The organism is Pseudoduganella aquatica (assembly GCF_009857595.1).
Lineage (GTDB): Bacteria > Pseudomonadota > Gammaproteobacteria > Burkholderiales > Burkholderiaceae_D > Rugamonas > Rugamonas aquatica_A.
The window spans coordinates 1-54971 of the sequence record NZ_WWCU01000023.1 but is presented as its reverse complement, the minus strand read 5'-3'; the positions used below and the strand labels follow the sequence as shown (position 1 = coordinate 54971).

At 64.4% G+C, this 54971-nt stretch carries 57 protein-coding genes and 1 tRNA gene (1 of these 58 running past the window's edge); 26 read left to right on the top strand and 32 right to left on the bottom strand.

Features of this window, described 5'->3' with window-relative positions; genetic code table 11:
• The 4 genes from GTP77_RS19145 to GTP77_RS19130 form a co-directional block, all read left to right on the top strand.
• On the top strand, positions 1-686 hold the 3' portion of the coding sequence (locus tag GTP77_RS19145) for an arginyltransferase (protein WP_161073745.1). The gene continues 43 nt to the left of window position 1, outside the view; only the last 686 of its 729 coding nucleotides appear in the window; the start codon falls outside the window, past its left edge; it ends in the stop codon at positions 684-686.
• A 31-nt stretch (positions 687-717) separates the two neighbouring features.
• Positions 718-1758 (top strand): quinone-dependent dihydroorotate dehydrogenase, encoded by a 1041-nt coding sequence (locus tag GTP77_RS19140; protein ID WP_161073744.1) that lies wholly within the window; start codon positions 718-720, stop codon positions 1756-1758.
• A gap of 13 nt (positions 1759-1771) precedes the next feature.
• A complete protein-coding gene (locus tag GTP77_RS19135; RefSeq protein WP_161073743.1) occupies positions 1772-2818 on the top strand; it encodes an aldo/keto reductase in 1047 nt (348 codons plus the stop codon).
• Between the two features lie 108 nt (positions 2819-2926).
• Positions 2927-5305 (top strand): TonB-dependent receptor plug domain-containing protein, encoded by a 2379-nt coding sequence (locus tag GTP77_RS19130; protein WP_161073742.1) that lies wholly within the window; start codon positions 2927-2929, stop codon positions 5303-5305.
• Between the two features lie 106 nt (positions 5306-5411).
• On the opposite strand, the gene GTP77_RS19125 is transcribed toward GTP77_RS19130, so the two are convergent.
• From GTP77_RS19125 to GTP77_RS19085, 9 genes are all read right to left on the bottom strand, one after another.
• Positions 5412-7055: a methyl-accepting chemotaxis protein gene (locus GTP77_RS19125; RefSeq protein WP_161073741.1), complete on the bottom strand. Its 1644-nt coding sequence runs from the start codon at positions 7053-7055 to the stop codon at positions 5412-5414.
• 140 nt (positions 7056-7195) lie between these two features.
• The gene (locus GTP77_RS19120) at positions 7196-8128 is read right to left on the bottom strand and encodes a CysB family HTH-type transcriptional regulator (RefSeq protein WP_161073740.1); all 933 of its coding nucleotides are present in this window, start codon (positions 8126-8128) and stop codon (positions 7196-7198) included.
• A complete protein-coding gene (locus GTP77_RS19115) occupies positions 8125-9198 on the bottom strand; it encodes a sulfate/molybdate ABC transporter ATP-binding protein (protein ID WP_161073739.1) in 1074 nt (357 codons plus the stop codon). Before GTP77_RS19115 ends, GTP77_RS19120 begins: the two co-directional genes overlap by 4 nt.
• 3 nt (positions 9199-9201) lie before the next feature.
• On the bottom strand, positions 9202-10089 hold the full coding sequence (gene cysW, locus GTP77_RS19110) for a sulfate ABC transporter permease subunit CysW (protein ID WP_161073738.1): 888 nt from the start codon (positions 10087-10089) through the stop codon (positions 9202-9204).
• Positions 10089-10895, bottom strand: a complete 807-nt coding sequence (gene cysT / locus GTP77_RS19105) for a sulfate ABC transporter permease subunit CysT (protein WP_161073786.1) — start codon at positions 10893-10895, stop codon at positions 10089-10091. The genes cysW and cysT overlap by 1 nt, the downstream gene beginning before the upstream one ends.
• A gap of 187 nt (positions 10896-11082) precedes the next feature.
• Positions 11083-11856, bottom strand: coding sequence for a sulfite exporter TauE/SafE family protein (locus GTP77_RS19100; protein ID WP_161073737.1), 774 nt, complete (start codon positions 11854-11856; stop codon positions 11083-11085).
• 134 nt (positions 11857-11990) lie between these two features.
• On the bottom strand, positions 11991-12629 hold the full coding sequence (locus tag GTP77_RS19095; RefSeq protein WP_161073736.1) for a peroxiredoxin: 639 nt from the start codon (positions 12627-12629) through the stop codon (positions 11991-11993).
• A 94-nt stretch (positions 12630-12723) separates the two neighbouring features.
• A complete protein-coding gene (locus GTP77_RS19090) occupies positions 12724-13728 on the bottom strand; it encodes a sulfate ABC transporter substrate-binding protein (RefSeq protein WP_161073735.1) in 1005 nt (334 codons plus the stop codon).
• 107 nt (positions 13729-13835) lie between these two features.
• The gene (locus GTP77_RS19085) at positions 13836-14222 is read right to left on the bottom strand and encodes a diacylglycerol kinase (protein WP_161073734.1); all 387 of its coding nucleotides are present in this window, start codon (positions 14220-14222) and stop codon (positions 13836-13838) included.
• A gap of 129 nt (positions 14223-14351) precedes the next feature.
• On the opposite strand from GTP77_RS19085, the gene GTP77_RS19080 reads away from it, so the two are divergent.
• Entirely contained in the window at positions 14352-15131 is a 780-nt protein-coding gene (locus GTP77_RS19080; RefSeq protein WP_161073733.1) for an IclR family transcriptional regulator, read from the top strand.
• Here GTP77_RS19080 and GTP77_RS19075 read toward each other — a convergent pair.
• The 3 genes from GTP77_RS19075 to GTP77_RS19065 form a co-directional block, all read right to left on the bottom strand.
• Positions 15113-16258 (bottom strand): serine hydrolase, encoded by a 1146-nt coding sequence (locus tag GTP77_RS19075; RefSeq protein ID WP_161073732.1) that lies wholly within the window; start codon positions 16256-16258, stop codon positions 15113-15115. The two genes, GTP77_RS19080 and GTP77_RS19075, sit on opposite strands and share 19 nt — an antisense overlap.
• A gap of 105 nt (positions 16259-16363) precedes the next feature.
• The gene (locus GTP77_RS19070; RefSeq protein WP_161073785.1) at positions 16364-17059 is read right to left on the bottom strand and encodes a nitroreductase; all 696 of its coding nucleotides are present in this window, start codon (positions 17057-17059) and stop codon (positions 16364-16366) included.
• Positions 17060-17076: 17 nt separating this feature from the next.
• Entirely contained in the window at positions 17077-17946 is an 870-nt protein-coding gene (locus GTP77_RS19065; protein ID WP_161073731.1) for a DMT family transporter, read from the bottom strand.
• Between the two features lie 357 nt (positions 17947-18303).
• On the opposite strand from GTP77_RS19065, the gene GTP77_RS19060 reads away from it, so the two are divergent.
• Positions 18304-18867, top strand: coding sequence for a phasin family protein (locus GTP77_RS19060; protein WP_161073730.1), 564 nt, complete (start codon positions 18304-18306; stop codon positions 18865-18867).
• 152 nt (positions 18868-19019) lie between these two features.
• Here the strand turns inward: GTP77_RS19060 and GTP77_RS19055 are convergent, their stop codons facing one another.
• From GTP77_RS19055 to GTP77_RS19020, 8 genes are all read right to left on the bottom strand, one after another.
• Positions 19020-19790, bottom strand: coding sequence for an alpha/beta fold hydrolase (locus GTP77_RS19055; RefSeq protein ID WP_161073729.1), 771 nt, complete (start codon positions 19788-19790; stop codon positions 19020-19022).
• On the bottom strand, positions 19787-20824 hold the full coding sequence (locus GTP77_RS19050; RefSeq protein ID WP_161073728.1) for a M14 family zinc carboxypeptidase: 1038 nt from the start codon (positions 20822-20824) through the stop codon (positions 19787-19789). The genes GTP77_RS19055 and GTP77_RS19050 overlap by 4 nt, the downstream gene beginning before the upstream one ends.
• Positions 20825-20933: 109 nt before the next feature.
• On the bottom strand, positions 20934-21656 hold the full coding sequence (locus GTP77_RS19045) for an ABC transporter ATP-binding protein (RefSeq protein WP_161073727.1): 723 nt from the start codon (positions 21654-21656) through the stop codon (positions 20934-20936).
• Positions 21656-22426: an ABC transporter ATP-binding protein gene (locus GTP77_RS19040; RefSeq protein WP_161073726.1), complete on the bottom strand. Its 771-nt coding sequence runs from the start codon at positions 22424-22426 to the stop codon at positions 21656-21658. The genes GTP77_RS19045 and GTP77_RS19040 overlap by 1 nt, the downstream gene beginning before the upstream one ends.
• Before the next feature lie 9 nt (positions 22427-22435).
• Positions 22436-23653 carry an ABC transporter permease subunit gene (locus GTP77_RS19035; protein WP_161073725.1) on the bottom strand — a complete coding sequence of 406 codons (1218 nt, stop codon included), beginning with the start codon at positions 23651-23653 and terminating at the stop codon, positions 22436-22438.
• A 12-nt stretch (positions 23654-23665) separates the two neighbouring features.
• Positions 23666-24595, bottom strand: a complete 930-nt coding sequence (locus GTP77_RS19030; protein ID WP_161073724.1) for a branched-chain amino acid ABC transporter permease — start codon at positions 24593-24595, stop codon at positions 23666-23668.
• 165 nt (positions 24596-24760) lie between these two features.
• Complete coding sequence (gene ispH / locus GTP77_RS19025) at positions 24761-25714, bottom strand: 4-hydroxy-3-methylbut-2-enyl diphosphate reductase (RefSeq protein ID WP_161073723.1); 954 nt, start codon at positions 25712-25714, stop codon at positions 24761-24763.
• Positions 25715-25727: 13 nt separating this feature from the next.
• The gene (locus tag GTP77_RS19020) at positions 25728-26183 is read right to left on the bottom strand and encodes an FKBP-type peptidyl-prolyl cis-trans isomerase (protein ID WP_161073722.1); all 456 of its coding nucleotides are present in this window, start codon (positions 26181-26183) and stop codon (positions 25728-25730) included.
• Positions 26184-26322: 139 nt separating this feature from the next.
• Here GTP77_RS19020 and GTP77_RS19015 point away from each other — a divergent pair, with 139 nt between their 5' ends.
• From GTP77_RS19015 to rpmG, 5 genes are all read left to right on the top strand, one after another.
• Positions 26323-27327, top strand: coding sequence for a hypothetical protein (locus GTP77_RS19015; RefSeq protein WP_161073721.1), 1005 nt, complete (start codon positions 26323-26325; stop codon positions 27325-27327).
• A 13-nt stretch (positions 27328-27340) separates the two neighbouring features.
• Positions 27341-27682: a DMT family transporter gene (locus GTP77_RS19010; RefSeq protein WP_161073720.1), complete on the top strand. Its 342-nt coding sequence runs from the start codon at positions 27341-27343 to the stop codon at positions 27680-27682.
• 123 nt (positions 27683-27805) lie between these two features.
• Positions 27806-28480: a RadC family protein gene (gene radC / locus GTP77_RS19005; protein ID WP_161073719.1), complete on the top strand. Its 675-nt coding sequence runs from the start codon at positions 27806-27808 to the stop codon at positions 28478-28480.
• A 182-nt stretch (positions 28481-28662) separates the two neighbouring features.
• Complete coding sequence (rpmB, locus tag GTP77_RS19000) at positions 28663-28899, top strand: 50S ribosomal protein L28 (protein ID WP_008451488.1); 237 nt, start codon at positions 28663-28665, stop codon at positions 28897-28899.
• A gap of 15 nt (positions 28900-28914) precedes the next feature.
• Entirely contained in the window at positions 28915-29082 is a 168-nt protein-coding gene (rpmG, locus tag GTP77_RS18995; protein WP_056393804.1) for a 50S ribosomal protein L33, read from the top strand.
• A gap of 47 nt (positions 29083-29129) precedes the next feature.
• Here rpmG and GTP77_RS18990 read toward each other — a convergent pair whose 3' ends face one another.
• From GTP77_RS18990 to GTP77_RS18965, 6 genes are all read right to left on the bottom strand, one after another.
• Complete coding sequence (locus tag GTP77_RS18990; RefSeq protein WP_223149370.1) at positions 29130-29918, bottom strand: prohibitin family protein; 789 nt, start codon at positions 29916-29918, stop codon at positions 29130-29132.
• A gap of 318 nt (positions 29919-30236) precedes the next feature.
• Positions 30237-31439, bottom strand: a complete 1203-nt coding sequence (locus GTP77_RS18985) for a DesA family fatty acid desaturase (RefSeq protein ID WP_161073717.1) — start codon at positions 31437-31439, stop codon at positions 30237-30239.
• Between the two features lie 125 nt (positions 31440-31564).
• Positions 31565-32887 carry a mechanosensitive ion channel family protein gene (locus GTP77_RS18980; protein WP_161073716.1) on the bottom strand — a complete coding sequence of 441 codons (1323 nt, stop codon included), beginning with the start codon at positions 32885-32887 and terminating at the stop codon, positions 31565-31567.
• A 55-nt stretch (positions 32888-32942) separates the two neighbouring features.
• The gene (locus GTP77_RS18975; RefSeq protein ID WP_161073715.1) at positions 32943-34262 is read right to left on the bottom strand and encodes an RsmB/NOP family class I SAM-dependent RNA methyltransferase; all 1320 of its coding nucleotides are present in this window, start codon (positions 34260-34262) and stop codon (positions 32943-32945) included.
• Between the two features lie 16 nt (positions 34263-34278).
• Positions 34279-34890: a phosphoribosylglycinamide formyltransferase gene (gene purN, locus GTP77_RS18970; protein ID WP_161073714.1), complete on the bottom strand. Its 612-nt coding sequence runs from the start codon at positions 34888-34890 to the stop codon at positions 34279-34281.
• Between the two features lie 58 nt (positions 34891-34948).
• Positions 34949-35347: a barstar family protein gene (locus GTP77_RS18965; protein ID WP_057157449.1), complete on the bottom strand. Its 399-nt coding sequence runs from the start codon at positions 35345-35347 to the stop codon at positions 34949-34951.
• Positions 35348-35705: 358 nt separating this feature from the next.
• Between GTP77_RS18965 and GTP77_RS18960 the strand changes: the two genes are divergently transcribed.
• The 10 genes from GTP77_RS18960 (at position 35706) to GTP77_RS18915 (ending at position 43431) form a co-directional block, all read left to right on the top strand.
• Positions 35706-36215, top strand: coding sequence for a glycine zipper 2TM domain-containing protein (locus GTP77_RS18960; protein ID WP_161073713.1), 510 nt, complete (start codon positions 35706-35708; stop codon positions 36213-36215).
• A gap of 108 nt (positions 36216-36323) precedes the next feature.
• Positions 36324-37139, top strand: coding sequence for a spermine/spermidine synthase domain-containing protein (locus GTP77_RS18955; RefSeq protein WP_161073712.1), 816 nt, complete (start codon positions 36324-36326; stop codon positions 37137-37139).
• A gap of 18 nt (positions 37140-37157) precedes the next feature.
• Positions 37158-38924, top strand: a complete 1767-nt coding sequence (gene tfpB / locus GTP77_RS18950; protein WP_161073711.1) for a type IV pilus assembly ATPase TfpB — start codon at positions 37158-37160, stop codon at positions 38922-38924.
• An 84-nt stretch (positions 38925-39008) separates the two neighbouring features.
• A tRNA-Lys gene (locus GTP77_RS18945) sits at positions 39009-39084 on the top strand.
• 101 nt (positions 39085-39185) lie between these two features.
• The gene (gene relB / locus GTP77_RS18940) at positions 39186-39389 is read left to right on the top strand and encodes a type II toxin-antitoxin system RelB family antitoxin (protein ID WP_161073710.1); all 204 of its coding nucleotides are present in this window, start codon (positions 39186-39188) and stop codon (positions 39387-39389) included.
• The gene (locus GTP77_RS18935) at positions 39346-39639 is read left to right on the top strand and encodes a type II toxin-antitoxin system RelE/ParE family toxin (protein WP_308807756.1); all 294 of its coding nucleotides are present in this window, start codon (positions 39346-39348) and stop codon (positions 39637-39639) included. The genes relB and GTP77_RS18935 overlap by 44 nt, the downstream gene beginning before the upstream one ends.
• A 130-nt stretch (positions 39640-39769) precedes the next feature.
• Positions 39770-40354, top strand: a complete 585-nt coding sequence (locus GTP77_RS18930) for a LysE family translocator (RefSeq protein ID WP_161073708.1) — start codon at positions 39770-39772, stop codon at positions 40352-40354.
• Between the two features lie 9 nt (positions 40355-40363).
• Positions 40364-41830, top strand: a complete 1467-nt coding sequence (locus tag GTP77_RS18925; RefSeq protein WP_161073707.1) for an aminotransferase-like domain-containing protein — start codon at positions 40364-40366, stop codon at positions 41828-41830.
• 108 nt (positions 41831-41938) lie between these two features.
• Positions 41939-42697, top strand: a complete 759-nt coding sequence (locus tag GTP77_RS18920) for a helix-turn-helix domain-containing protein (protein WP_161073706.1) — start codon at positions 41939-41941, stop codon at positions 42695-42697.
• A 38-nt stretch (positions 42698-42735) separates the two neighbouring features.
• Positions 42736-43431, top strand: coding sequence for a hypothetical protein (locus tag GTP77_RS18915; RefSeq protein ID WP_187358771.1), 696 nt, complete (start codon positions 42736-42738; stop codon positions 43429-43431).
• A 37-nt stretch (positions 43432-43468) separates the two neighbouring features.
• Here the strand turns inward: GTP77_RS18915 and GTP77_RS18910 are convergent, their stop codons facing one another.
• Both GTP77_RS18910 and GTP77_RS18905 read right to left on the bottom strand, forming a co-directional pair.
• Positions 43469-43777, bottom strand: coding sequence for a DUF1272 domain-containing protein (locus GTP77_RS18910; RefSeq protein WP_161073704.1), 309 nt, complete (start codon positions 43775-43777; stop codon positions 43469-43471).
• A gap of 64 nt (positions 43778-43841) precedes the next feature.
• Positions 43842-44657, bottom strand: coding sequence for a LamG-like jellyroll fold domain-containing protein (locus tag GTP77_RS18905; RefSeq protein ID WP_161073784.1), 816 nt, complete (start codon positions 44655-44657; stop codon positions 43842-43844).
• Positions 44658-44867: 210 nt separating this feature from the next.
• Here GTP77_RS18905 and GTP77_RS30895 point away from each other — a divergent pair, with 210 nt between their 5' ends.
• Genes GTP77_RS30895 through GTP77_RS18895 form a run of 3 tightly spaced genes read left to right on the top strand, consistent with a single transcriptional unit; the run spans position 44868 to position 49354 of the window.
• Positions 44868-45002 carry a hypothetical protein gene (locus GTP77_RS30895; protein WP_260048860.1) on the top strand — a complete coding sequence of 45 codons (135 nt, stop codon included), beginning with the start codon at positions 44868-44870 and terminating at the stop codon, positions 45000-45002.
• Positions 45002-46078 carry a rod shape-determining protein RodA gene (gene rodA, locus GTP77_RS18900; protein WP_161073703.1) on the top strand — a complete coding sequence of 359 codons (1077 nt, stop codon included), beginning with the start codon at positions 45002-45004 and terminating at the stop codon, positions 46076-46078. Before GTP77_RS30895 ends, rodA begins: the two co-directional genes overlap by 1 nt.
• Before the next feature lie 3 nt (positions 46079-46081).
• Positions 46082-49354 (top strand): two-component regulator propeller domain-containing protein, encoded by a 3273-nt coding sequence (locus tag GTP77_RS18895; RefSeq protein WP_161073702.1) that lies wholly within the window; start codon positions 46082-46084, stop codon positions 49352-49354.
• 23 nt (positions 49355-49377) lie between these two features.
• Here the strand turns inward: GTP77_RS18895 and GTP77_RS30680 are convergent, their stop codons facing one another.
• From GTP77_RS30680 to GTP77_RS18880, 4 genes are all read right to left on the bottom strand, one after another.
• Positions 49378-49749, bottom strand: a complete 372-nt coding sequence (locus GTP77_RS30680) for a polysaccharide deacetylase family protein (RefSeq protein WP_229202260.1) — start codon at positions 49747-49749, stop codon at positions 49378-49380.
• A complete protein-coding gene (locus tag GTP77_RS30675; protein WP_371869373.1) occupies positions 49713-50048 on the bottom strand; it encodes a polysaccharide deacetylase family protein in 336 nt (111 codons plus the stop codon). The genes GTP77_RS30680 and GTP77_RS30675 overlap by 37 nt, the downstream gene beginning before the upstream one ends.
• Positions 50049-50160: 112 nt before the next feature.
• The gene (locus GTP77_RS18885) at positions 50161-50448 is read right to left on the bottom strand and encodes a HigA family addiction module antitoxin (protein WP_223149369.1); all 288 of its coding nucleotides are present in this window, start codon (positions 50446-50448) and stop codon (positions 50161-50163) included.
• Positions 50449-50455: 7 nt separating this feature from the next.
• On the bottom strand, positions 50456-50734 hold the full coding sequence (locus tag GTP77_RS18880; RefSeq protein WP_161073782.1) for a type II toxin-antitoxin system RelE/ParE family toxin: 279 nt from the start codon (positions 50732-50734) through the stop codon (positions 50456-50458).
• Between the two features lie 166 nt (positions 50735-50900).
• Here GTP77_RS18880 and GTP77_RS18875 point away from each other — a divergent pair, with 166 nt between their 5' ends.
• Both GTP77_RS18875 and GTP77_RS18870 read left to right on the top strand, forming a co-directional pair.
• Positions 50901-52556, top strand: a complete 1656-nt coding sequence (locus tag GTP77_RS18875; protein WP_161073701.1) for a GMC family oxidoreductase — start codon at positions 50901-50903, stop codon at positions 52554-52556.
• A 58-nt stretch (positions 52557-52614) separates the two neighbouring features.
• On the top strand, positions 52615-54747 hold the full coding sequence (locus GTP77_RS18870; protein WP_161073700.1) for a S9 family peptidase: 2133 nt from the start codon (positions 52615-52617) through the stop codon (positions 54745-54747).
• Positions 54748-54971 lie beyond the last annotated feature (224 nt).

Sequence of the window (54971 nt, the reverse complement as noted above, 5' to 3'; positions counted from 1 at the left end):
ACACGACAGCGCCCTATCCTTGCAGCTACCTGGACGAGCGCCAGGCGCGCTCGCAAGTGGCCACCCCTTCGCACCTGATCAACGCCGACGTGTATTCCGAGCTGGTGCGCAACGGCTTCCGCCGTAGCGGCATCTTCACCTACCGCCCGTATTGCGACGGCTGCCAGGCCTGCGTGCCGGTGCGGGTGGCGGCGGCCGGCTTCCGCCCCACGCGCGGCCAGCGCCGCGCCTGGACCCGGCACGGCAACCTGACCGCGGGCGTGGCCACGCTGTCCTTCTCGGACGAGCACTACGACCTCTACCTGCGCTACCAGAGCACGCGCCACGCCGGCGGCGGCATGGACCAGGACAGCCGCGACCAGTACGCGCAGTTCCTGCTGCAGAGCCGCGTCAACACCCGCCTGGTGGAGTTCCGCGAACCGGACGGCACGCTGCGCATGGTCAGCATCATCGACGTGCTGTCGGACGGCCTGTCCTCGGTCTACACCTTCTTCGACCCCGAAGTGGAAGGCGCCTCCTACGGCACCTACAACATTGTCTGGCAGATCACCCAGGCGCAGGAGCTGGGCCTGCCCTACGTCTACCTCGGCTACTGGATCGCGGACAGTCCGAAGATGTCCTACAAGATCAATTTCCAGCCGCTGGAAGCGCGCATCAAGGGCCAATGGAGCGTCATGGCGCGGTAGAATACGGGCTACTTTTTAGCCAGCCCCCGCCATGTCCGACAAATTCCTGTACTCCCTCGCCCGCCCCATGCTGTTCTCCATGGACGCGGAAGCCGCCCACCACTTCACGCTGCCCGCGCTCAAGAAAGCCTCCAAACTGGGCCTGACCCGCGCCTTCGCGCGCGCGCCCAAGCCGGACCCGCGCACCGTGATGGGCATCCTGTTCAAGAATCCCGTCGGCCTGGCGGCAGGCCTGGACAAGGACGGCGCCTACATCGACGCGCTGGCCGACCTGGGCTTCGGCTCCATCGAAGTGGGCACCGTCACGCCGCGCGCGCAGCCGGGCAATCCCAAGCCGCGCATGTTCCGCCTGCCGGCCGCGCACGGCATCATCAACCGCATGGGCTTCAACAACGGCGGCGTGGACGCCTTCGTGGCCAATGTGCAGTCCTCGCGCTTCTACCAGAACAAGGAAGGCGTGCTGGGCCTGAACATCGGCAAGAACGCCGACACGCCGATCGAGCGCGCCGCCGACGACTACCTGCACTGCCTGCAGAAGGTCTACCCTTACGCCAGCTATGTCACGGTGAACATCTCCTCGCCCAACACCAAGAACCTGCGCCAGCTGCAAGGCGGCTCCGAGCTGGACGGCCTGCTGGCCCAGCTCAAGGACGCGCAGCAGCGCCTGGCCGACCAGCACAAGCGCTACGTGCCGCTGGCCCTGAAGATCGCGCCGGACATGGACGGCGACCAGGTGAAGAACATCGCGGACGCCCTGCTGCGCCACAAGATCGACGGTGTGATCGCCACCAACACCACGCTGAGCCGCACCGCCGTGGAAGGCATGCAGCACGGCGCCGAAGCGGGCGGCCTGTCCGGCGCGCCGGTGTTCGAACTGTCCAACCAGGTGATCCGCCTGCTCAAGGCCGAACTGGGCGACGCCCTGCCCATCATCGGCGTGGGCGGCATCATGCGCGGCGCGGACGCCAAGGTGAAAATGGACGCCGGCGCGCAGCTGGTCCAGCTGTACAGCGGCTTGATCTACGCCGGTCCCGCGCTGATACGCGACTGCGCCGACGCGGTCCGCCGTTAATCAAGGAGACACCATGGAATACACCACCCTCGGCGCCAGCGGCCTGAAAGTCAGCAAGATCTGCCTGGGCAGCATGACCTTCGGCGAGCAGAACACCGAAGCGGACGCGCACAGCCAGCTCGATTACGCACTGGAACGCGGCATCAACTTCATCGACACCGCCGAAATGTACCCGGTCATGCCGCGCGCCGAAACGCAAGGCTCCACCGAGCGCTACATCGGCTCCTGGCTGAAGAAAAGCGGCAAGCGCGCGGACGTGGTACTGGCCACCAAGGTGGCCGGCCCGAACCCGAATATGCACTGGGTGCGCAAGGGCCAAAACAACCTGGACGCCGCCAATATCCGCTCCGCAGTGGACACCAGCCTGCAGCGCCTGCAAACGGACTATATCGATTTATACCAATTGCACTGGCCGAGCCGCAACGTGCCCATCTTCGGCGCCTCCGTGTTCGATCCGTCCAAGGAGCGCGAGTGCGTGGCGATCGAGGACACGCTGGCCGTGCTGGGCCAGCTGCAGCGGGAAGGCAAGATCCGCCACATCGGCGTGTCCAACGAATCGTGCTGGGGCGTGAATGAATTCATCAAGCAGGCCGAGATGAAAGGCCTGCCGCGCATCGCCACCATCCAGAACCTGTACAACCTCACCGCGCGCCACTACGAAACCAGCCTGCTGAACGAGACCTGCTACCGCGAGCAAGTCAGCCTGCTGGCCTACAGCCCGCTGGCGTTCGGCCAGCTCACGGCCAAGTACCTGGACAACCCGAAAGCGCACGGCCGCCTGACCATCTTCCCGGCCAGCTGGAGCCCGCGCTACCTGCGTCCATCCGTGCTGTCGGCGGTGGCGCAGTACGCGGCCCTGGCGCGCGCCAACGGCATGACGCCGGCGCAGATGGCGCTGGCCTGGTGCTACACGCGCTGGTTCGTCGCCTCCACCATCATCGGCGCCACCACGCTGGCGCAGCTGAAGGAAGATATCGACGCGCTGGGCACCGTGCTGTCCCCGGAACTGGTGGCCCGGATCGACGCCATCCACGCCAGCCTGCCCGACCCCGGCCAGTAACTCAAGGCTGCATATATCGAGGGGACATAAGCTTAGCAATAAGCATTCGTTCCCTCTTTGACAACGCATCGGTAAGCTCCCGGCTTTACACAAGCAAGAGAGTCAGCCATGAGTTTCCGCCATACCCAAGCACATCCCGGCCGCGCACTGCTGGCCTTCAGCCTGGTCGCCTCGCTCGGCCTGCCTGCCGCAGCCCAGGAGCTGCCGTCCGGCGACGTGCAGACCGTGCTCGTCACCGGCACCTACGCCAAGAACCGCCGCACCAGCGACTCCGAATCCCCGGTCGACATCATCGGCGCGCGCGAGCTGCAGGCCTCCGGTTCCAGCGAGCTGGCCACGGTGCTGGGCCGCGTGCTGCCCTCGGTGAACTTCCCGCGCCCCTCCGGCGCCGACGCCAGCGACGCCGTGCGCCCCGCGCAGCTGCGCGGCCTGTCGCCGGACCAGGTGCTGGTGCTGGTGAACGGCAAGCGCCGCCATGCCTCCGCCGTGGTGAACGTGAACGGCACGCTGGGACGCGGCTCCGCGCCGGTGGACCTGAACGCCATTCCCATCGCCGCCATCGACCACATTGAAGTGCTGCGCGACGGCGCGGCCGCCCAGTACGGCTCGGACGCCATCGCCGGCGTGATCAACATCATCCTGAAAAAAGGCGCCAAGGGCGGCGAAGCGGAAATCGGCTACGGCCAGTACAAGGAAGGCGACGGCGAGAGCGTCACGCTGCGCGCCACCGGCGGCTTCGACCTGGGCAACGGCGGCTGGCTGCGCCTGGCGGCGGAAGCGGCCGACCGCAACCCCACCAACCGCGCCGGCCCCGACCTGCGCAATCCGGCCGAGCCGCGTTACGGCAAAGTCAACCAGCGCTTCGGCGACCCGGACACCAAGCCGCGCAACCTGTTCTTCAACAGCCAGCTGCGCGTGAACGACGACATCGACTTCTACGCCTTCGGCAATTTCGGCCAGCGCAAGACCGAGGCCGCCGCCACCTGGCGCACCGCGCTGAACGGCACCGCCCAGCGCACGCCGCTGTTCCCGGAAGGCTTCCTGCCGCTGCAGGACAGCACCTCCATCGACGAATCGCTGACCGCCGGCCTGCGCGGCGCAGCCGGCGCCTGGCGCTGGGACGTCAGCCTGGACTACGGCAGCAACCGCTTCGACCTGAACATCCACAACACCGTCAACCAGGACCTGAAGGAAAAGAGCCCGACCAGCTTCCACCTCGGCAAGCTGACCAACACCCAGTCCGTGTTCAACTTCGACCTGGCGCGCGAGTTCGCCGTGCCCGGCCTGAGCGGACCGCTGACGGCCGCCGCCGGCGTGGAAGCGCGCCGCGAAAGCTATGAAATCGAAGCGGGCGACGCAGCCTCCTACAGCGGCAGCGGCTCGCAGGGCTTCAGCGGCTTCCGTCCCGTCAACGCGGGCAAGAACAGCCGCAACAACAAGTCCATCTACCTGAACCTGGAAGCGCCGTTCACCAGGCAGTTCTCCGGCGCGCTGGCGGCCCGCCACGAAAACTACAGCGACTTCGGCACCACCACCTCGGCCAAGGCTTCGGCGCGCTACGCCTTCAGCGACGCGTTCTCGCTGCGCGGCACCGCCTCCAGCGGCTTCCGCGCGCCGTCGCTGGCCCAGCAGTTCTACACCATCACCACCACCAACTTCTCCATCATCAACGGCGTCAACACGCCGATCGAGACCGGCACCTTCGCCGTCAACAGCACCGCCGCGCTGGCGCTGGGCGCGCAGCCGCTGAAACCGGAGAAGGCCAAGAACTTGAGCCTGGGCCTGCAGCTTCAGCCCTTCCGCAACTTCAGCACCACGGTGGACGCCTACCGCATCGACATCGACGACCGCATCCTGTTCTCGGCCAACCTGATCCTGCCGGACGCGCTGAAAGCCACGCTGGCCGCGCAAGGCGCGCTGGTGGGCGCGGCGCGCTACTTCACCAACGCGGTCGACACGCGCACCAAGGGCGTCGACCTGGTGAGCACCTACCGTGTGGACCTGGCCAACAAGGACAGGCTGGACTTCACGCTGGCCTACAACCACAACAAGAACGAGATCGTGCGCATCGCCGACAACCCGGCCGTGCTGACCGCGAACAAGCTGCTGCTGATCGACCGCCAGACGGTGAACCGCGCCACGGTGGGTTCGCCCAAGGACAAGTTCAGCCTGGCGGCCGACTACACGGCGGGCATCTGGACGGCGCGCGGCCTGGTCACGCGCTACGGCAGCTTTACCGTGCCGCAGAACGTGGCGGCGCAGGACCAGGTGTACAGCCCGCAGTGGGTGCTGGACGTGTCCGGCAGTGTGAAGCTGGGCAAGAACTGGAAGCTGAGCGCGGGCGTGGATAACCTGACCGACAAGTATCCGGACCAGGTGACGTCGTTGAACAATCTTAATAACAACGGCATCAACCCGTATAGCGGCTTTGCGCCGAATGGGTTCAACGGGCGCTACTACTACGCCAAGGCTGGCTATAGCTGGTAAGCAGGGATGGCGGGTTACGGCGCGCTGCGCCTAACCCGCCCTACGATGAACTGTGAGCGACCGTAGGGCGGGTTAGATGCGCAGCATCGTAACCCGCCACAGCGCGCTAAGACTCAACCCAAACGCCCTCCCTGGCGGCACGCTGCGCCGGCCCCGGCAACGCGCGCCGTGCCGGTTGCGCCTGGTACTGCTGCTCCGCCAGCCGGAACACGCTCACCGCTTCCGCCAGCAGCTCGGCCTGGTCGCGCATCGACTGCGCGGCGGCGGCCGCTTCTTCCACCAATGCCGCATTCTGCTGCGTCACATCGTCTATCGACACAATGGCCTGGTTCACCTGCGCGATGCCGGAACTCTGCTCCTGGCTGGCCGCGCTGATCTCGGTCATGATGTCGGCCACCTGCCGCACCGCCTTGACGATGCCTTCCATCGTCGCGCCAGCTTCGTCCACCAGGCGCGCGCCGGTGTCCACGGTTTCCACCGACTGGCCTATCAGCGCCTTGATCTCCTTCGCCGCCGCCGCCGAACGCTGAGCCAGGTTGCGCACCTCGCTCGCCACCACGGCAAAGCCCCTGCCCTGCTCGCCCGCGCGCGCCGCTTCCACCGCCGCGTTCAGGGCCAGGATATTGGTCTGGAAAGCGATGCCGTCAATCACGCCGATAATGTCCACGATCTTGTTCGAGCTTTCCTTGATGGCGCCCATGGTGCTCACCACCTCGCCCACCACTTTGCCGCCCTTGGTGGCGAACTCGGAGGCCGACACCACCAGCGACGTGGCCTGCCGCGCGTTCTCCGCATTCTGCGTGACGGTCGAGGTCAGCTCCTCCATCGAGGAAGCGGTTTCCTCCAGGCTGGAAGCCTGCTGCTCGGTGCGCGAGGACAAGTCCAGGTTGCCGCTGGCGATCTCGCTGGAGGCGGTGGAAATGGTGTCCGATCCGGACCGCACCCTGCCCACGGTGCGCGCCAGGCTCTCGTTCATATTCTTCAGCGCGCGCAGCAGCTGGCCGGTTTCGTCGGCGCTGTCGCATTCTATATGCTGGGTCAGGTCGCCGCCGGCCACCGCCTCGGCCACGCCCACGGCACGGTTCAGCGGACTGGTGATGCTGCGCGTAATCCAGTACACCACCACGGCCGCCAGCACGGATGCGATCACCGTCAGCGCTATCATCATGGTGCGCGCGCCCAGATAGGCCGCGTGCGCGTCCGTGGCGGCTTTGTTGACGGCTTCGGTTTGATATTTGACCAGGTCGGTCAGGGAGTTGAGATAAGCGGTCTGCTCCTTGCGCACCGTGGTCAGCAGGTAGACCACGTTCTCGTCGCGCTTGCCCACGTCGGCGGACTTGGCCACGAAGGCGCCCTGCACCACCTCGTAGCGCTGGCGCGCCTCCATCACGGCCTTGAGCTTGGCCTTGCTTTCCGCGTCCTCGTCGTCGGAAATCAGCGTGGTGAGCTTGTCCAGGCGGGCGGCGATTTCCACCTTCCTGTCGTCCACGCGCTTGAGTTCCTTACGCACGGTTTCCGGGTCGGTGGACAGCATGGCGTTGCGCATGGCGCGCGCGATGTCGTTGACGCCACCCACCGCCTCGTAGGCCTCGATCACCTTGGGCACCTTGTCGGCCGCCAGGTCGTCGGTACCGCTGTTGAGCTTGCCGAGATTGCCGATGCCGACCACCGACATGCCCACCATGAAGACCAGCGACAATCCCAGCCCGCCGGCGAGGCGCGTCCCTATTTTCCAGTTACCGATGCCCATATGACGCTCCCTGAACTTTAAAACAATGTTTCAAAAATGGGGTGCTGTGCGGCTTAGAACTGAAATCAGTATATGGCTTTATGACAATGGCTGGCAGGAAAATAAATAGTCTGTTTTCCCACCGCAACACCCCATGCGCTTTACGCGGCCTCAGGCCCGGCAAGGGCTACTTCGATATCGCTGCGGCGCAGCTCGGGCGCGAACTGCAGGATGAATTCCTGCGCATAGGTGCGCAGGTAGGCGCCGCGCCGCACCGCCAGGCGCGTGGTGTTGGCCGCGAACAGGTGCGACGCTTCCACCGCGCGCAGGCCCTTGTCGCGCCCGTGGTCGAAGGCCATCGAAGCCACGATGCCCACGCCCAAGCCCAGCGACACATACTGCTTGATGACGTCCGAATCCATGGCCGTCAGCACGATGTCCGGACGCACGCCGGCGCGCGCGAAGGCGTCGTCCAGGTGGCCGCGGCCGGTAAAGCCCACGTCGTAGGTAATCAGCGGGAACTCGGCCAGGTCCTCCAGGCGGATATTGGTGCGCGCCAGCAGCGGATGGCCGTCCGGCACCACGATCAAGTGGCTCCAGCGGTAGCAAGGGAAGGACACCAGGTCCGGGAACTGGCTCAGGCCTTCGGTGGCGATGCCGACGTCCGCCTTGCCCGACAACACCCATTCCGCGATATGCTCGGGCGAGCTTTGCTGCAGGGCGATGCGCACCTCGGGGAAGGCGGCGCGGAAGCTCTGCACCACTTTCGGCAGCGCGTAGCGCGCCTGCGTGTGGGTGGCGGCGATGGTCAAGGTGCCGCTGTTCTGGCCGGTGTATTCCTGGCTGGCCTGCTGCAGATTCTCGGCCTCCACCAGCAGGCGGTCGATAATCTTCAGGATGCCCTTGCCGGGGTCGGTCAAACCGGTCAGGCGCTTGCCGTTGCGCTCGAAGATGACCACGCCCAGCTCGTCTTCCAGCTCGCGGATCTGGCGGCTCACGCCAGGCTGCGACGTGAACAGCGCATTGGCCACTTCGGTCAGGTTGAAGTTGCGGCGGGCCGCTTCGCGTATGGAACGCAGTTGCTGGAAATTCATATCGCGCTTCCTTCATCAACAAACACATGCAGGCGTTTCGGACGCACCACCAGGGTCTCGCCTTCCTTCAGGCCCAGATGGCTGTAGCGCTCGTTCGGTATCACCGCTTCGATGATCTCGGCGTTGTCGGCGCGCTCCAGGTCCAGCTGGGCCAGCGGGCCGATGGCGTGCGCGCGGCGCAGCTTGACCACGATGCCCTCGGCGCCCTGCGTGTAGCGGTCCACGTCCAGGTCGTGCGGACGCACATAGGCGATGCCCTTGCTGTCCTGCGTCTCGCCGTGCGAGGCCAGGTCCAGCGCCACGCCGCCGGTGGTGATCACGCCTTCATGCACGCGGCCGTGGAACATGTTCACATTGCCCAGGAAGCCGTACACGAAGGGCGACGCGGGATGGTTGTACACCTGGTCCGGCGCGCCTATCTGTTCGACATTGCCCTTGTTCATCAGCACCACCTGGTCTGCCACTTCCAGCGCTTCCTCCTGGTCGTGCGTGACGAAGATGCTGGTCACATGCAGCTCGTCGTGCAGGCGGCGCAGCCAGCGGCGCAGCTCCTTGCGCACCTTGGCGTCCAGCGCGCCGAACGGTTCGTCCAGCAGCAGCACGCGCGGCTCCACCGCCAGCGCACGCGCCAGGGCGATGCGCTGGCGCTGTCCGCCGGACAGCTGCGGCGGATAGCGGTCGGCCAGCCAGTCCAGCTGCACCAGGCCCAGCAGGTCCATGACCTTCTTCTTGATCTGCGACTCGGACGGACGCTCGGCGCGCGATTTCACGCGCAGGCCGAAGGCCACGTTCTCGAACACGGTCATGTGCTTGAACAGCGCGTAATGCTGGAACACAAAGCCCACCTGGCGCTCGCGCACATGGCGGTCGGAGGCATCCTTGCCGTCCAGCAGGACCTGGCCCGAGTCCGGATGCTCCAGGCCGGCGATGCAGCGCAGCAGCGTGGTCTTGCCGCAGCCGGACGGTCCCAGCAGCGCGGTCAGTTCGCCCGTGGGAAAGTCCAGCGACACATTGTTCAGGGCGGTAAATTCGCCGAAACGCTTGTTGATGTTTTTGACTGCGATCGTCATGGCTCAGTGCTCCGAAGTTTGACCGGCGTAGTCTTCATGCAGACGCCAGGCGATAAAGGATTTCAAGGCCAGCGTGACCAGCGCCAGCAGTGCCAGCAGCGAGGCCACGGCGAAAGCGGCCGCGAAGTTGTATTCGTTGTAGAGGATTTCCACCTGCAGCGGCACCGTGTTGGTCTCGCCACGGATATGGCCGGACACCACCGACACCGCACCGAACTCGCCCATGGCGCGGGCGTTGCACAGGATGACGCCGTACAGCAGGCCCCATTTGATGTTCGGCAGCGTCACGCGGAAGAAGGTCTGCCAGCCGGACGCGCCCAGCACCAGGGCCGCCTCTTCTTCCTCGCTGCCCTGCGCCTGCATCAGCGGGATCAGTTCGCGCGCCACGAAGGGGAAGGTCACGAAGATGGTGGCCAGCACGATGCCCGGCACCGCGAACAGGATCTTGATGTCGTGCGCGGACAGCCACGGGCCGAACCAGCCCTGCGCGCCGAACAGCAGCACGTAGATCAGGCCGGAGATCACCGGCGACACCGAGAACGGCAGGTCGATCAGCGTCAGCAAAAAGCTCTTGCCGCGAAACTCGAACTTGGCGATGCACCAGGAAGCGGCCACGCCGAACACCAGGTTCAGCGGCACGGCGATGGCGGCCGTGATCAGCGTGAGCTTGATGGCGGAGATGGCGTCGTCCTCGACGATGGCGGAGGCGTACACGTCCCAGCCTTTTTTCAGCGCCTCGGCAAACACGGCCACCAGCGGCACGAACAGGAACAGCGTCAAAAAGGCCAAAGCGACAGCGATCAGCAGGCCGCGCACCCACAGCGGTTCCAGGATATTCGGCGCGGACGCCAGTTCGCCGCGGCGTGGCACGACAGGAGTTGGAGCGCTCATTATTTACCCGACTTTCCGCGAGCCCAGGCTTGCAGCAGATTGATGGACAACAGCAGCACGAAGGAGATCAGCAGCATCACCACGGCGATCGCCGTGGCGCCCGCGTAGTCGTACTGCTCCAGCTTGGTGATGATGAACAGCGGCGTAATCTCGGACACCATGGGCATATTGCCGGCGATGAAAATCACCGAGCCGTATTCGCCGGTGGCGCGCGCGAAGGCCAGCGCGAAGCCGGTCATCAGCGAAGGCAGCACGGTGGGGAAGACCACGCGCACAAAGGTCTGGAAGGCGCTGGCGCCCAGGCTGGCGGCGGCCTCTTCCAGTTCGCGCTCGGCGTCCTCCAGCACGGGCTGCACGGTGCGCACCACGAAAGGCAGGCCGATAAAGGTCAGCGCCACCACCACGCCCAGCGGCGTGAACGCCACCTTCAGGCCCAGCGTGCCTTCCAGGAAGGAACCGAACCAGCCGTTGGAGGAATACAGCGCCGTCAGCGTGATGCCGGCCACGGCGGTGGGCAGCGCGAACGGCAGGTCCACCAGCGCGTCCACGATGCGCTTGCCGGGGAACTGGTAGCGCACCAGCACCCAGGCCACGATGAAGCCGAAGATGGCGTTGATGAAGGCGCCGATCAGCGAAGCGCCAAAGGTCAGGCGGTAGGACGCCATCACGCGTTCGGACGTGACGGCGGTCCAGAACTGCTCCCAGGTCATGGTGAACGTTTTCAGGAACACCGCCGACAGGGGGATCAGCACGATCAGCGACAGATAGAAGATCGTGAAGCCCAGCGACAGCTTAAAGCCCGGCATCACCCTGAATGGGGCGCTCCTGGGTTGGTATGTCACCGGCGGGGCGGCCGGGATGGCGACTGCAGACATGAACACTCCTCTTATTACAATTCCGAGTTTAGGCCCGGATAATCGCATAGAGGAGTTATGAAGCAAACGACGCAATTGTCATTTGCTTAGATATGAATTTGCCAGTGTTGGCAGCGCCTTATGCCAGCAGCTTGGCCGCCACCGCCGTCAGCGTTGCGGCCAGCAGGCCGCGCAGCACGCGCTCGGGCACGGCGCGCGCAAACCAGGAGCCGATGGTGATGCCGGGCACGGAGCCCACCAGCAGGGTCAACAGCAGCATCCAGTCGATGGAACCCAGCCACCAGTGTCCGAAGGCCGCCACGGCCGTCAACGGCACTGCGTAGGCGATATCGGTGCCCGCCACTTCGGCGGCGCTCAGGCGCGGATACAGCATCACCAGCAGGGTGGCGCCGATGGCGCCGGCGCCGATGGAGGAAATGGTGACCAGCGTGCCCAGCACGGCGCCGGCCACCACGGTGGCGGTGTCCAGCGCGCGGCCCTGCAGCTGGCGTTCGGGATGGGCGTTGATCCAGGCCAGCATCTTGCTGCGGAACAGGATGGCGACCACCGTCAGCAAGACGGAGCCGGCGATGGAATAGCGTATCAGCTGGCCGATTTCCTTATCCAGCGCGCCGAACTGCTTGAGGCCGATGGCGGCCACGATGGCGGCCGGGACTGCGCCCAGGCACAGCAGGCGCACGATATCCCAGCGCACGGTGCCGCGCAGGCGGTGCGTGAAAGTACCAGCGGATTTGGTGACGGCCGCGAAGGCCAGGTCGGTGCCCACGGCAACCGAAGGAGAGACGCCGAACAGCAGCGTCAGGATAGGTGTCATCAGCGAACCGCCGCCCACGCCAGTCATGCCGACCAGCAGGCCTACGCCGAAACCTGATGCAATAAACGACAAATCCATGCGAACTCTCCAATAAGAGCCGCAAGGGTAACCAGAGTTGCCGGAAATCCAAACAACGGAAATCCTATTTGCTTATGCGTACAGCGGCCGAGTTCACTGCTGGGGTCAGTCCCGGCGGGACTGACCCCGGATGTTTACTTGTTCGGCTGAGGGGTCACGCGCAGGTAAGGCCGCTCGGCTTTGAAGCCTTTCGGATACTTCTGCTTCAGCACTTCCGGATCCTGCACGGTCAGCGGAATAATGACATCGTCGCCATCTTTCCAGTTGCCCGGCGTGGCCACGGTGTAGCCGTCGGTCAGCTGCAGGGCGTCGATGACGCGCAGCACTTCGTCGAAGTTGCGGCCGGTGCTCATCGGATAGGTGATGGACAGGCGGATTTTCTTGTTCGGATCGATCACGAACAGCGTGCGCACGGTGGCCGTGGCGGATTGCTCCGGGTGGATCATGTCGTACAGGTTGGCGACCTTCTTGTCCGCGTCGGCGATGATGGGGAAGCCCACCACGGTTTTCTGCGTTTCCTCGATGTCCTTGATCCAGGCGGCGTGCGACTCAACCGGGTCCACCGACAGCGCGATGGCTTTCACATTGCGCTTGTCGAATTCCGGCTTCAGCTTGGCGGTCAGGCCCAGTTCGGTGGTGCACACCGGGGTGAAGTCGGCTGGGTGCGAGAACAGCACCACCCAGGAGTTGCCAGCCCACTCGTGGAACTTGATAGGGCCGATGGAAGATTGCTGCTCGAAATCGGGGGCGACGTCGCCCAGGCGTAAGGTCATAATAACTCCTCGAAAATATTGACGATCTAATCATTGTGCACCCGCCGCCCCCTGCTTTGCAAGCAAAGTCGGAGGCGGCGGAAGCCGCCGGGGCTTATTTGCCCGGGGTGTAGATCTGGTCAAACACGCCGCCGTCGGCGAAGTGCACCTTCTGCGCCGTGGTCCAGTCGCCCGCCACTTGCGCCAGCGTGAACAGTTTCACGTTGGGGAACTGGGCTGCGTATTTCTTGGCTTCCTTCTCCACGGTAGGACGGTAGTAGTTCTTGGCGATCAGTTCCTGCGCCTCGTCCGTGTACAGGAAGTTCAGGTAGGCCTCCGCCACTTTGCGGGTGCCGCGCTTGTCCACCACTTTGTCGACCACGGCCACCGGCGGCTCGGCCAGGATGCTGACCGACGGCGCCACGATTTCAACCTTGTTCGGCCCCAGTTCCTTGATGGCCAGCAGCGCTTCGTTTTCCCAGGCGATCAGCACGTCGCCGATGCCGCGTTCGACGAAGGTGGTGGTGGCGCCGCGCGCGCCGGAGTCCAGCACCGGCACGTTTTTGTACAGCTTCTTCAGGAAGTCCTTGGCGCTGGCGTCGCTGCCGCCTTGCTGGCGCAGTGCGTAGCCGTAGGCGGCCAGGTGGTTCCAGCGCGCGCCGCCCGAGGTTTTCGGATTCGGCGTGATGACGGCCACGCCCGGTTTCACCAGGTCGCTCCAGTCCTTGATGCCTTTAGGATTGCCCTTGCGCACCAGGAACACGATGGTCGAGCTGTACGGGGTGCTGTTGTGGCCCAGGCGTTTCTGCCAGTCCTTGTTCAGCAGGCTGCGCTCGGCGATGGCGTCGATGTCGTAGGCCAGCGCCAGCGTCACCACGTCCGCCTCCAGGCCGTCGATCACGGCGCGGCCCTGCTTGCCCGAGCCGCCGTGCGACTGCTTGATCTTGACGGTGTCGCCGGTCTTGGCCTTGTAGTCCTTGGCGAAGGCGGTGTTGACGTCCGCGTACAGCTCGCGGGTTGGGTCATAGGAAACGTTCAGCAGGCTGAACTCGGCGGCCAGCGCAGGCGCGATGGCGGTTGCAGCGAAGACGGTTGCAGCGATAATTTTTTTGGACAGCATCAGAATACCCCGTTGTAGTTAGGACCTCAGAAACTGTAGCTTATCGCCGGCCTATATATTTGAGAACGAAGTATTTAGAGATTCCATATACCGCGAATGCATATGCCTTAGTAGAAGCGCTGCACCAGCACCACCGTCCACGTCAGCGCGGCCAGCAAGCCGCACAGCAGCACGGCGGCGCTGCCGAAGTCCTTGGCGTTTTTGGACAGCGGATGGCGCTCCAGCGAAATGCGGTCCACCACCGCCTCGATGGCCGAATTGATCAACTCCACGATCAGCATCAGCACCAGAGGCGCGATCAGCACCAGCTTCTGGAAGGCCGACACCGGCAGCAGCAGCGCCGTCACGGCGCCTACGGCAAACAGCATCAATTCCTGGCGGAAAGCGTGCTCGTGGCGCCAGGCGGCCTTCAGACCGTCGAAGGAATACAACAGCGCCGAATAGATGCGCTTGAGGCCGCTCTTGCTTTTAAATTCGCTAACAGGTTGTTCCATATGGCTGTCCAGTATTGATACGGTGCGTCATTATGCCTCCGCCATAGGAGAAGCGCGCGCCGGAATTCCCCTTTTTTTCACATCATGGTATAAAGTAGAGGACAAATACCGCACTGCACCAACCACATCATGAAAATTGAAACCGTCCCTGAGCAAAAAACCACCATCCAGGTGATAGAACGCATGGTTGCGCTGCTCGACGCGCTGGCCAGGTATCCGGACCCGGTGAGCCTGAAGGAACTGTCCAAGGTGTCCGGCCTGCACCCGTCCACGGCGCACCGCATTCTGAACGACATGGTGCTGACGCGTTTTGTGGACCGCATTGAACCGGGCACCTACCGCCTCGGCATGCGCCTGCTGGAACTGGGCAATGTGGTGAAAAGCCGCCTGTCGGTGCGCGAAGCGGCGCTGGACTTCATGCGCTCGCTGCACAAGAAAACCCAGCAGACCATCAACCTGTCGGTGCGCCAGGGCGACGAAATCGTGTATATCGACCGCGCCTTCTCCGAGCGCTCCGGCATGCAGGTGGTGCGCGCCATCGGCGGACGCGGCCCGCTGCACCTGACTTCGACCGGCAAGCTCTTCCTGTCGGTGGACGAGCCGAAAGCCATCCGCGCCTACGCCACGCGCACCGGCCTGGCCGGGCACAACAAGAATTCGATCACGGATCTGGCCAAGCTGGAGCGCGAACTGAGCCTGGTGCGGGCGCGCGGCTATGCGCGCGACAACGAGGAACTGGAACTGGGCGTGCGCTGCATGGCGGCAGGCATACGGGACGACAGCGGCAAGCTGATCGCCGGCCTGTCCATCTCGGCGCCGGCCGACCGCCTGCAGGATGAGTGGCTGGAAGACCTGGTCAGCACCGCCAACCAGATCTCGGCCACGCTCGGCTACATGCCGGTGGAGTAAGCGGGCGAGACGGTGCCGGCGGCGCCGGTCAGTCCGCCGCCCAGCGCGCCGGCTGATATGCCAGTTGATATGCCGGTCGACATGCCGGCCGGCTTCAGCGCTTCCAGCCACTTGCGCATGCGGCCCGCGTCCGCGGCGCGCGCAGCCGAACCCTTGGCGTCGAGCAGCACCATGATGACGGCGCGGCCCTGTATCACCGCCTGCATCAGCATGCAGCGGCCAGCCTCATTGATAAAGCCGGTTTTCTGCAGGCCGATTTCCCAGCCCGGCGTGGCGATCAGGCGGTTGGTGGTGCCGAACTGCATCGGACGGCCATTCGCTTCCACCACGGCTTTCGCGTCGGTGGAATATTCGCGCAGCACCGGGTGCTGGTAGGCCGCCATGGCCAGCTTGGCCAGGTCGCGCGCGCTGGCCACATTCATTTTCGACAGGCCGCTGGAATCGACATAGCGGGTGTCCGTCATGCCCAGCGACTGCGCCTTGGCGTTCATGGCGTCCACGAAGGCCGGCAGGCCGCCCGGATAGTGGCGGCCCAGCGCGGACGCGGCGCGGTTTTCCGAACTCATCAGCGCGATATGCAGCATATTGGCGCGCGTCAGCTGCGAGCCCACGCGCAGGCGCGAGCTGCTGAATTTCTCGTGGTCGACGTCTTCCTCGGTCACGGTCAGCACTTCGTCCATGTCCTGGCCGGCTTCCACCACCACCAGGCCGGTCATCATCTTGGTGATGGAGGCGATGGGCAGCGCCACGCCGGCATTCTTTTCAAACAGGATTTCCGAATTGGCCTGGTCCAGCACGAAAGCCACATTCGATTTCAGGTCCAGCGGATCGCGCGTCAGATGCAGGCCGGCCAGGTCGCCCATGGTGGGACGGGCCAGGCCCTCGGACACATTGCTCACCTTCTGGTACACCACCTTGCGCTTGCCGTTCACCACCATCACGCGGCGCACGGTGCGCTCGCGCGGGGCGGCAGACGCCATCGGCTGCAGCACCATGGACTGGCGGCGCGGCGTGGCCTTGCTTTTCTTTACAGTGGGCTTGCGCGCGCTCTCCCCCGCATGGGCCGCCGAGGCGGGCAGCGAGACGCACAGCAAGGCGAGTATCGCGCCCAAGGTCAATTTAACCATTTTCGTTCCCCAATGCAGTGAGACTATTCTTGTTGCAGTGTAGCAAAACCTCGCAGCGGCGCAAGCAGTATCCATCCTGCAGCGCACCGTAAAACCACAGCTTGCTCACTCTACAAATTTAACAAAGTGAGCAGCCGGCTCGCGCTCCGTGATCAAAGTGTTCTCGATCCGGCCAGGGTCCGCATAGCCCAGCGACATCCCGCACACCACCATTTCATTATCCGGCAATTCCAGCTCGGCGCGGATAATCTTGTGGTATTGCGTGAAGGCTGCCTGCGGGCAAGTGTCCAGCCCGCGCCCGCGCGCCGCCACCATGATGTTTTGCAGGAACATGCCGTAGTCCAGCCAGGAACCCTGCTCCATCACCCGGTCTATGGTGAACATCAGCCCCACGGGGGCGCCGAAGAAAGCATAGTTGCGGCCATGCTGAGCGGCCATGCCGGCCTTGTTGTCGCGCGTCAGGCCCAGCAGCTTGTACAAATCCCAGCCCACCTTGCGGCGCCGGTCCACATAGGGCGACACCCACTCGCGCGGGTAATACGGATATTCCTCGGTGTGCCGGCTGGCTTCCTCAGGATTATTATGTGCGGCCAGAATACGCTCAGACAAGCGCTGTTTTTTCTCGCCGGTGAGCACGTACACCTTCCACGGCTGAGTATTGGTGCCGGACGGCGCGCGCGCCGCCACCTGCAGCAGCTGTTCGATATCCTCGCGCGCCAGCGGCGTGGGCAGGAAGGCGCGGATGGAGCGGCGCGACGTGATGGCGGCGTCCACCGCCTGCTGGTCTGGAGTATTGATCATCATTCACCTGGGTTGCTTCACCGGGGTTGCTTCACTACGAACACCACGCCCAGCACCGCCAGCGCCATCCCGGCCGCGCCCAGCAGGCTGAACGCTTCGCCGAACATCAGCCAGGCCATGATGGCAGTGGTGGGCGGCGTCAGGTACAGCAAGCTGGTCACCTGGGTGGCGTCGCTGCGGCGTATCAGCGCGAACAGCAGGAAAATCGCGCCGATCGACAGCGCCAGCACAGACCAGGCCAGCGCGCCGACAAAGCGCACAGTCCATTGTATGTCAGTAAAGCTTTCAAAATACAGCGCAAATGGCAAAATCACCACAAACGACGCCGCGAACTGGATCACGGTGCCGGTGCGCAAATCGAACTGCGGGCAGTAGCGGCGCTGGTACATGGTGCCGGCCGTAATGGACAGCAGCGCGAACAGGCACAGCGCAATGGCCTGCCACGACAGGCCCACCAGCGTGATCTTGGCGTACACCACCAGCGCCACCCCGCCCAGGCCGAACAGCAGCCCCAGCCACTGGCGCGGGCGCACCTTCTCGCCGATCAGCGGCGCCGCCATTGCCGTCAGGATGGGCTGCATGCCCACCATCAGCGCGGTCAGCCCGGCCGGCATGCCCAGCTTGATGGCGCACCACACGCCGGCCAGGTAGCCCGCCTGCATCAGCAGCCCGGCCAGCGCCACTTGTTTGATCTTGCCTGTCGGCCAGGGAGCGCGCATCAGCAGCACCAGCGGCAGCAAAATGGCCAGCACGCCCAGGAAGCGCAGCAGCAGGAAGCTCAGCGGCGGCGCATACGGCAGGCCGAACTTGGCCACGATAAAGCCGGTGCTCCACAGGAATACGAAGAACAGCGGGATGGGTGACAAAAAAGAAGCGGTTTTGGGCATGGTGGCTACCAAAAGTATCGGACGCGCCCAACCAGACAGTGGATGTTGCACGGAAGATATAGAGTCTAGCACGGAGCGGATTTTCGGGTCCGGCGCCGCCGCAAGTGCAGCAAAGTTGCTCTAGATCAAAACGGAGTTTCCGCCCTAAGGTATAGGGCAAACGGCGCGGAGTGAGTTCCTTTGTGCAACGCACAAAAATCGCTTGACTTAAAAAATTAAAGCCGTAAAATCGGGTTTGTTGCGTTGCACAATTTGTTGTTCGGACCTGAAAGAATCGCGTCACCGTTTTACTGCAGGTAGCTTTCAGCAGCATCTAACGCTTATATCGCTTAAATCACTTCAAGACTGGAGATTTACATGTTTTCTATCCCTGAGCAATTTTCCAATGCGACCAAAGCCAACTTTGAGAGCCAATTCGCCATCTTCTCGTCGCTGACCGCCAAAGCCTTCGAAGGCGTGGAAAAGCTGGTCGACCTGAACCTGACCGCTGCCAAGGCATCGCTGGAAGAGTCCTCGGTTGCCGCCAAGCAGCTGCTGTCGGCTAAGGATCCACAAGAATTCTTCTCGCTGGCCGCCGCCCAAGTGCAGCCTAGCGCCGAAAAAACCATCGCCTACGGCCGCCACCTGGCAGCCATCGCTTCCGGCACCCAGGCTGAATTCAGCCGCGCTGCTGAAACGCAAATCGCCGAAACCAACCGCAAGGTCATCTCGCTGGTGGACGAAGTGAGCAAGAACGCGCCAGCCGGTTCGGAAAACGCGATCGCCCTGCTGAAATCGACCCTGGGCAACGCCAGCGCCGGTTACGAGCAGTTCACCAAATCCGCCAAGCAAGCTGGCGAAGCCATCGAGACCAACCTGAACGCCGCCGTGAACCAGTTCACCGCCGCCGCCGCCAAGGTTGCTCCCGCTGCCAAGAAGTAATGCATGAAGCGCCGGCCTCCACGGAGGCCGGCTCCGCGCAGGTCTCCTCGGCATCCGTGGTGTCCTCTCTGGCGGATGTCCTTCATCAGCCCCGGCTAGTCCGGGGCTTTTTTTCGTCCTGTCCCGGTACATCGGTGCTTGCGTAGGGCGGGTTAGCGCGCCAGCGCGTAACCCGCCAACCACAGCGCCACCTGCTGCGCCACCCAGGGTCCGTCGTCCAGCGGCAAATCATGCCCCGCCTCCGGATGCATGCGGAACTCCGCCCCCCAGGCCCGCGCCAGGCGCTGCGAACACAAGGGATCGACCAGCCCGTCGCGCGCGCCCGCCAGCACCAGCAGCGGCGCCCCGCCCTGTCCGCGCTGCGGCGCATGAAAGCGCGCCGCCGCCAGCAGCTGCCGCAGCGCATTCACGCGCGACACCGGGAACTCGTTGTGATAATCCACCCAGCGCTTCAGCAGCTCGCTGTCGCGCGTATCGCCTCCATGCGCCACGCTGGTCAGCCTGAGCGCCAGCTGCTCCTGCCGCCGCGCCCCGCCCAGCAGCAACTGCCGCACGATGGCCGGATAATTCTGCCAGCGCAGCCGCTGGTAAAAACGGCTGAACGGCCGCATGCTGGTGTTGAGCAGCACGCAGCGCGCCACCTCGTCCGGATAGCTGGCCTGCCACTGCACAGCCACCATCGCCCCCAGCGACAAGGCCAGCAGGCTGTACGGCCCGCGCAGCCCGCGCGCCTGCAGATCCGCGCGGCAAGCCTCCACCATGCCCCGCACCGATGCCGGACTGCGCTGCCGCCAGTTCACGCCATTGCCCGGCAGGTCCGGCGTCACGATCTCCGCACCCGGCACGGCGGCGCGGAACTGCTCCGGAAACTCGCCCCAGTGCCGGCTCTCGCGCATCAGGCCGCGCAGCAAGACCCAGCTCATGCCGCCGTCCCCAGCCCGTACCAGCGCGCCAGCGCGCGCTTGCGCTGCTGCAGCCGCGCAGGCTCGTCGGGCGCCCAGCGCGCATGGGCGTTCACCGCCCGCATCAGGAAATCGAACCACAGCAAATGGCTGCGCAGCACGCGCTGCAAGCGGTGCGCGGCGGTGGGATTGAACGCGCCCAGGCGGGAAAACAGCTGGCGCGGATTCTTCTTCACCCACAGCCACGAGCCCATCTCCAGCGTCAGCGGCAGGAACACGCGGTCATGGCCCTCGCCGCCGCGCTCGAAGCGCAAGTACAGGTAATCCCACAAATCGCCATGGGTGCGGTATTGCAGGCTCTGCGGCTCGAAGGTGTAGTTGTGGTGCGGATAGCTGGACGTGAACAGCTCCTCCAGCGCCGCGATTTCCGGCAGGTGCGCAATCGGCGTGCGCGTATGCGCGTGCGGGAACCAGATCCGGTCGCGCAGGCCGAAGCCCGAATGGCAGTCCATGCTGACGCTGAACTGGCGCGGCAGCAGCTCGCGCTCCACCACCTCGCACACGGCGCGGCTCTCCGCCTCCATGGGCGCGCCGAAGGCGCCGCGATACCAGGGCAGCACCGGGCTGGCGCGCTGGCCGCCCAGCAGGAAAGGCACGCGTTCGCTGGCCTGCACCGGCGAGTTGCGCATCAGGTCCACGCCTTGCGGATTGCAGCGCGTGGCCTGCCACATGCCGCCCGGATTCACCAGCGGCATAAAGACCAGGCGCACATTTTCCAGCAGATGATGCAGGCCGTGGTCCCAGCGCGAACGCGCCACCAGGCTTTGAAGAAAGGAAAGGATGACCTGGGTGCCGATGCGCTCCAGGCCGTGGATGCCGCCGAAGAAACCCAGCGCGGGTGCGGCCGGATCGGCGCTGCCCATGGTCAGTACATAAACGGGAAATTGCTGGCTGTCCGCCGCCACCGTGCAGGCCACGCTGGCATTGAGCAAGTCCCCGCCATCCTCGATCAGCTGTTCCAGTGTAAGCAGTTCGGGCAGGGATTTAACGCTCATGCGGGCAACTCCGTATTGAGGAGCACCCAGTGTAAATCATAAAGGGGTCAGGGTTGATTTTCCATTACCGCAAAAATCAACCCTGACCCCATTTTGCTGCTCGCCAAATTTACTCGCCGAGGTAGGCGGCTTTGACGCGCGGGTCGTCCAGCATGTCGCTGGCTTTGCCGGTCATGGTGATGAGGCCGGAGTCCATCACGTAGCCGCGGTGCGCCGCTTGCAGCGCGAGCTTGGCGTTCTGCTCGACCAGCAGGATGGTGATGCCTTCCTGCGAGACGTTGCGTATCACTTCGAAGATCTTGTCGACCATGATGGGCGACAGGCCCATCGACGGCTCGTCCAGCAGCAGCAGCGCCGGATGGCACATCAGCGCGCGCGCCATGGCCAGCATCTGCTGTTCGCCGCCGGACAGGGTGCCGGCCAGCTGCGCCGAGCGCTCTTTCAGGCGCGGGAAGATGTCGAACCACTTGGCGATGTCGGCCTCGATGCCGGCCTTGTCGTCACGTGTATAGGCGCCCATCATCAGGTTTTCTGTGATGGTCATGCGGGTGAACACGCCGCGCCCTTCCGGCACCATGGCCAGCTTTTTCTCCACCAGGTGGAAGGACTTGCTGCCTTTCAGCGACTGGCCCATATAGGCCACCGTGCCTTCGACCTTGCAGTCCGGCAGCGTGCCGGTGATGGCTTTCAGCGTGGTGGTCTTGCCCGCGCCGTTGGCGCCGATCAGCGTGACCAGCTCGCCCTTGTTCACTTCCAGGTCTATGCCCTTGACGGCCTTGATGCCGCCATACGCCACCTTCAGGCCGGAAACCTTTAATACATTCTCGCTCATTAGTGCGAACCTCCCAGGTAGGCGTCGATCACCGCCTTGTTGCTTTGGATCTCGGCGGGCAGGCCTTCCGCGATCGGCTTGCCGTATTCCAGCACCGTGATGCGGTCGCACAAGCTCATCATCATTTTCACGTCGTGCTCGATCAGCAGCACGGTCTTGCCTTCGGCCTTGATCTTCACCAGCAGCTCTTTCAGCGCCAGCTTTTCAGTGGCGTTCATGCCGGCCGCCGGTTCGTCCAGCGCCAGCAGTTGCGGGTCGGTGGCCAGGGCGCGGGCGATTTCCAGGCGGCGCTGGTCGCCGTAGGACAGGAATTTGGAGGTGCGGTTGGCGAAGGCGCCGATGCCGACGAAGTCCAGCAGCTCCTGCGCACGCTTGCGGATGCCCGCTTCTTCCTCGCGCGCCGCCTTGTGGCGGAACACGGCGCCGAACACGCCCTGGTGCGAGCGCACGTGGCGGCCCACCATGACGTTTTCCAGCGCGGTCATCTCGCCGAACAGGCGGATGTTCTGGAAGGTGCGCGCAATGCCGGCTTTCGCCACTTCATGCGGCGCGGACGGCGAGTACGGCTTGCCGGCCAGCTCGAAGGTGCCGGTGTCCGGCTGGTACAAGCCGGTGATGACGTTGAAGAAGGTGGTCTTGCCGGCGCCGTTGGGGCCGATCAGGCCGTAGATCTGGCCCTTCATGATCTTGATGCCGACATCGGTCAGCGCCTGCAAGCCGCCGAAGCGCTTGTTGACGCCGGCGATGTTCAGAATAACTTGTTCGCTCATACTCTTACCTCAGGCTGGCAAAACGCCGGACGATTGATCTTTGGTGTCGGAGTCGGCGTCCGGACGGTCTTCATGCTTGGGCGCGGGCCACAGGCCGGCCGGGCGGTTCAGCATGATCAGCACCATGGCCAGGCCGTACAGCAGCTGGCGCAGCACTTCCGCTTCGATCAGCACGTGGCCGAACAGCTTTTCCTGCAGCGGCTCCACCACGTGGCGCAGCACCTCGGGCAGGGCCGCCAGCAGCGCGCCGCCCATGATGACGCCGGGGATGTGGCCTATGCCGCCCAGCACCACCATGGCCAGCACGGCGATGGACTCGGTCAGCGAGAACGATTCCGGCGACACGAAGCCCTGGAAGGACGCGAACATGGCGCCCGCCACGCCGCCGAAGGAGGCGCCCATGGAGAAGGCCAGCAGCTTGACGTTGCGGGTGTTGATGCCCATGGCCTTGGCGGCGATCTCGTCTTCGCGGATGGCCACCCAGGCGCGGCCCAGGCGCGAGTGCTGCAGGCGGCTGGTGACGAACACCACGGCGATGCACAGGAACAGGAACAGGTAGTAGTAGGCGTTCACGGACGGCATGCCGAAGCCGCCAATGTAGACCGTGGCGCGCGAACCGGCTTCGCCGGCCAGCGAGGTGCCGAACACGCGGATCGGGTCGATCAGGTTGATGCCCTGCGGGCCGTTGGTGACGTTGATCGGCTCGTTCAGGTTGTTCATGAAGATGCGGATGATCTCGCCGAAGCCCAGCGTCACGATGGCCAGGTAGTCGCCGCGCAGCTTCAGCGTCGGTGCGCCCAGCAGTGCGCCGAACAGGCCCGCCAGCGCGGCCGCCAGCGGCACGATGAACCAGACCGCCAGGTGGATGCCGTTGGTGCGGATCTCCTCGCCCATCACCGCCACCAGCGCCTCGCCGAAGCCGGGATGCAGGTTGATCAGCGATTCGAGCAAGGTGGCGAATTGCGGCGAAGCCAGCAGGCCGGTCATGTAGGCGCCCACCGCGTAGAACGCGATATAGCCCAGGTCCAGCAGGCCGGCGAAGCCGACCACGATGTTCAGGCCCAGCGCCAGCATGATGTAGAGCAGCGCCAGGTCCACGATGCGGACCCAGGAGTTGCCGAAGGGTGCCGCAACAAACGGGAACACCAGCATCAGCACCAGCACGACGGCCATGCTGGTGTAGGCTTTTTTCGCGTCTTTCTGGACGTCAAAGTTCAACAGTGCCATATCAGTCCTTTCTTAAGCGCGGTCGGCCACGCGTTCGCCCATGATGCCGGACGGACGCACAGTCAGCACCAGGATCAGCACCACGAAGGCGAAGATGTCCTGGTAGTTGGAGCCGAGGAAGCCGCCGGTCAGGTCGCCGATATAGCCGGCGCCCAGGCTTTCAATAATGCCCAGCACGATGCCGCCTATCATGGCGCCATAGATGTTGCCGATACCGCCCAGCACCGCGGCCGAGAAGGCTTTCAGGCCGGGAACGAATCCCATGGCGAACTGGATGGAGGCGTAGTTGGCGCCCCACATCACACCGGCCACGGCCGCCAGCGCGGCGCCGATGGCGAAGGTGGCGACGATGACCTTGTTCGAGTCCACGCCCATCAAGCCGGCCACGCGGGGGTTTTCCGCGACGGCGCGCATGGCGCGGCCCATCTTGGTTTTCTCCACCAGCATCACCAGGCCGAACATGGAGGCGGCGGCCAGCACCAGCAGCAGCACCTGCGTTTGCGTAATCACCGAGTTGCCCAGCATGATGGGGTCGGACGACAGCAGCTGCGGGAAAGGCAGCGGGTTGCGGCCCCAGATCATCATGGCGAAGGTTTGCAGCAGGATGGACACGCCGATGGCGGTGATCAGCGGCGCCAGGCGCGGCGCGTTGCGCAGGCGGCGGTAAGCCACGCGCTCGATCAGCACATTGACGGCCATGCAGACCGGGATGGCGCCCAGGATGGCGATGCCCAGCTTGAGATAGCCCGGCATGTCGGGGAAATAGTGGTTGAGCTGGTTCAGGATGGTCAGGCCCGCCATGGCGCCCACCATCAGCACGTCGCCGTGGGCGAAGTTAATCAGGTTCAGCACACCGTACACCATGGTGTAGCCCAGTGCGATCAGCGCATACATGCTGCCCAGCACTAGGCCGTTGATCAGTTGTTGGATAAATGTATCCATCGTGGAATTGCCTCTTGAGTTAACAAAAACGGCACCCGGAGAGGCTATCCCCGTAGTGCCGCCATTGAATGACGCTGTTGTGCATCGATCTACTATTACAAGCGTCCGCAATAATAGCGAGGTTTAACGAAAACTAATATCGAAAAAAAATTAAGTTCACCGAATTTAATTCGCTACCGTCATGGTTTTCTCACCGTCCAGTCCCTTGGGCATGGGGAAGGTGACCGACTCCTGCACGCCTTCCAGCGCGCGCACGCTGCGCGCGCCCAGCTCTTTCAGGCGGTCGATCACGGCCTGCACCAGCACTTCCGGCGCCGACGCGCCCGCCGTCACGCCCACGCGCTGCTTGCCCGCGAGCCAGGCGGCGTCTATCTGGGCGGCATTGTCGACCATATAGGCCGGGGTGCCCATCTTGTCCGCCACCTCGCGCAGGCGGTTGGAATTTGAGCTGTTCGGGCTGCCCACCACGATCACCACTTCCACCTGCGGCGCCATGAATTTCACGGCTTCCTGGCGGTTGGTGGTGGCGTAGCAGATGTCGCCCTTCTTCGGCTCGATAATATTGGGATATTTTTGTTTCAGCGCCGCGATAATCTCGGTAGTGTCGTCAACCGACAACGTTGTCTGGGAAACATAGGCCAGCGCGTCCGGATTGCCCACCTGCAGCTTGGCCACGTCGGCCACGGTTTCCACCAGGTGCATGCCGGCGTCGGCCTGGCCCATGGTGCCCTCCACTTCCGGATGGCCGTCGTGGCCTATCATGACGATCTCGCAACCCTGCTTGCGCATCTTGGCCACTTCCACGTGCACCTTGGTCACCAGCGGGCAGGTGGCGTCGAAAATGCTGAAGCCGCGCGCTTCCGCTTCGGCCCGCACCGCTTTCGACACGCCGTGCGCCGAGAACACCAGGGTGTGGCCGGGCGGCACGTCGGCCAGGTCTTCGATGAAGATGGCGCCCTTGGCGCGCAGGTCCTCCACCACGTAGGCGTTGTGCACGATCTCGTGGCGCACATAGATGGGCGCGCCGAACTGCTTCAGCGCGCGCTCGACGATTTCAATCGCGCGGTCAACGCCGGCGCAGAAGCCGCGCGGCTGCGCCAGCAGGATTTCTTTGTCCATACTTAGTCCTTTTTTACAGCACGGAAATCAGGTTCACTTCAAAACGCACCGGCTGGCCCGCCAGCGGATGGTTGAAATCGAACAGCGCTTCGGTTTCGCCCAGTTCGCGCAGCACGCCGGCAAAACGGCCGCCGCCCGGCGCGGCGAAGTCCACCAGGTCGCCCACTTTATAGTCGGCGCCCGGCACCGAGTTCGCGTCCAGCGTGGCGCGCGACACGGGACGCACCAAATCCGGGTTGCGCGGGCCGAAGCCGACGCCCGGTTCCAGGTCGAAGGTCTTGTGCGTGCCTTCCGGCAGGCCCAGCAGCAGTTCTTCCAGCACCGGCGCCAGCTGGCCCTGGCCCAGCATCAGCGTGGCGGGAGTGCCGTTGAAGGTGGTGACGATATCGGCGCCGTCGACGGTGGCGAGGCGGTAATGCAGCGTGAGGTAGGCCGATGCGGTGACGACAGGAGGTTGTGCGTTGGACATGATGGGCAAAAAACTTGAAAACGCTATTGTAAGCCACTCGGCGGCCCAGTGCGCCGCGCGCCCGGCCTGCCAGCCGCAAGTGTTTCCGAATGTTAGCAAATCCGCCATTGCCCGCCATATCGCATAAAATGCGCGCGCCATGATGAATTTACTGAACTTCCTCTTCCCCGCCCCCCACGACTACTCCCAAACCGCCGTCCGCAGCCCGTGGCGGCCGCTGCTGGCCTCCGCCGCCGGCTTTGCCGCGCTGGCCCTTGCCGTCATGTGGTGGCGCTGGGGCGGCACCGTGGAGGACTCGCTGCACTACTTTAATACCGCGCGCTACCTGCGCGGCGAAGTCCCCGCCAGCGCGCTGGTGGCCCCCTTCCCTTACCGCTTGCTGGTGCCGGCCGCCGCCGCCGCCATCCCGGGCGACGTGCGCAGCAGCTTTGCGCTGCTGAACTGGCTACTGGTGTCGGCCGCCGCCTGCATGACGGCACTCAGCGCCTGGCGCCTGGGCTACGGCCATCGCGGCGCCCTTGCCGCCGGACTGCTGCTGATCCTGTCGGTTCCCACCTTCTGGTACGCGCCCTATCTATTGGTCGACCCCGGCTCCGTGTGCGCCCGCGCGGCCTTCGTGCTGGCCCTGGTGTCCGGCCAGCCCTGGCTGGCGGCGCTGGCCGGCGTGGTGGGCACCGGCGTGCGCGAGGAAAACATCGTTCTGCTGTTCTGGCTGCTTGCAGCGCGCCAGATAGGCTGGCGCGCCGGCCTCGCGGCCCCGGCCGCCGCTGCCGCATGGATACTGGCGGTGCGCTGGTGGATCATAGGCGGCCTGCCCAGCTATGTCTGGAAGCCCAGCATGGCACAGTTGCTGGCGGCGCTGGGCGATACGCGCTCGCTGGCCTCCATCGCGCTGGCGGCCGGCCTGGCGCTGCCGCTGGCCCTGCTGGGCATGCGCCGCGCCGCGCCCCAGTTGCAGCCCTTCAAGCGCCTGCTGCTGGTGCTGGCGCTGCCGCCGCTGTACGCCGCGCTGTCGGTGCGGGTAGACGGGCGCGCCGTGTGGGGCCTCTACCCCATGCTGATTCCCTTCGCCGTCGCCGCCCTGGCGCCCTGGCTGGGACGCAGCGCCGGCGGCGGGGAGGCGGAACCGCGCCTGGCCGCGTGATACCATTGACATTATGAACACACTTCTCAACGGCTATTTCTGGTGCGCACTGGCCTCCCTGGCCAGCGCCGGCGCCACTTTCCTCATCAAACTGTCGCACCAGGCCGGAGACGGCTGGAGCATCACGCGGCTGGCCTACCTGGGCTCCGCCTGCGCCGTGTACGGCCTGGGCTTCGTCTGCTACACCATCACGCTGCAAAAGCTGCCGATGACGCTGGCCTACCCACTGATGACCGCCATCACCATGGCCACCGTGCTGCTGATAGGCTATGCCGTGCTCGGCGAAGCCATGACGCCGACCCGCATGCTGGGCATGGCGCTGGTGGCCGCAGGCGCCTTCGCGCTGGCGCGATGACAACTCCGCCCGCCCTGGCGCGGTAAAAACTTCACGCCTGCTTGCGCAGGCACAAACGCCGCCGCTAACAATCCGACAACAATGGAACCTTGGCCGGGCCTTCCCGGCATTGCGAGGTCCAGCATGGGAATTGCCGATTGGCCGGAACACCAGCGCCCGCGCGAGCGCCTGATACGCGAGGGCGCCAACGCCCTGTCTGATGCCGAACTGCTGGCCGTCTTCCTCCGCGTGGGCGTGCGCGGCAAAAATGCGGTGGAGCTGGCGCGCGACATGGTGGGCCACTTCGGTTCCCTGCAAGCGCTGTTCGCCGCCACGCTGCGCGAGTTTTCCAGCATCCCCGGCCTGGGCGCGGCCAAATTCGCCCAGTTGCAGGCCGTAATGGAGCTGGCGCGCCGCGCCGTCGGCGAACAGCTGCAAGCCGGACAGACGCTCAGTTCCCCCGCCTCCGTCAAACAATACCTGCGCCTGACACTGGGCGCCCAGCCCTACGAATCCTTCCACGTCCTGTTCCTGGACGTGAAGAACCGCCTGATCGACTCGCGCGAACTGTTTCGCGGCACACTATCGCATACCAGCGTGTATCCGCGCGAGGTGGTGCGCGAGGCGCTGGCGCGCAACGCCGCCAGCGTGATGCTGGCCCATAACCACCCGTCCGGCACGCCCGAGCCCAGCGAGTCCGACATGCTGCTGACGCGGGCGCTGATGCAGGCTTTGGCGCTGGTGGACGTGCGCATCCTCGACCATTTCGTCGTCGCAGGCCATCAGGTGCACTCCTTCGCCGAGCACGGACAGCTGTGAAAACGACAGGCCCATAGCCCAGTTTACCTATGAAAAACAAGGGTTTGGAGGCGGATTTTACAATTGTTAAATTTCACAGCTAGATCGTGACACAATTGTTTTTCGCAAGTCGTTGAAAAAGCTCAGTTTTTTCTATATACTCTTGTTTTTTCCAATTGTGGAATCTATTCAAGGAGTGCGCCATGGCACGTGTTTGCCAAGTCACTGGGAAGAAGCCGATGGTCGGCAACAATGTTTCCCATGCAAACAACAAAACTAAACGTCGTTTCCTGCCTAACCTGCAGAACCGTCGTATTTTTGTTGAATCTGAAAATCGCTGGGTCTCCCTGCGTCTGTCCAACGCCGGTCTGCGCGTAATCGACAAGGTCGGCATCGACGCCGTCCTGGCCGACATGCGTGCCCGCGGCGAAAAAGTCTAATAGGGAGCAACTATCATGGCAAAAACTGGCCGCGACAAAATCAAGCTGGAATCGACCGCAGGTACCGGTCACTTCTACACCACCGACAAGAACAAGCGCACCATGCCTACCAAAATGGAGATCATGAAGTTTGATCCTAAGGCACGCAAGCACGTTCTGTACAAAGAAACCAAGATCAAGTAATCGATCCTTGTTTCAATGAAAAAAGCCGCTCACTGAGCGGCTTTTTTTTATTGCTTGGCTGGCAGGCTGATAAACGGCACTGCACCGCCGGCCATCGTGGCAGGCAATTTCCCGTCCCATTTCTCAATCGCCTTGGCTTGATTCTCCGTTTCACGCAGGCGCAATAACTCCGGCGTCACTTGCTGGCGTTGCAGCGAAAGCGATTCCGCCTCCGCTTTGGCGCGCGCTATTTTCTGCTGCGCTTCCACTTCTATCCGCTGCAAATCCCGCTCCGCTTTCATTTTCAATTGCTCGGCTGTGGTTTTGGCTTCAATGGCTTCATCGAAGGTTTTACTGAAATTAAAACTGACGATGGAGAATTCATCGATCACCAGCCCATGCCGCGCCATTCTTTCACGCAAGGCATCGACAATATCATTGCGGACTATCGCGCGCTTGGAGATTAATTCTTCCGCCGTATATCGGGCGGTGACGGCTTTTACCGCTTCATGCACGGCAGGAACAATAATACGTTCGCCGGGCTGATTGCCCAGGTCGCGATACACCGCCACCACGGCATCCGGGCGGACGTGGTAATTGATGACCACCTTGGTTTTAACGGTCTGTAAATCCTTGGAAGCGGCATCGCCCTCGCCTTCGCCTTTTTCAATGGCCACGCCGACCAAATGCATGCTCTGCGCAATAGGCCAGCGGAAATGCAGGCCTTCATCAAATACTTCGGGAGATGGTTTTCCAAAGGTCGTTAATACGCCCCGGTGCCCGGCAGGGACTATGGCAAATGGCGTCAGCACCAGCAGCACCGCAATACCGGCCGCTACCAATACCAGCTTGCCCACAAATTGATTCCTCATCGACTCCGCTCCAGTTTCATAAAAAGCAACCAGCCCATACTAGCAGATCCCCGGCGCCAGGCAAGCAGCTTAAGCCCGTTTTAAGCACGAACAAGCCAGGAACTGGCATGAATTGAACGTGATATCGCCGAATTGCGTAGGGCGGGTTAGCGCGTGCGCGTAACCCGCCAGTGCCGTCGAGGCGCATGAGTTGGCGGGTTACGCGGGCACGGCCCGCTAACCCGCCCTACGGCGGTGCCAGTAATACGATGGGAAATAAAAAACGGCCCGAACGGGCCGTTTGGTTTGGAGCGCTGAAGCAGCTTATGCGTAGCTGCGCAGGCGCAGGGAGAAGTCCTGCAGGGATTTAATACCGGACGCTTCCGCGCGGGTGCACCAGTCTTGCAGCTTGTGCAGCAATTGGTCGCGGGTGAAATGCGAACGCTCCCAGATTACGCCCAATTCCACGCGCATATTGTGCATGGTTTCCAGCGCCTTGCTGTGCTCGAACAATTCCACCAGCTGCTGCTTTTGCGGCGCTTCCAGTTTGGCCGGCTCCCGGGTCAGGAACTTGCGCGACGATTTCAGGAAACGCGCTTCCAGCTGCGCTTTATCTTTCAAATGCTCCAGCTCTTCTTTCCAGGCGCTTTTCATCGACTTGGCGTATTTGGCCATCACGTCGTAGCGATTGGCGATAACCGATTGCAGCGTTTCCAGATCGGCTTCCAATTTGCCATGCTGGAATTTCGGCTCAGGCGCCACTTTCTTAACTTTGGCCAGGCCCATGGTTTCCAGCGTGCGGATATAGAACCAGCCGATATCCACTTCATACCATTTCGACGACAGCTTGGCCGAGGTGGCAAAGGTGTGGTGGTTATTATGCAGCTCTTCGCCGCCGATAATAATACCGAATGGAATAATATTGGTCGCTGCATCGGCGCAGTCGTAATTGCGGTAGCCCCAGTAGTGGCCAATGCCGTTGATAATGCCGGCGGCGGTCACTGGAATCCACATCATTTGCACGGCCCATACGGTCGCACCGATAACACCGAACAGCGCCAGGTTAATGACGGCCATCAGCACCACACCCATCCAGCTGTATTTGGTGTAGACGTTCTTTTCCATCCAGTCGTCCGGCGTCCCATGGCCGTATTTCTCCATGGTCTCCATGTTCTTGGATTCAGCGCGGTACAGCTCGGCGCCTTCCCAGAATACTTTCTTGATGCCGCGGGTGACCGGGCTGTGCGGATCTTCCTCGGTGTCGCATTTGGCGTGGTGCTTGCGGTGGATGGCGGCCCACTCCTTGGTGACCTGACCGGTGGTCAGCCACAGCCAGAAGCGGAAGAAATGGCTGGGGATGCCGTGCAGCTCCAGCGCGCGGTGCGCCTGGTGGCGGTGCAGATAGATGGTGACGCTGGCGATGGTGATGTGGGTGACGATCATCGTGTAGGCAAACACTTGCCAGCCCGACGCGCCGGTGATGCCGTTGCTCAGGAAATCGAGTACAGTTTGTAAACTAAAGGTCATTACTACTCCAAAGAGGGTGTCCCATGCGCCGGCGCAGCCAAAAACTGCCCGCCGGAATTTCTATTGTTGGGCGTAATTGTACGCTGAAACAACCCTGCTTTGAGTGGCTTGCCTCCCGTCACTGATTATTTTTTAAGCGCTTCTGAGTCTTCCGGCAACATGAGCGGACCGATAATGCGCATCTCCCGCTGCGGGAAAGGCACGGATATTTTGTGCTCCTGCAAAGCTTTCCAGATGGCCCGGTTGACGTCCGATGTGACCCCGCCGCGTCCGTTTTCCGGATCCGCTATCCACCAGCCCACCTGCAGGTCCAGTCCGTCGGCGCCGAAGCTGACCAGCGTGGCCGAAGGCGCTTTGTCCTTGTCCACCCGCGCCACGGTCAGCGCGGCCTGCTCCAGCAAGCCCAGCACGAAGTCCACGTCGGTGTCGTAAGCCACCGACACCTTGGTGCTCAGCCACAGGTTCTTGTTCGACAGCGAGGAGTTCTGCACCGCGCCCGACACCAGCATTTCGTTCGGCACGATGGACTCCACGCCGTCCAGGCCTTGCAGCACCGTGTAGCGGGTGTTGATCTGCGTAACGCGGCCGCTGTACTTGTCCACCGTAATCATGTCGCCTATGGTCAGGCTGCGGTCCAGCAGGATCACGAAGCCGGAAACGTAGTTGCTGGCGATCTTCTGCAAGCCCAAACCAAGGCCCACGCCCAGCGCGCCGCCGAACACGGACAGCACAGTCAGGTCTATGCCCACCATGGACAAACTGCCCAGCACCGCCACCACGATCAGGATGGCGCGGCCGGTGCGCGCCAGCACCACGCGCAGGTTGGAATGCACGGTCTGCAAGCCCATCAGGCGCTCTTCCAGCGCCGCGCCGGCCCACAGCGCCAGCATCAGCAGCACCACCACGGAAATCGCCGCCTGCAGGATGTCGGCGATGGTCACCTTGTGCTTGCCCAGCGGCAGCATGGTGTGGTCGAGGTAGAAGAACACGTCGTCCCACAGCCCGGTGATGTACATGGCCACGCCGGCCCACACCAGCAGCTGGAAGATCTTCTCGAACGTCAGCATGGTGGCGCCGATTTCGCCGCCGCGGCGCGCGAATACCCGGCGCAGCAGGAAGAACACGAAGCGGATCGCCGCCAGCGAGCCGAAGATGGGCAGCGCCACTTTCAGCAGATGCACTTTCTGGTAGCGCGCCAAGACCAGCTGGGCAACAAAGATCAGGCAGGCGATGGCGAGCGGGCCGATCACGCGGCTGAAACTCTCCATGCCGAAGCGCGCCATGCCGGTGGCGGGCTCGCGCGCCGCCACGCGCTTGCGCAGCAGGCCGGACAGCATATAGCCCAGCACGATGGCCAGCATCAGGGCGCCCACCTGCCACATCAGGCCGGGGTCGCGCAGGTCGGCGATCAAATCGGAAATCAGGTTCTTCAGGGGTTCTTGCTTCATCGTTCTCACTGGATGGATGGAAAAAGGGCCAGCTCAGCGGCCGGCCCCATCTTACTTAGTCTGCGCTGTCCGCGTCGCCGTTCTCGTCGGCGTCAGGCGCCGGCTTGGCCTTCTTCGGCATCGGCTTGCGCTCGAACACGGCGGCGAAGAAGCCGTCGGTCTGGTGCTTGTGCGGCAGCAGCTTCAGGTAGTCGCCCATTTCCAGCGCGATCTTCTGCTCGGCCAGCACTTTGCTCATCGGCACCAGCTCGAAGTCCGGGTGGTTGGCCAGGAAGTCGGCCGCCACGTCGTCGTTTTCCTCGTTCAGGAAGGAGCAGGTGGCGTACACCAGGCGGCCGCCGCCTTTGACCAGGCGCGCTGCGCCGGCCAGGATGGCAACCTGCTTGTCGTGCATCTCGGCGATGGCGCCTTCAGCCTGACGCCATTTCACGTCCGGATTGCGGCGCAGCGTGCCCATGCCCGAGCACGGCGCGTCCACCAGCACGCGGTCGATCTTGCCGGCCAGGCGCTTGATCTTGGCGTCGCGCTCGTGCGCGATCTGCACCGGATGCACGTTCGACAGGCCCGAGCGCGCCAGGCGCGGCTTGAGCTTGGCCAGGCGCTTCTCCGACACGTCGAAGGCGTACAGGCGGCCGGTGTTGCGCATCAGCGCGCCCAGCGCCAGCGTCTTGCCGCCCGCGCCGGCGCAGAAGTCCACCACCATCTCGCCGCGCTTGGCGCCCAGGATCTGGGCCAGCACCTGGCTGCCCTCGTCCTGCACTTCGATGGCGCCGCTCTTGAACAGCGGCAGGTTCTGCAGCTGCGGCTTGCGCAGCACGCGCAGGCCCAGCGGCGCGTAAGGCGTCGGCTCGGCCACGATAGGCGCTTGCGCCAGTTCGGCGATCACTTCATCGCGGCCGGTTTTCATGCTGTTCACGCGCAGGTCCAGCGGCGCCGGCGTGTTGAGCGCGTCGGCCAGCGCCAGCGCGTCTTCCTCGCCAAACTGCGCCACCAGCTTCTCGAACAGCCACTTGGGCATGTTGGAACGCATCGATTTGTGCATCAGCTTGCGGTCGATCTGCATCACGCGCTCGATCCACTCCAGCTCCTCGGGCGTGACGCCGCCCAGCGCGTCGGCGCCCACGGCGTCGGCCAGGCCCAGCAGGGTCAAACGGCGCATGGTGGCGCCGCTGCCCGCTTCCGACTGGTCGGTGAAGAAGGCGCGGTTGCGCAGCACGCAATACACGCCCTCGGCGATGGCGCCGCGTTCGCGGCCGCCCAGGCGTGGATGGTCTTTGAAGTAGCGCGACAGGGTGCTGTCGGCGGGTGCGGTAAAGCGCAAAATCTCGCGCAGCACTTCTTCGGTGCTGGCGAGTATCGCTGGTGGCAATCTCATGGAATTCCTTGGTTAATTACTTGTTGTGGTCAACGATGACCTTGCCGTCCGCTATCGTCAGCCGGTCTTCAACAAACCAGCGGATGGCGCGCGGATACAGCGTATGTTCCTGCACCAGCACGCGCGCTGACAGCGTGGCCGGCGTGTCGCCCGGCAGCACGGGCACGGAGGCCTGGTCCACCATCGGGCCGTGATCGAGTTCGGCGGTCACGAAATGCACCGTGGCGCCGTGTTCCTTCATGCCGGCCGCGAGCGCCTGCTCGTGCGTGTGCAGCCCCGGGAACAGCGGCAGCAGCGACGGGTGGATGTTCAGCATGCGGCCTGCGTAATGGGCGGTGAACGCCGGGGTCAGGATGCGCATGAAGCCGGCCAGCACCACCAGGTCCGGCTGGTAGCCGTCGATCACCTGTTGCAGCGCGGCGTCGAAGGCCTCGCGGCTGGGGTAGTCCTTGTTGGCGACCACGGCCGTCGGAATGCCGTGCTCGTCGGCGAAAGCCAGGCCCAGCGCGTCGGCGCGGTTGCTGATGACAGCCGCGATGCGGGCCGGCCATTGCTCGGCTTGCGCAGCGCGGACCACGGCTTCCATATTGCTGCCGCGTCCAGAAATGAGGATGACGATATTTTTCATAGCCCGCTATTATACCTGCGTCGCGGACAGGGCCTTCCAAACGGCGTTGGGCGCCGCTTTACTCGAAGGAATAGAAGACGCGGAACGGCACTTTCTTCTCGGCCCAGAAGTCGGCCGCGTCGCGGAACACGTCCAGCAGGCACTCGCGCGCTTCGCGGTCGAATTTCTGGGTGTTCGGCAACTGTTCCAGCACGATCAGAAAGCCGGTCTGCTCGCCGGCCTTGGCCATGGTATCGGTCAAGGTCACGCGCAGCGCTTCGAAGTTCTTGCCGCACGGTTTGGGGAAGAGAAACGATTCCGCGATGATGCCGAGTACTTGCTGCTTGGTCAGGCCGGCATTGCAATGCGCGTATAAAAAGTGCTGCCCCAGGCGGGCTGCCTCGTCTTGCAGATCGGTGACACGAAATGCGCGAATGGACTGGACAAGGTTGGGCGGCACAGTTATCAACAAACTCATTTTTCCCTCAAATCGACCTGTTAATGTACGGTTTGCTTTTCGCTATGGCACTCTATCGGTTACCGGTACATGGAGGCCACGGGCGGGTCATTGCGCCGGCGGCAGTCGCGTTTCTCTATGTCAATCTGATCCCATACGGTTGTTAGGGTAACGTTTTGTATCCTGCTAATCAACACGTAAGTGATATCTCACGCAAGTTTTGTAAGAAATAGAACATTTCCTCGGCTTTTGGCGCGCTGTTACAATTTGTTGCCATGAGAACTGTTATCCCGGGAACGGCGGGATTACCATAGTATGCAGCCATCCCTCGCTAGCGGATTGCATACCCTGACCATCCAACACCAACAAGAGGTATCACATGAACATGCCATCCAAACTGCTCCTGTCGGCCCTGTGCCTGTGCGCGCTGCCACTGGCGCAAGCGACGGAATTCGAAGATTACGGCCGCGTGGTGCGGGTGCAGCCGCAGGTGGAGCAAGTGAATATGCCGCGCCAGGAATGCCGCACTGAATACGTGCAGGTGCAGCAGCCGGCCCAGCGCAGCGCGGGCGGCTCCATCGTCGGCGGCATCGCCGGCGCCCTGCTGGGCAGCCAGATCGGCAGCGGCAACGGCCGCACCGCCGCCGCCGCAGCCGGCGCGATTGCCGGCGCCGTGGTGGGCGACCGCGTGGACAACCAGAACGCCCAGCCCGGCGGCGTGAGCGAGCAGGCGGTAAAACAGTGCCGCACCGTGGACCACTGGGAATCGCGCACCAACGGCTACGAAGTGACTTATGACTACCGCGGCCGAAACTACACCAGCATCATGTCGCACGACCCGGGCCAGCGCGTGCGCCTGCGCGTGTCGGTCGAACCGATGCAGAACTAACTGGACAGTTCGCCAACACAAGCCGGTCGCCGACCGGCTTTTTTCATTCCAACTTGCCTTGCGGTAAGCGGGCGCGGGATAATAGCTCTTCACCTCAGGCAGCCCTTCATGCTCATCAAACGCAAATCCATCGAAAAAGAAGAATCCTCGCGCCCGGCCTCCAAGGCCGGGAAAGCCGCGCCGGCGGCGCGCAAGCCCAAGTACGCGCCGGTGACGCTGTCGGAACAGGACGGCGTGCGCTATCTGCACTTCGGCACCGAGTGGGTGCAGGGCGCCATGCGCATCCGCAAGCCGGACTGGCCGGAGCTGGAGTACGCGCAGCAGATGATGGCGTGGGTGCTGTGGAACGGCCAGCCGCGCCGCATCGCCCAGCTGGGCCTGGGCACGGCCGCGCTGACCAAGTTCTGCTATAAACAGTTTCCGCAGGCCGACGTCACCGCCATCGAGCTGAACCCTTCGGTGATCGCCGTGTGCGAGTCCATGTTCAAGCTGCCGCCCAACGACGAGCGCTTGCACGTGCTGGAAATGGACGCGCTGGATTTCGTCAACGACAAGGCCAACCACGGCGCCCTCGACGCGCTGCAGGTGGACCTGTACGACGCCACCGCGCGCGGCCCGGTGCTGGACACGCCCGAGTTCTACCAGGCCTGCAACGCCTGCCTGGCCGACGACGGCATCATGACGGTCAACCTGTTCGGCGACCACCCCAGCTACGCCAAGAACATCAAAGCGATGAAGTTTGCCTTTGAACAACTGATCTGCCTGCCGCAGGTGCATGATGGCAATGTGGTGGCGATCGCCTTCAAGCGCGCCCGCGCCATCGACCCGGACGCGCTGAAGGAGCGCGCCGCGCAGATCGTGGCCGAGACCAAGCTGCCCGCCAAGGCCTGGGTCAAGGCCGTCCAGCAAGCGCTGCAAAAATAGACCAGAGAAGCCAGCCAGATGAAAGCACTAGACCTGCAACAAATCTTCACCTGGCTGCTGGCCGATGGCCTGGTTGAAAAAGCCAACGTCAAAGCCGCCTACGCCCAGGCCCAGGGCATCCTCAAGAACACGGTCGGCTCCATGCATCCGCTGTGCGCGGTGGCGCACTGCAAGCTGCTGTCGGCCCAGGCGCCGCACAAGCTGCTCACGCTGGACATGCTCACCGAATGGCTGGCCAGCCACGCCCAGCTGCCCTTCTACCGCATCGACCCGCTGAAAATCGACTTCACCAAGGTGGCCGACGTGATGTCCGCCAACTACGCGGCGCGCTTCAACATCCTGCCGGTGGAAATGAGCATGGACACGCTGGTGGTGGCCACCGCCGACCCGTTCGCGCACGAGTGGGAAGCGGAGATCGCCAAGATCTCGCGCCGCGTGGTGCGCCGCGTGATCTCCAACCCGCTCGACATCGCGCAATACACCTCGCAGTTCTTCGCGCTGGCCAAGTCCATCAAGAAGGCCAACAAGTCCAACGGCCAGGACCTGGCGCTGCGCAACAACTTCGAGCAGCTGGTGGAGCTGGGCAAGAGCAACCGCCAGGTGGACGCCAACGACCAGCACGTGATCAACATCGTGGACTGGCTGTGGCAGTACGCCTTCGAACAGCGCGCCTCGGACATCCACCTGGAGCCCAAGCGCGACCTGGCCACCATCCGCTTCCGCATCGACGGCGTGCTGCACCAGGTGTACCAGGTGCCGGCGGTGGTGATGATCGCCATGACGGCGCGCATCAAGCTGCTGGGCCGCATGGACGTGATCGAAAAGCGCCGCCCGCAGGACGGCCGCATCAAGACCCGCACCGCCGGCGGCCAGGAGATCGAGCTGCGCCTGTCCACCCTGCCCACCGCCTTCGGCGAGAAGCTGGTGATGCGTATCTTCGACCCCGAAGTGGTGGTCAAGACCCTGCCCGAACTGGGCTTCCCCGAGGACGACGCGGCGCGCTGGGACGCGCTGACCAAGCGCCCGCACGGCATCATCCTGGTCACCGGCCCCACCGGCTCGGGCAAGACCACCACGCTGTACACCACGCTCAAGGCGCTGGCCACGTCGGAGGTCAACGTCTGCACGGTGGAGGACCCGATCGAGATGGTGGAGCCGGCCTTCAACCAGATGCAGGTGCAGCCCGGCATCGACCTGACCTTCGCCGACGGCGTGCGCGCGCTGATGCGGCAGGATCCGGACATCATCATGGTGGGCGAGATCCGCGACCTGGCCACCGCCGAAATGGCGATCCAGGCCGCGCTGACCGGCCACCTGGTTCTGTCCACGCTGCACACCAACGACGCCCCCTCGGCCGTGATGCGGCTGCTGGAGCTGGGCGTGCCGCACTACCTGCTGGAAGCGACCCTGGTCGGCATCATGGCGCAGCGCCTGGTGCGCACGCTGTGCGCGGACTGCAAATCGCCGGACGGCCACATCGCCGACGACGTGTGGCAAGGCATAGGCGGCGCCTGGGACCTGCCCAAGCCGGAGCGCGTGTACCGCCCGGTCGGCTGCCCCGAATGCCGCCAGACCGGCTACCGGGGCCGCACCGGCATCTACGAGCTGCTGACGGTGACGGAGGCCTTCAGCCAGCAGGTGCAGGAGGAAACCGACATCGCCGCGCTGCGCCGCCAGAGCGTGGCCGACGGCATGAAGCCGCTGCGCATCGCCGGCGCCTACAAGATCGCCGAGGGCGTCACCAGCGCGGAAGAAGTGCTGAAAGTGACGTCGGCGCTGGCCTGACGGTGGCCTGACAGAGAAAAACGCGGAAAGCGCGCAAAAACCTTTGCAAGCGCGCATCGAGCTGTATATAATACGGCCTCTTTCGGGTCGTTAGCTCAGCTGGTAGAGCAGCGGACTTTTAATCCGTTGGTCGCAGGTTCGAATCCCGCACGGCCTACCACGAATTCAGCAGTACCAAATCAGGCTTACCCGCTTCGGCGCGTAAGCCTTTTTTGCGTCGCTATACGAGATTCGGTAAGGCTGCCTTATAATTGACTTACCATGAGCACCATACTGTCCCCCATAGAGTCCGAATTCGCCACGGCTGAAGAAGCCGAGGCGTATGATCGCTGGTTCCGGGCAAAGGTAGAAGCTTCGCTGGCCGACCAGCGTCCGCCATCACCACACGACGAAGTAATGGCCAAGCTGCGAGGCATCATTGATGCAAAGCGGAGCACTCATGCTTCCGATCCTTTGGCGCGCTGAAGCGCAAGCAGACCTCGCTGCGATCCTTAAATTCATTGCCGATCGCAATCCGCACGCCGCGCTTGATTTGTACGACGATATTCAGCGTGTAGTAACCCAACTCCCTCATCCCCCCCACCTCTATCGCGTTGGCCGCGTAGCGGGCACGCGCGAGCTCGTTGTTCATCCTAATTATGTTGTGGTGTACCGCGTTGGTGCGCTGGCGATAGAAATTGTCGCAGTCGTACACTCGCGGCAGCACTACCCCTGATTGCAGGGCACCGCCGGACTGTCACTGCCCAACGACTGATACAGCACGGCTCTGTACCTGCCTCCTTGTGCCTTGTCCGCACCACGCTGCGCTCCTAGACTGGTGCCACTTCACACCAGGAATTGCAGTCATGACCGAACTCCTCCCCTTGATGAGCTATTGCCTTGTAATGTCGGCCACGCCCGGACCGAACAACGTCCTGCTCGCCACCACCGGCGCCAATTTCGGCGGGCGCGGCGCGCTGCCCATTATCCTCGGTATCCAGGCCGGCATGTTCGTGCAGACCATGCTCATGTGCATGGGGCTGAGCAGCGTCTTTGTCGCCTACCCCATGGCGCATCAGGTGCTGCGGGTGGGCGGCTCGCTCTACCTCGTATTTTTGGCCTGGAAGCTCAGCGGCGCCTCGGCGGGCGGGACGCAGGCGGCCAAGGCGGTGTCCTTCGCGCAGGCGGCGGCTTTCCAGGCGCTGAACCCCAAGAGCTGGCTCAAGACCATTACCGTGGCGTCGGTGTTCATGCCGGCGGGGCACAACGCCTTCGGCGACGCGCTGCTGGTGGCGGTGATAGGCGCGCTGGTGGGCGCGCCGTGCAACGCCGTCTGGGCCTTGTTCGGCATGTCGATTCGCCACGTGCTGCAAGATCCGCGCAAGCAGCGCATCTTCAATCTGACCATGGGCGCCATCCTGCTCGTCCTGGCCGTGATGATTTTGCGCTAGACTGCCTCCATGATCGCCATCGACCGCTCCTCTCCCGTCGCCCTGTCCACGCAGATTGAAACCAAACTGCGCCAGATGGTGGAGAGCCGCGCCCTGCCCGGCGGCGCCAAGCTGCCGTCGATACGCCAGCTCGCCACCCAGCTGGCCGTGAGCACCAACACCGTGGTGGCGGCCTATGACAGGCTGGTCGCGGCAGGCGTGATCGATACGCATGGCACGGCGGGATTTTTCGTCTGCACCGCCACCGACGCCAGCCGCTCTATTCCCGACGAAGTGGCGCTGGAGGCCGGCGAGGAGCAGGAACCGGTCTGGCTGGCGCAGCAGGCAAACGACCAGCGCGCCGGAATATTGCAGGCCAGCAGCGGCGCCTTGCCGCCCACTTGGCTGCAGGACGCGGTGCCGGCCGCCGCCGTGCAAAGGGCGCTGGCAGGCAGCGCCGCCGGCATGGCCTCGCGTTGCCCGCCCCAAGGTCTGCCGGAACTGCGCGAGCACATCGCGCTGCTGCTGCGCGGCGTGGGCGCGGCGGTGGACGCCGGCCACATCCTCACCACCTTCGGCGGCACCCATGCGATCGACCTGATCTGCCGCAGCTTCCTGCAGCCCGGCGACACCGTGCTGGTGGAAGACCCCGGCTATTTCCTGATGTTCGGCCGGCTGCGCCAGGACGGCATCCGCCTGGTGTCCATCAAGCGCGGGCCGGACGGCCTGGACCTGGACGCCCTGGAGGCAGCCTGCCGCGAGCACCGCCCCCGCCTGCTGTTCGTGCAGACGGCCTTGCACAACCCCACCGGCTGGAGCAGCAGCGCCGCCAATCTGCACAAGGTGCTGATCCTGGCGCAGCAATACGGCTTCCTGATCGCGGAAGACGACGTGCACGGCCATTTCCAGCACGCCCACAGCACCCGGCTGGCGTCCCTGTCCGGCCTGGACGGCGTGATTTACTACTCCAGCTTCTGCAAGGCGCTGAGCCCGGCCTTGCGCATGGGCTATCTCGCCGCCGCCCCGGCCCTGCTCAAGGTGCTGATGCGGACCAAGATCCACTCCCTCATGACCACCCCGGCGCTGAATGAATATGTGCTGCTGGAAGTGCTGCGGGCCGGCAATCTGCGCAAGCATCTGGACCGCATGCAGCGCAAGATCATGGCGGCGCGCAATGCCAGCACGCGCCAGCTGAGCGCGGCGGGCGTGCTGTTCGAGCAGCCCGGCGATGCGGGCATCTTCCTGTGGGGCACCATGCCCGACGGCCTGGACGTCGACCTGCTGGTGCAGGACGCCTACCGCAACAAGATACTGCTGATGCGCGGCGCGGCCTTCTCGGCGAACGACACGCCGGACCGGCACATCCGCTTCAACGTTGCATTCAGCCAGCACCCGCGCCTGAGCACTTATCTGCAGGAGCGCCTGCAGGCCGTGGCCGGAGCGCGCTCCAGCCTGGCACGCGCCAGCAGTGCGGAAAATTCGGCCCGCCAGCGCTAATCCCCGCCAGAACCGCAATATTCATCGATATTCCCGCATATTCAGCTTCTCATTCCCCGCTGAATCCAGAAGAATACGTGCCATCTCTACAAGAAAAGGCACGCATCGATGAACTTCGGCGAAAAGCTCAAACACATCCGGACCGAGAAAAACCTCACCCAGCCGCAGCTCGCGGCCGCCATCGGCATTGAGCAGTCCTACCTGTCCAAGTTGGAAAACGACAAGTCGCAGCCCTCGGCCGACATGTTCAGCACCATCGTCAAGGCGCTGGAAATGGCGCCGGCCGATTTCCTGAACGGCATCGACAGCAAGGTCTTGCAGACCTCGCTGCGCCACATCCCCGAAGTCAGCCACTTCCTGAACGGCAATACCGCGCGGCGCGTGCACGATGCGAAAAAATGGCTGTTCGGCGCGGCCTCGGCCTGCGCGCTGGGGTTCGCGCTGATGCTGGCCGCCAACGACGGCATTTTCTCGTCCAACAATCAGTACAAATACATTTCCAAGGGCGTGATCCTGCCGGACGAGTCGGACAACGTCTTCGACCAGTTCAAGGAAGTCCTGAACCTGAAGCTGGCCGCCGCCACCATCAGCAGCGCCGAACACGCCAGGATGCTGGCCGAGTTCGAGGCGGCCAGGGTCAGGCTGGCCACGGCGGAGTTCTGGGGTGACCGGGGCAGCGTGTTTTTTGAAGCCGCCGGCAAAGCCCGGCGCAAGTTTGAACTGGCCGGCGTGCGCTATGTGCGCTCGCCGGTCAACAAGGTGTTGCAGTACCTCGGCGCCCTGTTCGCATTCTGCGGCGTGCTCGCCTTCCTGGTCGAGTGGCGCTTGCGCAGGGCTAATGCAGTAATAAGCAAAGGAGACGCATAGTGTCGCAAATCAGGACTTTCTTAGCAGGGGCAAGCACCATGGCCAGCGCGCTGGCCGCCGTATTCGTACTGACCGGGGCCAGGGAGCCGCTCAAGCATGAGCGCTTCGACGAGATCACCGTGGGGCGCATCAATATCGTGGAGCCGGACGGCACCAAGCGCATGGTCATCTCGAGCAAGGCGCAGTTCCCCGGCGACTTCCTGCAAGGCAAGGAAAACGCCCGCCCGGACCGCGCCAACGTCGCGGGCATGCTGTTCATTAACGACGAAGGCACGGAGAACGGCGGCCTGATCCAGCGCGGCACCCTCAGCGCCGACGGCAAGGTTTCCTCCGGCCTGTCGCTGACCTTCGACCGCTTCCGCCAGGACCAGGCTTTGCAGCTGCTGAACCACGACAGCGAGGCACACCAGCAGACCGCCATCAAGATCAACGACGTGCCTTACTACCAGGTGACGTCGATGGAAGACGTGCGCGGCTTCAGCGCGGAGGCGAAAAAGCTGCCGCCCGGCGAGCAGCAGGCCTATTACCAGAAGCTGTCCGAGCAGGGCCGCCTGAGCAAGAACCGCATCTGGCTCGGCAACACCGGCGACAAGGGCGCGTCCCTGCAACTGAAGGACGCCAGGGGCCGCGTGCGCATGATGCTGCTGGTCAGCGCAGACGGCAAGGCGGAGATCCAGATGCTGGATGAAGCCGGCAAGGTCAGCAAGACCATCTCGCCGGCCTCCAGGGACTAGCGCCCCACCGCCGGCGGCAGCGCTGCGGCCGGCAATCTCAGCGGGATTCCGGCGGCAGCGCGGCGATCTGCGCTGCAAAGACGGCGTGCGCTGCCGCGTCCACCGGACGGTGCTTGGGCTCGGTGCGCGCCGGGTCGTTGCCGAGGTAGTTGTTGTTCTTCCAGTTGCGAACCGGACGCACCGGGCGCTTTTCAAACCCGCCGCCGCAGTTGGGGCAGACATTGGCCAGCAGCCCCTCCACGCAGCCGGCGCAGAACGTGCACTCATAGCTGCAGATGCGCGCGTCCAGCGCCTCGGGCGGCAGGTCTTTGTTGCAGTGCTCGCAGGTCGGTCTCAATTCCAGCATGGCGGCTCCAAGTTGCATAAAAAGCCATTGTAGCAATAAGAGCGCGCTGGGGCGGACCTCCGGCTTACTGCTTGCGGGCGCGGCGCTTGCGGGCCACGGCCAGCATGCCCAGGCCCAGGCCGAACACGGCCAGCGTGCCTGGCTCCGGCACCATGTGCAGGGCCTGGATTTCAGCCTGGGTCAGCGCGGTGTTGTAAATGCGCGCTTCGCTGATCACGGCGTCCAGGCCGCCGGGGCCGTTGGCGGACGAATTGGCGTGGCGGATGCCGAACAGGATTTCGGTGTCGTTCGCGGTCCAGGTGGCGGCGTTGCCGGACAGATAGCTGCCAATGCTCTGGCCGTTGCGGTAGCCGGTGATCTGCAGCGTGCCGTTGCCGAAGTCCTGGTAGGTGATCGCCATCTGGATCAGATTGCCAGTCGCGCTTTCCGTGTAGCCGGGATTGAAGGTCTGGTTGCGCCAGCCGTTGCTGCTGCCGTTCATCCAGGTGTTGGCCTGGTTTTCGCCATAGATAATGCCGTCGAAGTTGTCGCTGTTAACCTTGTCGATGGTCATGAACGAACCTGCGGTGGCAGCGGCGCTCAAGCCCGTCAGCTCACCCCACACCACCAGCGTCTTGCTGGTGATCGCCGCACCGGTATAACCGGTGGTGCGCGCCCAGCCCAGCTCGGTGGTGCCGTTTCCATCCACGGTCAGCTTGCCGTTGGCGATGCTGGCATTGCCGCGCAGCTCCAGTGCGCCAAAGTTGCCGGTCGAGTCAGCCAGCACATTCGGCCCCTGGAAGGTCCACTGGCCGATAAGCGTGGCGTGGCTGGCGCCGGCGGCGAACAGCAAAGGAAGGCAGAGGGCGAGGCGCGACAGGCAGCGTTGGAAAAGGGACATGGAATTTCCTTCTGGAATAAGTTATTTCCTAAATACAAGCAACTTCCATTCCATGCCACTATACCCAAGGCGCGCAGACCCCGCTGTAAAGTTTTCCGACAAGAAAATAGACGTAATCTCTGGAAATACCTTCCAAGTAGCAAAATGCGCCGAAATTGCTGTAAAGTTTTCCGACATGTTAAAATATTATCTTTCCGAGAGAAAATAACAATGAACCAGCAACCACAAGATCCCCACTTCCGCCGCCGCCTCGCCATCCTGGCGGCCATTGCGCTGGTGGGGCTGCTGGGACTGGCCGGGCGGCTGGTGTGGCTGCAGGCGATCAGCCAGCAAGGCACGCACTGATGCTGCGGCGCTGCAAATCCCTACTGGCGGTACTGGACCCGCAGCTGACGCTGTGCGTCCTGCTGCTGCTGGCCACCGGCGTGCTCACCATGTACTCGGCCGGGGCAGACTTCCCCGGCCGCTTCGCCATGCATCTGCGCAATGTGCTGATCGCGCTGGTCATCATGTGGGCGGTCGCCTGCGTGCCGCCGCAAACGCTGATGCGCTACGCCGCGCCCATCTACGCGGCCGGCGTGCTGCTGCTGCTGGCCGTGTTCATGATGGGCGAAATCAAGAAAGGCTCGCGCCGCTGGCTGTACATCGGCTTCGACATCCAGCCATCCGAAATGATGAAGATCGCCATGCCGCTGATGCTGGCCTGGTTCTTCCACCAGTACGCCAGCCTGGCGCGCTGGAAAACCTTCGCCGTGGCCGCCCTGCTGCTGCTGATTCCCGCCGCGCTGATCATGAAGCAGCCCGACCTCGGCACCGCGCTGCTGGTGCTGGCGGCGGGCGCCTATGTGATCGTGCTGGCGGGCCTGTCGTGGAAGGCCATGGGCGCGCTGGTTGCGGGCGCCGCCGCCAGCATCCCCATCGCCTGGCCGCTGCTGCACGACTACCAGCACCAGCGCGTGCTCACCATGCTCAACCCGGAAGCCGACCCGCTGGGCAAAGGCTTCCAGATCAAGCAGGCCGGCATCGCCATCGGCTCGGGCGGGCTGGACGGCAAAGGCTGGCTGCAAGGCACGCAGGGCCACCTCGGCTTCGTGCCCGAGCGCACCACCGACTTCATCTTCTCCGTGTACGCCGAGGAATTCGGCCTGCTCGGCATCGCCGTGCTGCTCACGCTGTACTTCCTGCTGATCGCGCGCGGCCTGGCCATCACCGCCGGCGCCACCACGCTGTTCGCGCGCCTGCTGGGCGGCGCCGTCACCATGATTTTCTTCACCTACGCCTTCATCAACATCGGCATGGTGAGCGGCGTGGTGCCGGTGGTCGGCGTGCCGCTGCCCTTCATCAGCTACGGCGGCACCGCGCTCACCACGCTGGGCATAGGCGCCGGCATCCTGATGGCCATACGGCGCCAGCGCGCCTGAACCATGGCCCGGCCAGCCCGCCTCCTGCTTGCATCGCTGCTGCTGGCCGCCGGACTGGCGAACCCGGCGCACGCCGCGCCCGCACCGGTGCGCCAGTTGCGCTTTGAAAACCTGAGCGCGCTGCACTTCACCATGCCGGCCAGCTCGGTACTGGCGCTGGCGCAAGACGGCCAGGGCCTGATCTGGATGGGCACCCAGAGCGGCCTGTTCCGCCACGACGGCCAGCGCTCCACCATCTACCGCAACGATGCCGCCAATCCCCTCAGCCTGCCCGGCAACTACGTCAGCGCCATCTTCCGCGACAGCCGCCAGCGCATGTGGTTCGGCACCAATAACGGCCTGGCCCGCTTCGACGCCGAACGGGGCGCCTTCGTCAGCCACCGCCCGGCGGCCGGCCCCTCGCTGTTCGTACGCAGCATCATCAGCGACGGCAAGGACGGCTTGTGGCTGGGAACGGCGGCCGGGCTGCACCACTTCGACACTGCCAGCGGCCGCTTCACGGCCTATGCGCACGATCCGCAGCGCCCCGGCACGCCGGCCAGCGACCGCGTGGAGGCGCTGGCGCGCGACCCGGAGGGCGGGCTGTGGCTCAGCGTGTGGCCGCACGGCATAGACTACCTGCCGCCCGGCGGCAGCGCCTTCCAGCACTTCCAGCCTGACGACAGCGCCGCCCCGAACGCCAAGCTGAACACCGTCAGCGCGCTACTGCTCGACGGGCAGCGCCAGCTGTGGATAGGCACGGCCGGCGGCGTGCTGCGCTGGAACATCGGCAGCCCGTGGGCGCAGCGCGAGCGCCTGCCCGCGCCGCCCGAGGTAGGCGACTTTTCCGTCTACACCATCTACCAGGACCGCAGCGACGCGGTCTGGATCGGCACCCAGCCCGCCGGCCTGCTGCGCTGGGACGCCGCGCAGCAGCAGTTCAGCAGCTACCAGCACCGGCTCGGCGATCCGAACAGCCTGCCGTCCAACCGCATCCCCTCGGTGCTGGTGGACCACAGCAACACGCTGTGGGCCGGCACCTGGGACAACGGCGTGGCGCGCGTGGACCTGGGCAGCCAGGGACTGGGCCGCTTCCTGCCCGCCGCCGGCACCCAGGACAGCGCGCCGCGCGGCAACGTGGTCGGCAGCCTGAGCCACGCGGACGAGGGCCGGCTGTGGCTGGGCGGCCCCAGCGGCGTGCGCCTGTACGATCCGGCCAGCGGCAGCGTGCTGCGCAGCTACCGCCACGATCCGGCCCAGCCCGGCTCTCTGCCCAACGACTTCGTGATGGCGTTGCTGCAGCCGCCCGGCGGCCCGCTGTGGGCCGGCACGTCGACCGGGCTGAGCCGGCTGGATCCGGCCGGCGGCACCTTCCGCGAATACCGCTTCGGCGCGCAGGACCGCAACTTCGTGCGCGGCATCGCCCGCGCCAGCGGCGGCGCGCTGTGGCTGGGCACGGACGGCGGCGTGCTGCGCTTCGACCCGGCCAGCGGCAAGGCCGAAGCACTGCCGGCGGGCCGCGCGCTGAGCGCCATCCACAACGCCGGGGCGCTGCTGGAGGACAGCAAGGGCCGCCTGTGGATAGGCAGTCCGTACGGGCGCGGCCTGGACCTGCGCGGCGCGGACGGCGCGCTGCGCAGCTACCGCAGCGACGGCAAGCCTGGCAGCCTGAGCAACGACTTCGTCAACTGCGTGTATGAAGACCGGCAAGGCCGCGTGTGGATAGGCACGCGCAGCGGCCTGAACCTGGTGAGCCAGCAGGCGGACGGCAGCCTGCGCTTCAGCGCCAGCCGGCGCGACGGCTTGTCCGGCATGGAGATCACCGCCATCGAGAGCGATGCCGAAGGCCAGCTGTGGCTGACCGTCACCGGCGCGCTGCTGCGCTTCGACCCGGCCAGCGGCGCCGTGGCCAGCCACTACGCGTCGGACGGCATCTCCTCGGGCAATTTCATCAACGGCGCCTCGCTGGCCGGCGGCGACGGCACGCTGTATTTCGGCGCCTTCCAAGGGCTGACCATCGTGCATCCGGACGCCATGCGCGGCAATACCATCGCGCCGCAGCTGACTGTCACCGGACTGAGCGTGATGAACCGCTCGCTGGCCCTGCTGCCGCGCCCCGAAGCAGTGGGACTGGAAGGCACGCTCAGCGCGCCCAGCCGCTTGCGCCTGCCGTGGGACATGGCCACCTTCTCGTTGGAATTCACCGCCACCCATTTCGCCGACCCCGAACGCAACCGCTACGCCTACCGGCTCGACGGCCTGGACCGCGACTGGATCGCGGCCGACGCGGCGCACCGCGTGGCCACCTACACCAGCTTGCGGCCCGGCAGCTACACGCTGCGCGTCAAGGCGGTCACCAAGAACGGCGTGTGGAGCGACCAGGAACTGGTGCTGCCGGTGACGGTCACGCCGCCGTTCTGGGCCACCTGGTGGTTCCGCGCGCTGGCGGCGCTGGCGGCCGTGCTGGGCCTGCGCTGGCTGTACCGCTGGCGCGTGCGCAGCCTGCGCCAGCACCAGCTGCTGCTGGAAGGCCAGGTGGCGCAGCGCACCAGCGAACTGGCCGGCAAGAACGAAGCCTTGTCCAAGGCCTATGCGGCGCTGCAAAACCTGAGCGTGACCGACCCGCTCACCGGGCTGCGCAACCGCCGCTATATCGAACAGAAGCTGCCGCCGGAAGTGCAGCTGATACTGCGCCGCCACGAAGCGTCGGCCGCGCCCGCGCCGCGCAGCGCCGCGCTGATCTTCTTCCTGGTGGACCTGGACCATTTCAAGCAGGTCAACGACCGCTATGGCCATCCGGCCGGCGACCACGTGCTGATGGCCATGCGCGAGCGGCTGGCGCGCGTGTTCCGCGACAGCGACTTTTTGGTGCGCTGGGGCGGCGAGGAGTTCCTGGTGGTGGCGCGCGACATCGACCCGGCCGGCGCCGGCGCGCTGGCAGCGCGCCTGTGCGAAGCGGTGGCCGGGCAGCCCTTCGTGCTGGAGGACGGCAGCTGCATCCGCCAGACCTGTTCGGTCGGCTATGCCAGCTTCCCCTTCCTGCCGTCCCGGCCGCGCCTGCTGAGCTGGCAGCAGACCATCAAGCTGGCCGACCTCGGCCTGTACGCCGCCAAGCGCAGCGGCCGCGCCGCCTGGGTGGGCCTGGGCTGCGGCCCGGCGGCCCCGGCGCCCGAACAGGTGCAGCAGATGCTGCAGCAGCCGGGCGGCGCGCTGGCAGCCGGCCACCTAGCCGCCACCGCCAGCATCGCGGACGACGCACTGGCCATGGCCTGGTCCACGCTGGATCACACCGCGTAGCGGCACACAACGCTGCGCGCCAGCTAGCGCGGCTGCGCGTTCGCCTTCAGCGCCTCGATTTCGAAATCCCCGTCGTCGACCAGGCGCAGCCAGCCGTCGAACTTGCCCAGGCCCAGCGAGCGCGCCATCGACAGCAGCAAGCTCTGGCCGGCAGCGGGACGGTCGGGCTCCAGCTGGTAGACCGGGTCGGCATACGCGGCGGCGGGCGTGGTGATGGCCCAGCCCATGTCCCTGAACATGGCGATGGCGTCGTCCAGCCACAGGGCGTTGATCAGGTTATGGTGCATCAGCATCACCTGCGCGATGTCGCGGCCCTGCAGCTGCTGCGACAGCGCGCGGTAAGCAAGCGCGCGCTGCTTCAGGTGCGACAGATAGGCGGCGCGGATGGGCGCCACGTCGGCATTGGCGTCGGCGCGCAGTCGAGCACTTCCTGCTGGTACTGCGCCAGCGCCAGCTTGGCGCTGTTCAGGTCTGGATGCGTCATGGTGTGGTTGCCGATGGCGTGGCCGGCCTCGCCCCAGGCGCGCGCCAGCGCCAGCCCTTCCGGCCGGTCAGCGCCATTGCCCGCCGTGACAAACAGCGCAGCCTGCACCCCGTGCTTCCTCAGCGCCGCCAGCATGGCCGCATTACGCTGCTGCGCCGACAGGCGCGGCGTGGCCTCCAGATTCGGTCCGTCGTCAAACGTGAAAGCCACCGACTGCGCCTGCGCCGCTTGAATAAGAAGGACGGATAGACAGGCGACGCAACAATGCATCAGATACCGTGAGGGACGTGATTTGAATGGGGAAAGTGAAGACATCCTTGCCTTAAATACTATTCAAGCGCTCAATTGCAGGCCGCGGCTTCTGCCGAGCTTGCGAAAGGTCGTAGCTTGCCTGCATGTGCAGCCAGCTTTCGGCCTCCCCGCCCAGTGCGGCGGCAAGACGCAACGCCAACTCAGCATTGATAGCATCCTGCCCCTGCAGCACACGGAGGAACGCTACGTGCGGCCATCCTATGCGCTCTGCAAAATCCTCACTGGAGATTCCAGTCCCAGAGAACACACCATCCAACAGTACTTCGCCAGGATGAGGAGGATTGTACATCTGCATCATAGCCACCCTAATGATAATCACTGTAGTCTATCAAAACCGCATCGCCGTGCTCGAACTTAAAAATCATACGCCAATTTTTGTCCACCCATACAGCCCAGCAATCCTTCAGTGCCCCCTTTAGCGGATGCAGATGCCAGCCTGGCAAATCCATGCCGATCGGCCCATACACAGTGTCAAGCTTAGCCAATTGCGCACGCAGACGTGGCGCATGGTGGGCTTGAATACCCGCCATCGAACCGGTCTCGAAGAACCGCTCCAATCCCTTATGTCGAAAGCTCTTGATCATAGTCACGAGTGTAGCGCCCCATCCATTGCGCTCCATCTACCGGAAAGCCGCAGCTTGCGCAGCGTCAAAGTCCCGCGCCAGTAGACGTGCTCCCGGGGCGATTGCGGAGGCGGGCTGGCTGTGCAACACTGGGGGCGCCGCGTGGCGGCGTCTCCTGGAGCGGAATATGTATGACTACATCATCGTCGGTGCGGGCTCGGCGGGCTGCGTGCTGGCGAACCGGCTGTCGGCCGATCCGGCCGTCAAAGTCTGCCTGCTGGAGGCCGGGCCGCGCGACAGCAGCCCCTTTATCCGCATGCCCATCGGCATACTGTTCCTGATGATGAGCAAGACGCTGAACTGGCGCTACCACACCGAACCGCAAGCGCAGCTGAACGGCCGCAAGCTGTTCTGGCCGCGCGGAAAAACGCTGGGCGGCAGCAGTTCCAGCAACGCCATGATCTACACGCGCGGCCACCGCAGCGACTACGACCACTGGGCCGCCCTCGGCAACCAGGGCTGGAGCTACGCCGACCTGCTGCCCATCTTCAAGCGCTCCCAGCACCACGAACCGGGCGCGGACGCCTACCACGGCAGCGGCGGCCCGCTCAACGTGTGCGCCCAGCGCTCGCCCAATCCGCTCACGCAAGTCTTCCTCGACGCGGGCCGCACGGCCGGCTACGCCGCCAATGCCGACTTCAACGGCGCCAGCCAGGAAGGCCTGGGCCGCTACCACCTGACGCAGAAAAACGGCGAGCGCTGGAGCGTGGCGCGCGCCTATCTGCACCCGGTGCTGCAGCGCGCCAACCTCACCGTGATCACCGGCGCGCACGCCAGCAAGATCCTGATGGACGGCAAGCGCGCGCGCGGCGTGGCCTACCTGAAAAATGGCACGCAGCACGAAGCGCTGGCCAGCCGCGAAGTGATACTGTCCGGCGGTGCCATCAACTCGCCGCAGTTGCTGCTGCTGTCCGGCATAGGCCCCCGCGACGAACTGGCGCGCCACGGGATCCCGCTGGTGCATGAGCTGCCCGGCGTTGGGCAGAACCTGCAGGACCACCTGGACGTGCTGCTGGTGCAGAAATGCACCCAGCCCGTTTCGCTCGGCGTCTCCTGGCGCAACCTGCTGGCGCAGGCGGCGCACACGCTGAACTACCTGTTCCTCCGCCGGGGACCGTTCACCACCAACTCGGCCGAGGGCGGCGGTTTCGTCAAGAGCCGTCCCGAGCTGGCCGTGCCCGACCTGCAATTCCACTTCACGCCCGCCACGCTGGACGGCCACGGCCGCACGCTGGCGCACGCCAGGGCCACCATGCTGGGCCACGGCTACGCGCTGCACGTGTGCGACCTGCGGCCCAAGAGCCGCGGCCGCATCGGCCTGCACAGCGCCGATCCCATGGCGCACGCGCTGATCGAGCCGAACTACCTGTCGCACCCGGACGATATGGAGAATATGGTGCGCGGTGTGAAAGCGGCCCGCGCCATCCTCGCCCAGCCCGCCTTTGACGCTTATCGGGGCGCCGAGCTGCAGCCCGGCGCGCCGGTGCAAAGCGACGAGCAGATCCGCGACTTCGTGCGGCGCAAGGCGGAAACCATCTACCACCCGGTGGGCACTTGCAAAATGGGCCACGACCCGCTGGCGGTGGTGGACGACACGCTGGCCGTGCGCGGCCTGCAAGGCCTGCGCGTGGCGGACGCGTCCATCATGCCCACGCTCATCGGCGGCAACACCAACGCCCCCACCGTGGCCATCGCCGAAAAGGCCGCCGACATGATACTGGCAGCCCCGGCGGAGCCGGCCCGGCCCACGACGGATACATTGGAGAAACATTTGGTCGATTGACAGGTGGCATGGTTGTGTCCAACATCTACGGCTTCGACCCACCAGCCGGACTCTGCACATGACCTCTACCCGATTGCTCCATCCCCTGACCGCCCTGCTGCTGGCCACCGCCAGCCTGGGCGCTGTCCACGCAGCCCACGCCGCCGACGCTACCGCGCCGGCCGCCAAGCACGCCATCACCCACGAGGACGTATGGCTGATGAAGCGCGTCGGCGCGCCGGTGCCCAGCCCGGATGGCAAGTGGGCCGTGTTCGCCGTCACCGACACCGCCTATGACAGCAAGGAGCAATGGTCCGACCTGTGGATCAAGTCCCTGGCCGACGACAGCGCGCCGCGCCGCCTGACCTTCTCCAAGGGCGGCGAAGGCAGCGTGAACTGGTCGCCGGACAGCAAGCAGCTGATCTTCATCGCCAAGCGCGACGGCGACGACGCCGGCCAGATCTACCGCATCGACGTGGCCGGCGGCGGCGAAGCCCAGCGCCTGACCACCCTGACCCTGGGCGCGCGTTCGCCCAAGTTCAGCCCGGACGGCAAGCAGATCCTGTTCGTCAGCGACCTGTTCCCCGGCGCCACGGACGAGGAATCCATCAAGAAGATCGCCAAGGAGCGCAAGGACCGCAAATACAGCGCGCGCGCCTACGAAACCTTCCCGCCGCGCTTCTTCGACAAATGGCTGGACGACAAGCAGGTACGCCTGTTCGTGATGGACGCGCAGATCGGCGCCAAACCGAAAGATATCCTGTCCGGCAGCAAGCTGGCGGCCATGCCGGGCTTCGGCGGCGGCCAGGGCGACGAAGGCCAGTCGCTGGACGCGATCTGGGCGCCGGACGGCAAGACCGTGGTGTTCTCCGCCTCCACCAACCGCGACGAACTGGCGCGCGCCTCGGCCTACACGCAGATCTTCGCACTGCCGGCCAGCGGCGGCGAAGCCAGCCAGCTGACCGCAGACAAGCACAGCTACAACAACCTGAAATTCTCGCCCGACGGCAAAACCCTGCTGTGCCTGACGCAGGCCGAAACCGAAGGCAAGGTGTACGACCTGGACCGCCTGGCCAGCTTCGCCTGGCCACTCACCAGCCCGCAGCCGAAAATCCTGACCGCCGCGCTGGACCGCTCCATCTCGCGCTTTGCGCTGCCGGCCGACGGCAAGCGCATTTACTTCACCTTCGAGCACGCCGGCCTGGAGCAGCTGCATTCGATCAGCTACGCGGGCGGCGACGTGAAAGCGGAACCGTCTGCGGCCACCGGCAGCATCAACTCGCTCAACGCGGGCGGCAACGCGCTGGTGGGCGTGTGGGAATCGGCGATCAACCCGCCGGAGGTGTTTGCCTTCAACGGCAAGGCGCCCAAGCGCCTGACCTCCTTCAACGTGGAGAAAGCCGCCGCCATCGACTGGCAGGCGCCCGAGCACTTCTGGTTCAAGACCCCGGACGGCCGCCAGATCCACAACATGATCGTCAAGCCGGCCAACTTTGACCCGAACAAGAAATACCCGCTGTTCGCCGTTATCCACGGCGGCGCCGCCAATATGTGGCGCGACCAGTTCGTGCTGCGCTGGAACTACCACCTGCTGGCCAAACCCGGCTATGTCGTGCTGCTGACCGACTACAAGGGCTCCACCGGCTACGGCGAAGAGTTCGCCCGCTCGATCCAGTTCGACCCGCTGAAAGGCCCGGGCGACGAGGTCAACCAGGCGGTGGACGAAGCCATCAATAAGTACAGCTATGTCGACGGCAGCAAGCTGGCGGCGGGCGGCGCCAGCTACGGCGGCCACCTGGCCAACTGGCTGCAGGCCACCACCACGCGCTATAAGGCCATCGTGTCGCACGCCGGCGAGATGGACCTGGTCATGCAGTGGGGCACCAGCGACAGCGTGTACGGCCGCGAAGTCAACAGCGGCGGCCCGGTGTGGGGCAATCTGCCGGTGTGGCGCGACCAGAGCCCGATCATGCAGGCGGGCAATCATGAGAAAGGCACGGGCTTCAAGACGCCCATCCTGATCACCGTGGGCGAGCTGGACTACCGCGTGCCGGTCAACAACGCGCTGATGAACTTCGCCGCGCAGCAGCGCCTGAACACGCCGAGCAAACTGGTGGTGTTCCCGGATGAAAACCACTGGGTGCTGAAAGGCGAAAACAGCCGCTACTTCTACAATGAAGTGCACGGCTGGCTGGCCAAGTATTTGAAGTGATGGTGTGGCGGGTTACGCGCGGTGCGCTAACCCGCCCTTGTATTATTCCATCTGCCCCGAAAACGGAACGTCGGGGCAGAGCAACTGGATGCCGTATCCGCCCTTGGTCGCCAAGACCGTGATGTAGATTTCGCAGCAGTTGCTCTTATTCCATTAAAGATCGAACAGTATCTTTGGCCCGGCGTGCCGTGAGCCCGCATTTGCAAGGTTGATCAGGAGAAGAG

Bases quoted from the DNA above. Each gene is read 5' to 3' on its own strand.
- GTP77_RS19140 (WP_161073744.1), top strand. From the start codon at position 718: ATGTCCGACAAATTCCTGTACTCCCTCGCCCGCCCCATGCTGTTCTCC.
- GTP77_RS19135 (WP_161073743.1), top strand. From the start codon at position 1,772: ATGGAATACACCACCCTCGGCGCCAGCGGCCTGAAAGTCAGCAAGATC.
- GTP77_RS19130 (WP_161073742.1), top strand. From the start codon at position 2,927: ATGAGTTTCCGCCATACCCAAGCACATCCCGGCCGCGCACTGCTGGCC.
- GTP77_RS19125 (WP_161073741.1), bottom strand. From the start codon at position 7,055: ATGGGCATCGGTAACTGGAAAATAGGGACGCGCCTCGCCGGCGGGCTG.
- GTP77_RS19120 (WP_161073740.1), bottom strand. From the start codon at position 8,128: ATGAATTTCCAGCAACTGCGTTCCATACGCGAAGCGGCCCGCCGCAAC.
- GTP77_RS19115 (WP_161073739.1), bottom strand. From the start codon at position 9,198: ATGACGATCGCAGTCAAAAACATCAACAAGCGTTTCGGCGAATTTACC.
- cysW (WP_161073738.1), bottom strand. From the start codon at position 10,089: ATGAGCGCTCCAACTCCTGTCGTGCCACGCCGCGGCGAACTGGCGTCC.
- cysT (WP_161073786.1), bottom strand. From the start codon at position 10,895: ATGCCGGGCTTTAAGCTGTCGCTGGGCTTCACGATCTTCTATCTGTCG.
- GTP77_RS19100 (WP_161073737.1), bottom strand. From the start codon at position 11,856: ATGGATTTGTCGTTTATTGCATCAGGTTTCGGCGTAGGCCTGCTGGTC.
- GTP77_RS19095 (WP_161073736.1), bottom strand. From the start codon at position 12,629: ATGACCTTACGCCTGGGCGACGTCGCCCCCGATTTCGAGCAGCAATCT.
- GTP77_RS19090 (WP_161073735.1), bottom strand. From the start codon at position 13,728: ATGCTGTCCAAAAAAATTATCGCTGCAACCGTCTTCGCTGCAACCGCC.
- GTP77_RS19085 (WP_161073734.1), bottom strand. From the start codon at position 14,222: ATGGAACAACCTGTTAGCGAATTTAAAAGCAAGAGCGGCCTCAAGCGC.
- GTP77_RS19080 (WP_161073733.1), top strand. From the start codon at position 14,352: ATGAAAATTGAAACCGTCCCTGAGCAAAAAACCACCATCCAGGTGATA.
- GTP77_RS19075 (WP_161073732.1), bottom strand. From the start codon at position 16,258: ATGGTTAAATTGACCTTGGGCGCGATACTCGCCTTGCTGTGCGTCTCG.
- GTP77_RS19070 (WP_161073785.1), bottom strand. From the start codon at position 17,059: ATGATCAATACTCCAGACCAGCAGGCGGTGGACGCCGCCATCACGTCG.
- GTP77_RS19065 (WP_161073731.1), bottom strand. From the start codon at position 17,946: ATGCCCAAAACCGCTTCTTTTTTGTCACCCATCCCGCTGTTCTTCGTA.
- GTP77_RS19060 (WP_161073730.1), top strand. From the start codon at position 18,304: ATGTTTTCTATCCCTGAGCAATTTTCCAATGCGACCAAAGCCAACTTT.
- GTP77_RS19055 (WP_161073729.1), bottom strand. From the start codon at position 19,790: ATGAGCTGGGTCTTGCTGCGCGGCCTGATGCGCGAGAGCCGGCACTGG.
- GTP77_RS19050 (WP_161073728.1), bottom strand. From the start codon at position 20,824: ATGAGCGTTAAATCCCTGCCCGAACTGCTTACACTGGAACAGCTGATC.
- GTP77_RS19045 (WP_161073727.1), bottom strand. From the start codon at position 21,656: ATGAGCGAGAATGTATTAAAGGTTTCCGGCCTGAAGGTGGCGTATGGC.
- GTP77_RS19040 (WP_161073726.1), bottom strand. From the start codon at position 22,426: ATGAGCGAACAAGTTATTCTGAACATCGCCGGCGTCAACAAGCGCTTC.
- GTP77_RS19035 (WP_161073725.1), bottom strand. From the start codon at position 23,653: ATGGCACTGTTGAACTTTGACGTCCAGAAAGACGCGAAAAAAGCCTAC.
- GTP77_RS19030 (WP_161073724.1), bottom strand. From the start codon at position 24,595: ATGGATACATTTATCCAACAACTGATCAACGGCCTAGTGCTGGGCAGC.
- ispH (WP_161073723.1), bottom strand. From the start codon at position 25,714: ATGGACAAAGAAATCCTGCTGGCGCAGCCGCGCGGCTTCTGCGCCGGC.
- GTP77_RS19020 (WP_161073722.1), bottom strand. From the start codon at position 26,183: ATGTCCAACGCACAACCTCCTGTCGTCACCGCATCGGCCTACCTCACG.
- GTP77_RS19015 (WP_161073721.1), top strand. From the start codon at position 26,323: ATGATGAATTTACTGAACTTCCTCTTCCCCGCCCCCCACGACTACTCC.
- GTP77_RS19010 (WP_161073720.1), top strand. From the start codon at position 27,341: ATGAACACACTTCTCAACGGCTATTTCTGGTGCGCACTGGCCTCCCTG.
- radC (WP_161073719.1), top strand. From the start codon at position 27,806: ATGGGAATTGCCGATTGGCCGGAACACCAGCGCCCGCGCGAGCGCCTG.
- rpmB (WP_008451488.1), top strand. From the start codon at position 28,663: ATGGCACGTGTTTGCCAAGTCACTGGGAAGAAGCCGATGGTCGGCAAC.
- rpmG (WP_056393804.1), top strand. From the start codon at position 28,915: ATGGCAAAAACTGGCCGCGACAAAATCAAGCTGGAATCGACCGCAGGT.
- GTP77_RS18985 (WP_161073717.1), bottom strand. From the start codon at position 31,439: ATGACCTTTAGTTTACAAACTGTACTCGATTTCCTGAGCAACGGCATC.
- GTP77_RS18980 (WP_161073716.1), bottom strand. From the start codon at position 32,887: ATGAAGCAAGAACCCCTGAAGAACCTGATTTCCGATTTGATCGCCGAC.
- GTP77_RS18975 (WP_161073715.1), bottom strand. From the start codon at position 34,262: ATGAGATTGCCACCAGCGATACTCGCCAGCACCGAAGAAGTGCTGCGC.
- purN (WP_161073714.1), bottom strand. From the start codon at position 34,890: ATGAAAAATATCGTCATCCTCATTTCTGGACGCGGCAGCAATATGGAA.
- GTP77_RS18965 (WP_057157449.1), bottom strand. From the start codon at position 35,347: ATGAGTTTGTTGATAACTGTGCCGCCCAACCTTGTCCAGTCCATTCGC.
- GTP77_RS18960 (WP_161073713.1), top strand. From the start codon at position 35,706: ATGAACATGCCATCCAAACTGCTCCTGTCGGCCCTGTGCCTGTGCGCG.
- GTP77_RS18955 (WP_161073712.1), top strand. From the start codon at position 36,324: ATGCTCATCAAACGCAAATCCATCGAAAAAGAAGAATCCTCGCGCCCG.
- tfpB (WP_161073711.1), top strand. From the start codon at position 37,158: ATGAAAGCACTAGACCTGCAACAAATCTTCACCTGGCTGCTGGCCGAT.
- relB (WP_161073710.1), top strand. From the start codon at position 39,186: ATGAGCACCATACTGTCCCCCATAGAGTCCGAATTCGCCACGGCTGAA.
- GTP77_RS18935 (WP_308807756.1), top strand. From the start codon at position 39,346: ATGCAAAGCGGAGCACTCATGCTTCCGATCCTTTGGCGCGCTGAAGCG.
- GTP77_RS18930 (WP_161073708.1), top strand. From the start codon at position 39,770: ATGACCGAACTCCTCCCCTTGATGAGCTATTGCCTTGTAATGTCGGCC.
- GTP77_RS18925 (WP_161073707.1), top strand. From the start codon at position 40,364: ATGATCGCCATCGACCGCTCCTCTCCCGTCGCCCTGTCCACGCAGATT.
- GTP77_RS18920 (WP_161073706.1), top strand. From the start codon at position 41,939: ATGAACTTCGGCGAAAAGCTCAAACACATCCGGACCGAGAAAAACCTC.
- GTP77_RS18915 (WP_187358771.1), top strand. From the start codon at position 42,736: ATGGCCAGCGCGCTGGCCGCCGTATTCGTACTGACCGGGGCCAGGGAG.
- GTP77_RS18910 (WP_161073704.1), bottom strand. From the start codon at position 43,777: ATGCTGGAATTGAGACCGACCTGCGAGCACTGCAACAAAGACCTGCCG.
- GTP77_RS18905 (WP_161073784.1), bottom strand. From the start codon at position 44,657: ATGTCCCTTTTCCAACGCTGCCTGTCGCGCCTCGCCCTCTGCCTTCCT.
- GTP77_RS30895 (WP_260048860.1), top strand. From the start codon at position 44,868: ATGAACCAGCAACCACAAGATCCCCACTTCCGCCGCCGCCTCGCCATC.
- rodA (WP_161073703.1), top strand. From the start codon at position 45,002: ATGCTGCGGCGCTGCAAATCCCTACTGGCGGTACTGGACCCGCAGCTG.
- GTP77_RS18895 (WP_161073702.1), top strand. From the start codon at position 46,082: ATGGCCCGGCCAGCCCGCCTCCTGCTTGCATCGCTGCTGCTGGCCGCC.
- GTP77_RS18885 (WP_223149369.1), bottom strand. From the start codon at position 50,448: ATGATGCAGATGTACAATCCTCCTCATCCTGGCGAAGTACTGTTGGAT.
- GTP77_RS18880 (WP_161073782.1), bottom strand. From the start codon at position 50,734: ATGATCAAGAGCTTTCGACATAAGGGATTGGAGCGGTTCTTCGAGACC.
- GTP77_RS18875 (WP_161073701.1), top strand. From the start codon at position 50,901: ATGTATGACTACATCATCGTCGGTGCGGGCTCGGCGGGCTGCGTGCTG.
- GTP77_RS18870 (WP_161073700.1), top strand. From the start codon at position 52,615: ATGACCTCTACCCGATTGCTCCATCCCCTGACCGCCCTGCTGCTGGCC.